The organism is Rhizobium sp. WYJ-E13 (assembly GCF_018987265.1).
Taxonomy (GTDB): domain Bacteria; phylum Pseudomonadota; class Alphaproteobacteria; order Rhizobiales; family Rhizobiaceae; genus Rhizobium.
The window spans coordinates 1,178,761-1,234,683 of record NZ_CP076853.1; the positions used below are offsets into that span (position 1 = coordinate 1,178,761).

The following is a 55,923-nucleotide window of genomic DNA, read 5'->3' on the forward strand; positions in this document are numbered from 1 at the left end:
CAAAGCCGTCGACCTTGCCATCCGTATCCTTCCAGATCTCCGGTGCGGTGGTTTCGATATGGGCTTGGCGGTTGGCGACGTTGTCGAACTGGTTGGCCCAGATCGCGCCGTTCGGCTCGCTCTTGGTAAGCTGCTCGGCAAGGCGGCCCGAAACCTTCACATAATTGTTCGGGTTCTTGTAGGGAACGGCCGGAACTTCCACGAGCTCGGCGCCGAGCAGCCGCAGCGCATCCTTCTTTTCCTGGCTCTGCGTTTCCGGAATGACGATCACGGTGCGATAGCCGAGCGCCTTGGCGACCACCGTCAGGCCGATGCCGGTATTGCCCGCCGTGCCCTCGACGATGACGCCGCCGGGCTTCAGCAGCCCTTTCTTTTCGGCATCACGGATGATGTAGAGCGCCGCTCGGTCCTTCACAGATTGGCCGGGATTGAGGAATTCGGCCTTGCCGAGAATGGTGCAGCCGGTCGCCTCGGAAACACCCTTGAGCTTGATGAGGGGCGTATTGCCGATAGCCTCGATTACGGAGGGGTGGAAGGTCATGGAATCTGCCTCGTTTACGCATAGTTTAGGAACGGTCTTTTCCCTTCACAAGGCGGCATTGGCAAGAAATCCTATTCCATGCCTTTCAAGACCACGATAAAATTAGTCTTCCATTTCTAGCCTTTCGCCCAGCCCGGGCAAGCAGTGATCCGAAGATTGACTTTCGGCGTATGGATGACGACAAAGCAAGCACGGGCGCAGGAACAAGGCGTGACTGAATCTGACATGGTTCACGAGCATATCGACACGATCGATGCATTGATGGCGCACTATGTCGCTGGCTCCCTTCCGAAGCCGGCCCGCGTACTCGTGGAATCCCATCTCGAAATGAAGCCGGACAATCGCGGCCTGGTGGCTGACCTCGAACGGCTGGCTGGAGAAGCTCTGGAGAGCACGCCAGCAAGCCCGATCAGCGACCGCGATGCGAAGCTTGCGGCAATCTTCGGCTCGAAGGCTCCTGCTGCCTCGAACCTCCCTTCACGTCCGCAAGGCGCTCTTTTCCCGCGCGCCCTGCGCAACCTCATCGGTTTCGAAGCCGATGACGTGCCGTGGCGCAAGCGCCTTCCGGGCTTCAAGGAATATGCGACCGATATCGACGGCTGCGAGGTCAGCCTGATGTGGATACGGCCGGGTCGTGCACTGCCTGCACATACGCATGCGGGCATGGAACTGATCCTCATCCTCGATGGCGCTTTCCGCGACGAGCGCGGCCTTTTCGGGCCGGGAGATATCTCGGTTGCGGATGCCTCCGTCAACCATCGCCCCGTCGCCGAAACGGACCGGCCCTGCATCGCCTTTGCCGTTTCTGACGGCCCGATCAAGCTCACCGGCTCCTTCCGGCAGATCATTGGTGACCTCATCGGCTGAAAGCAGCCATAATGCTGTGATAGAGCCATGGTCCCGGGGGAGATAAGGAGCTTCCGGGCCTGTGTTCGTGTTCAAATCGGCAGACCGGAGGAAGTGTCATGCGTAATTTCATCGCCCGTCCTGAACATGGTATCGTCTGGATTTCCGGTGCGAGTTCCGGAATAGGCCGAGCGCTGGCGCTGAAGCTCGCAGACGAGGGATACAGGGTCGCCGTCACCGCCCGCAATCACGAAAAACTGGTGGAATTGCAGCTCGAGGCGGCCGGATTGGCTGGCAGCGTCATCGTTCTCGATGGCGATGTGACCGATGCCGAAGACATGGAACATGTCATGGCCTCGATCGAATATGAGCACGGTGCGCTCGTCATGGCGATCCTGTGTGCAGGCGTCTATCAGCCTGTCCACGGCGAGGATCTGAACCGGGCAGATTTCGAGAAGACTTTTGCCGTCAACCTCTCAGGCGTCGTCAATTGCCTGCTGCCGGCGGTCCGCCACATGAAGACGAAGGGGCAGGGTCAGATCGCCATCGTTTCCTCGGTCACGGGTTACACGGGATTGCCGACCAGCGCCGCCTACGGCGCGACCAAGGCTGCCCTGATCAACATGGCCGAAAGCCTGAAATTCGATCTCGACAAGATCGGCATCCGCATCCAGCTCATCAATCCGGGTTTCGTCGACACGCCGGCAACGCGCAAGAATGCCTTTCCCATGCCGGCACTGGTTTCGCCCGAGACGGCGGCAGAGCGCATTGCGGCGGGTCTCAAGTCGCAGGCGTTCGAGATCACCTTCCCGAAGCGCTTCACCTATGTGCTGAAGTTCCTGCGGCTCTTGCCTTACGGTTTCTATTTCGCATTGGTGAACCGCTTCACCGGTTGGGGCGAGCGGCCTGCCAACTCCAGTCGCCGCCCGGTGACGCCGCATCCGGCCGAATGATCAAGGCCGCGAAAAGACCACCTGCCGCACATCGATGTTGCGGGCACGAAAGCCTGCCTCGCAATAGAAGAGGTAGAATTCCCAGAGCCGCTTGAACCGGTCGTCGAAACCCATTGGCCTGAGCTTGTGCCAGACGGACCAGAAGCGCTCGCGCCATTCCGACAGCGTACGTGCATAATCAAGGCCGAAGCCAAAGTCTTTGACCAGTGACAAGTCCATTTTCTTGCCGAGTTCGGCAAGGTGGTGGCGCGTCGGCAGCATGCCGCCGGGGAACACATATTTCTGGATGAAATCCGGATTGCTGCGATATTGCTCAAAGGCCTCGGGACGAATGGTGATGATCTGCAGTCCCGCCTTGCCGCCCGGCTTCAGGCATTGTTTGAGCTTGGAAAAATAGGCCGGCCAGTATTTCTCGCCAACAGCCTCGAACATCTCGATGGAAACAATGCGATCGTAGACACCGGTCTCGTCGCGATAGTCCTGGAAGCGGAAATCAACCTTGTCGCTGAGCCCTGCCTTGCTGATGCGCGCCTGCGCGAAGGCAAGCTGCTCGCGACTGATCGTCAGGCCCGTCACCCGGCAATTCAGTTCGCTTGCCGCGAACTCGGCAAAGCCGCCCCAGCCGGAGCCGATTTCCAGCACGTGATCGCCGGGCTTGATGCCGGTTGCCTCCGCCAAAGCGCGATATTTCGCATTCTGCGCCGACTGCAGGTCGTTGGCACCGGTCGAATAGAGCGCTGAGGAATAGGTCATGCTCGGATCGAGCCATTGCTTGTAGAAATCGTTGCCGAGGTCGTAATGGGCCGAGATATTGCGCTTCGAGCCCGTCTTGGTGTTGGCATTCATCCAGTGGCGGATACGCTCGACGAAGCGGCCGACGCCGCGCTTGCCATGCGCGTAGCTGTACGCCGCTTCGCCATTGACGAGGAAAAGCTCGAGGAAGGCAGTGATGTCGGGGCTGTCCCAATCGCCGTCCATATAGGTCTCAGCGACACCGATCGTGCCGCTGGTCAGAGCCCGGTCTGCAAGGTTCCAGTTTCGAAGCGTCAACGCGGCGTCAGGTCCGGCAGCCTTGCCCTTGATGAACACCTTGCGCCCGTCGGGCAGCGTGACCGTAAGGGAGCCGTGTTGCATGCGCATCAGGCCGCGCAGCGCAAGCTTCGCCTTAAAGGGCAGGCCTTTGACGATGCGCGAAATATTCTCTGCCGTCAGAGTCACCGCGTCCCGGGCAGATTGATTCAAATCCTGCATATTGCTCACCGTCCATCCTCCCGTATTTTTTTGGCCGGTCAGGACGATGCTTGCGCCTCTCCTCCGGCGATTGCAGCAAACGCTAGATTCATTCCGCAGCTTCTGCAAGCCGGCTTGCCGGCTTCACGCTGATAGGTGGGGGAGGTGGTGGCCGGCGAACGTAGATGGCGCCTTTAAGCCAGAGTTTCAGAGCCTCCCAGTGAATCCCGGCCATGATCTTGATGGTTAGGAAGGGAATGGCTGTGAGAAGATAACCGAGTGTCCAGCTAGCCAGAGGCTTTTTCCGGCCGCTGAATGTGGCTGCAAGAAGCGGTCCTTCGGCATCGGTTTCCAGGATGCGCCAGCGGATTTCCTGGCCGGGCGGGAGCATGCGGAAATGATAGCGCATGCCGACACCAATGAAGGGAGAGACATAAAAGAGCTTGTCGCAGGTCTGGCGAAGACCGCTTTCGAAAACTTCATTCTCCTCGACAGGGCAGACATAACTATGCCGCTCGCCGAATGTGTTGCGCACCTCGTAGATCAGCGCAATCAAGGCATCCCTGTTGTCATAGGCATAATAGACCGAAAGGGGATTGAAGACGTAGCCTAGTATCCGCGGATAACAGACGAGCAGGATTTTGGCCGGTCGTTCGACACAGGCATCCGCAAGCAGGCGATCGGCATAGGAGCGCAGCTTTCCACCTACCGCATGGTCCTCTTCATAGAACGAGACGAGATTGCTTCGGTTGACCGAAAACAGCACCGACTGGCCGTTGGCTTCCTCCAGCCGATCGAGATCGATAGACAGTGAAAAGACCCGATACCGGAAGCGATGGCCGAATGGTTTCATGCGCTGATGCATGACATCGCCCACATAAAGCACTGCCGGAGCCTCCGGCGGCGGGCCGTTTCGCGTCACGCTGACACCATACCTTGTTGCACGGGGGCTTGTGTGAGACGCCGTCATGCCATCGCTTCCAGTATGGCCTGAGGGGAGGAAGGCCGGGCAGTCCGCCAGGGTGCGATCCCGCCCAGCGCCTCCGCCGCCGCAAGACCGGAGACGAGTCCATCCTCATGGAATCCATATCCGGTCCAGGCGCCCGCGAAATAGCAGTTGTTTCTTCCTTGAATTGTAGCAATCGCTCGCTGCGCGGCCATCGCTTCAGCAGAAAATTGCGGATGCTCGTAAGTGAATTCGGCAAAGACCTTGCGGCACTCCGGTTCGCGATCCGGATTGAGTGTGACGAACAGCGGGAAGTTCGGGTCGATGCCCTGCAGCCTGTTCATCCAGTAGGTCACAGCCACGCCAGCCTTGCCGTCGGCATGGCTGGAGCGCAGATAGTTCCAGGATGCCCAGACGTTGCGCCGCTTCGGCATCAGGCCGGTATCACGGTGAAGCACCACGCGGTTCGGTTGATACGGTACGGCAGCAAGCAATCGCTTTTCCTGATCCGTCGCATCGGTCAGCAGCCGCGCTGTCTGATCGCTGTGGCAGGCAAAGATCACCTTGTCGAAGAAGGCCTCGGTGCCGTCCTCTTCGATGAGGGTCGCACCCTTGTCATTACGGATAATGCCACGCACGCCGCAGCCAAGTTTCAATTTGTCCCCAAGTGGTGATAGGAGTTTTTTCAGATAGTTGCGGCTGCCGCCGGTCACCGTGCGCCACTGATGTTGACGGCGATAGATAAGCCGGTGATTGTCGAAGAAATTGACGAAGTGTTCGGCGGGAAATTGCAGCATGCGCGCTGATGGCGTCGACCAGATCGCGGCCGCCATCGGCACCAGATAGTTGTTGGTGAAACCGGGTGAGAAGCCGCGCCAGTCGAGGTAATCGCCGATCGAGCGAGAGGCGAGATGACCGGCCGCCCGATCCTGCAGGCAGGTACGATTGAACCGCAATATTTCGCGGATCATCCAGAGAAAGGAGGGGTTCAGCAAATTGCGCTTCTGCGCGAATATCGACGACAGCCGGCCGCCGCTCCATTCCAGCCTGCCCTGATCCAGCGACAGTGAAAAGCTCATGTCGCTCGCATGCGTGGCGACGCCGAGCTCTGCTAAGAGCGCGGTCAGATTGGGATAATTGTGCTCGTTGTAGACGATGAAGCCGGTATCGACTGGAATGTTCAGCCCGTCATAGTCGACATCGACCGTTGCCGTATGGCCGCCCGGCCGGACATCCTTCTCATAAAGCGTCACGTCATGGACAGGGTTGAGCGCCCAGGCGGCAGATGCACCCGATATGCCCGACCCTATTACGGCGACCTTGAGGCGGCGTGGCAGCGGAGGAACATGTGCGTTCATGCTGCATCCTTCATGGCGTTATAGACCTTTAAAGCCCGACGGCGCGCCGTGGCGTGATCGACGATGGGTCTGGGATAGGTTTCGCCAAGCGTGATACCGGCTTTATCAAGCACGTTTTCAGGGGCTTCGAATGGCCGGTGGATATATGTGTCGTCGAGCTTTTCGAGTTCCGGCACGAACTGCCGGATGTAGCTGCCATCCGCATCGAACTTCTCGCCCTGAAACACCGGATTGAAGATGCGGAAGAAGGGAGAGGCATCTGCACCCGATCCTGCCACCCACTGCCAACTCGCCGCATTATTGGCCGGGTCGGCATCGACAAGCGTGTCGCGGAACCAGGCCTCCCCGCGGCGCCAGTCGACAAGCAGATCCTTGATGAGAAACGAGGCGGTGATCATCCGAACGCGGTTGTGCATCCAGCCATGGCGCCAGAGCTGGCGCATGCCGGCATCGACGATGGGATAGCCTGTTTGGCCATTGCACCAGGCGTGAAAGCCATCGTCATCCTGGCGCCAGCCGAAGCCGTTGAAACTGTCGTTCCAATTATCTCTTGCCAGCTCCGGAAAATGGAAGAGCAGATGGTAGGAGAATTCCCGCCATACCAATTCCTTGCGAAAGCGCACGATGTCATCGGAGGAAATCTTGCGCGAAAGTCCTTTCGTGGCCTCCCAGATGCGCGCCGGCGAGATTTCTCCCAGCGCCAGATGCGGAGAGAGCAGGGATGTTGTCGTCTTTCCGGGAAATTCGCGATCGGCCGAATAGCCACGAAGGCCGCCTTCGATGAAATCCTGCAGCCTTTCCTGCGCGGCTGCTTCGCCCGGTGTCCACATATCGGGAAAGGATTTTGCCCAGTTCGGTCCGTGCGGCAGGAGCTTCCATGAGACGAGCGTTTCGGAGGCCGGAAACTGCTCGGGGAAACGATATCGTTCCGGGGCATCGATCGGTGATTCCGGCTCTCCTTCGCCTTCGAGCGCCCGCCAGAAAGGCGTGTAGACACGATACGATGTGCCAGTCGAGGACTTGACCTTGGTCGGCTCATGCAGGAGTTGGCCACTGAAGCTGCGTGCTTCGATCGCCTGTTTTTCCAGTTCGTGTTTGAGGCGCATATCGATCGCGATGCCTGGCGGATCGTAGCGGCGGTTCCAGAACACCGCTTTCGCACCACTTCGCGTTATGATGTCCGCCAGTGCATCACGGGCATGGCCACTTACCAGAATAAGTTTGCCGTCATGCTTTCTCAGGGCTGCATCGAGAGCATGCAACGAATGGTGCAGCCACCAGGCCTGAGCGGAGCCAAGCGGCCCCGTGCCCTCTTCGTCGGGTTCGCGGATATAGAGCGGAATGACCGGTCGCCCCGATGTGCATGCCGCATGCAGAGCCTTGTTGTCGTCAAGGCGCAGATCCTTGCGAAACCAGACGATCACCGGTCTTGCAGCAGTCTCCCGTGCCAATGGCTGCTCCCTGTCTTTTCTCTGGGGCTGTTACGGAAGTACGAGGCAATCGGATCAACAGTTTCAGCAGGCGGGCATGAAAAAGGCCGGTCGAGCCGGCCTCTCTCAATGAATGGATCTTTGCCCGATCAATTGTCATATTCGCGGCATGCCTCACTGATCGAAGCGCCGCTTTCACCGCCGCGCGTATCGATGCCCGTGTTCTGCTGCGGCATTCCAGGGCACTCGATTGCCTGGCCACCGATGCTCTGTGTCATGGTCGGGTCTACCGGACCTGCGGGAACCGGATGGATGCCGTTGCTGTCACTCGTATAGTCGGACGAGTAATTGCCCGAATTGGGGTCCGTGGAACCGCCATTGGTCGGTCCGATGGTGTCGGGATTGGACTGGGCAAATGCCGACGACGTCATGCCGATGGCAAGCAGCGATGCGGCGATAAGGGATTTACGCATGGAGCTATCCTCCTTCGATTTCATCTATGGTGACGTTCCCCTAATCCCTCAGCGACCTCCTTGTTCCGAAATTTGATCGGAGCGGTTGCGGCGACAATGACTTATGCGATGGATTTTCCAGCTCTCGTGTGGGTTCTGGAGCTTTGTTTCTTTAGTCTATCGATTGCATGGATAATTCTGATGGAGCAGCGTCGCAGCAGATTGCTGCGCATTCGCCAGGAGATAGCAATGACAGAAATCCTGATCGTTCCGGGTCTGTTCGGTTCCGACGAGGGGCATTGGCAGCACTATTGGCTTGATGATGTGCCGCAGAGCCGGCTGATAGAACAGGATGATTGGAACCATGCTCGTCTCGATCACTGGATGGAGCGGCTGGAACAGGCACTGCTGGAGGCGGGAGAAGCCTACATCGTTGCCCATAGTCTCGGCTGTATCCTGACAGCAAGGCTCGCCGACCGGCCATAGGCCCCCAGGGTAAAGGGAGCGCTGCTGGTCGCCCCGTGCGATTTGCCGGCGACTGAGAGGCTGCATCCCGGTTCGCTAGCCTTCGGCCCCATGCCCACAAACCCGCTTCCGTTTCCGAGCCTCACCATCGGTAGCCTCGACGATAAGTACATGTCGCTCGACCGTTTGAGTTTCTACACCCGCCTCTGGAAAACCGAGGTCCGCAATATCGGTCTTGCAGGCCATATCAACATTGCCAGCGGTTTCGGCCGCTGGACCGGCGGCTACACATTGTTCGATGCGGTAAAAGGCAAGGCGAAGGCAAAGAGACCGCAGATATCCACGTTTGCTGCAACTGCCGCATTGGCGTGACGCTTTATCGGGGCATGAGCAAGAAACGGGTTGAACCTAAGCTTCCGCGGTACGATTCTAATGACCAACGGAACGTGAGGGCTTCACCATGGCTCAGAAAGTGCATCAATACCTGATCTTCGAAACCGCCGGTGGCTTTTGCGGCATCGCCTGGAGCGATGCCGGCGTGACGCGGTTCCAGCTGCCGACAAAGAGCGCCGAATCGACCGAACGCTTGCTGTTGCGCCGTTTGCCGGTTGCTGAATCGGGCGCACCGACGCCACTGATTCAGGAGGCGGTTGCCGCTGTGAAGCGCTATTTCGAAGGCGAGGAAATCGACTTCTCCAGCGTGCCCGTCGATCTCGACGGTCAGGACGAATTTTTCCGCAATATCTATGCCGCCGCGCGCCGCATCGGTTGGGGCCATACGACGACTTATGGCACGCTTGCCAGGGAACTCGGAGCAGGGCCGGAAGCCGCGCGGGATGTGGGGCAGGCGATGGCAAAGAACCCAGTCGCGCTCATCATCCCCTGTCATCGCGTGCTTGCCGCAGGCGGCAAGATCGGAGGTTTTTCAGCCCCCGGCGGTTCGACCTCCAAGCTTCGCATGCTGGAGCTCGAAGGCGTGCAGATCGGCTCGCCTGCGCCGGTTCAGCAATCTCTCGATTTTTGATGGAAAACCAGCAGTAAGTGCTTGGAACGCAGTGAAAGTCCTCGCTATAAATCTCTGTCTATAGCGAGGTTTTTTCATGAAGAAGATTTTCAATCCGCCATCTGTCCGCCGCCCCTTCGGAAATTACAATCACGGCCTCCTCGTGCCGCCGGGCGCGTCCTTGCTGGTCACGTCAGGTCAACTTGGAATCGGTCTCGATGAAAAGGTCCCTGAGGATGTGACGGCCCAGGCCGAGCTCTGCTTCGAAGCGATCAAGGCGATCCTTGCCGAGGCCGAGATGAGCTTTGCCGATGTCATCCGCATTTCCGGCTTCGTGACGAAGCGGGAGGATTTCCCGGCCTATATGGCGGTGCGCGACCGCTTCACGCTCGACCCGAAACCGGTTTCAACCCTCATCATCGTCAGCGGCTTTACCCGGCCCGAATTTCTGGTCGAGGTGGAAGTCACGGCCGCGAAGGTTTTCTAAAGTTCGATCGCAAGCTCCGCAGCGATCACGACCGCGCAACTCAACGACATGGCAGTACGCATGCAAGCCGCTTGCTGAAGTGTCGCATCCTTCAGATTCGCTTGCCGCGCTTCAGGCGCTTGTTTTCGCATGTTGCGCAAACCGCTGCACATTCTTGCGCGATTTTAGAAGCGCTCCATTGCGCTCTTCACCTTGGCGAGGAACGCTGCCCGTGTCTCCGGCGTGCAATTGTTCATATCGTAATGTGCGAGAAAAGTGACCGGCCTGAACGGGTCGATCTGCGCCCGCAAAACACGCTTCACGATCTTCTTCGGCGGATTGCCGGCGACGAAGGCGCGGAAAGGTGTCGCGCCATAGGTGAGCACTGCCCCAAGCTTCTTGATATGCCGCAGGCGGGATTCGACTTTGCCGTCCACCAGCGCGAAGGAAACGCCGGGAAGCCAGACTCGATCGAAATAACCTTTCAGGATCGCCGGGAAACCGAAGTTCCACACCGGTGTGGAGATGACCAGCGCCTCGGCCTGCCTCAGTCTGTCGACATAGGGTTTTACCAGAGACGTATTCTCCGGATAGTCGTGATAGACTAGCCGGTCATGCTGGGAGAGAACGGGATCGAATTTCTCGGCATAGAGATCGCAGGCGTCCACCTCATGCCCGGCCCTGGCAAGGCTCTCCAGGGTCTCTCTGTAGAGCGCCTTGCCGTAGCTTTCCTCGACCGGGTGCGAGTGGAGGACGAGAACCCTCATGAAGCCTCCATGACAGCGGCAAGGCCGGGGAAGAGGTAGTTCTTGCCGGCATTGAAATCGAAGCTGGGATTCTCCCAGGCGATCATCTTGCCGGGATTGAGCAGCCCCTTCGGATCGGTCTCATGCTTGAAGGCGAGCTGCACCTTGTCGGTACGCTTCATGCCGCCTTCTTCCAGCGTATAGCGGTGCGGGTTGAAGATCGGGCAGCCGTGGTCCTGATGGATCCTGATGATTTCTTCCAGCCGCTCCTCTGTCGTGTAGCGTACCAGCGGCAAACCCGAGCACTGGATCTGCCCATCGAACTTGATGAATTCGAGATGACCCGGTACCTCGTCGCCGAAAATCTCCACCATCTTCTTCACCTTGGCGACATGATCCGGCCCCGGATACTGCACCTGTAGATACGTGAAGTTGGGATCGACCTTGAGCGCACGCAGCGTCGTATGGTTCCAGGCAAGCTCATAGGCATGCGGAATGCCGCGCATGCTCTCGACCTTGTCGGAGCGGAACATGATCTCACCCTTCTGAGCTGCGGTAAACGCAAGGAAGGCATCCATGGAATGCGGCGCGATCATCAGCACGACAATCGACTGGCCCCGACGGATATAGGGCTTGTGCCGCGTGAAATAGTCATGCGGGATGGGAGCGGCGATCGGCGCGATTTCCTTGACGAGAATTCCGTTGCACTTCGCCAGCGCATCGGAGAAGCGCACCGCATCCATGAAGTCGTCATAGCCGACGAGGACATCCACCCAGTCGTAGGCGGGTGCGAGCGGCATTTCGATTTCCGTAATGATGCCGTTGGTGCCATAGGCGTGGCTGACTTTCTGCAGGTCCCAGCCGGTGAGATCGAGCACCCGCGGTTCCGCCTCCATGGTCACGACGCGCAGGCGCAGGATATTGCCGAGATCGCGCAATCCGCCCCAGGTGATCGAACCGACACCACCGGAACCGCCGGCGATGAAGCCGCCGACCGTTGCCGTCTGGGCGGTCGAGGGATGGAAGCGCAGTTCCTGGCCGGAATGCGCCTTAGTCTGCTTGTCGAGCTGGGCAATCACGATGCCCGGCTCGCAGATGACGCGGCCAGGATGGATTTCCTTGATCTTGTCCATCGCGGCCAGATTGAGCACGATGCCGCCGGAAAGCGGCATGGCCTGGCCGTAATTGCCCGTGCCGGCACCGCGCGGGGTGACGGGAATACCATGCGCGAAGGCGACCTTCAGCGTCTGGATGACTTCGGCCTCGTTCTTCGGCGTCACGACGATATCGGCCGTCACATTGTCGAGCTGCGCCTTCAGGATCGGCGAATACCAGTAGAAATCCCGGCTCTTCTGGCGAACGAGCGCCGGATTGTCCTCGATTGCGATGCCTTCGAGTTCTTGTCTGATCTTCTGATAATCGGCCATGTCAGCCTCCAACGACGCTATCGAGTTCACGGTAATCCGGCAGACTGCGGTCGATCACCTTGCCGCGGCGAAGCACGACGCGGTCAGACTGCGGACGGGAAAGGAATTCGCTCCAGCGCCTTGCGCTGAAGAGCACGAGATCGGCGGGGCTACCAACGGCAAGATGGCCCATCTGCGGCCTGCCGGCAATCCTGGCCGGTGACGTCGTGACGACGCGCGCCGCGCTATCAAGCGGATGATCGAGATGCAGGATGCGCACCGCCTCGCGGAATACCTCGACCGGATCGAGATCGCCATAGGCATAGAAGGGATCGCGGGTATTGTCGGAGGCGACCGCCGTCTCGACACCGGCAGCGGCCAGTTCCTTGAAGAGCGTAATCCCGCGCCAGCGCGGCGTCCGGTCCGGATAGCGATCCTGCAGATACATGTTGCACATCGGCAGCGAGATGATCGAAATCCCCGACTGGTGGACCAGTTCCACCGTCCGCTGCGCCGTATCGTCATCCTGCCGGGCAAGCGAGCAGCAATGACCTGCCGTCACCTTGCCCTCGAACCGGTTGCGCAGGACGGCTTCGGCGATCGCCTTCAATGTTTCCGCGCCCGGATCGTCGGTCTCGTCGACATGCAGATCGACATCGAGTCCGTTCTCTGCCGCCGCGCGCAGAAGCGTATCGAGCTGCCAGTCGAGCAATGGTCCCATCTTGGTGACGCCGCCGAGCAGGCCGCCCTTGTCTTTGACGACCGCGACGAGATCGGCGAAGAAACCTTCGTCGACCATATTGTCGAGTGGGAAAAGGGCAACCGCCTGCAGGGCGATCTTGTCCTTCCACTCGTCGCGTATTTCGGCAAATACCTCAAAGGAAATGCGGTGTTGCGGGGCAAGCGAATCCAGATGCGTGCGGATCAGCCCGGTGCCGTGCGCATAGGCCGAACGCAGCGAGAATTCCATGCGCTTGCGCACATCGGCTGTCGACCAGTTTGCCTCCCTGTCCCTGCCGACGGCTTCCAGCGCACCCATGAAGGTCCCATCCGGATTGGGTTTGCGCGGCCAGATATGGCCCTTGTCCAGATGTGTGTGGATATCGGCGAAGCAAGGCCAGACCATGCCCTCTTTCATATCGGATTTGGCGAACTCCGCCGGAGCCGTGCCCGGCGGCAGGATCGCTGCAATCAAGCCGTCCGCAATCACGATGTCAGCTTTGACGAGCCCCTCGGTTGCTGCTGCCGCATAGCCTGTGGCAACGGCCGGAAGCGTCGCATTGGCCAGCACGAAGCGGCCCGCATTGGGAGGAGACATGAAAGAATATGTCATCAATTCTCCCGCTTCAGGCTGCTCTCATGCCAGCGATGCAGGCTGAGCCATGAAATGAAGGAGGTAATGGCAAAGATCGCGACTCCGAGCATGGAGAGCATGAAGAGCGCGGCGAAGAGGCGGGGAATGTTCATGCGGTATTGCGCTTCGAGGAGCCGGAAGGCGAGGCCGGAGCCCGCACCCGCCGAACCGGCTGCAAACTCGGCCACAACCGCCGCAATCAGCGCCAGACCGCCGCCGATGCGAAGCCCAGTCATGAAATAGGGCTGAGCCGCAGGCAGCTTCAAATAAAGCAGCGTCTGCCAGCGCGAGGCGCCGTAGAGCTCGAAGAGATTGATTAGGTTGTGATCGACGCTCTTCAATCCCTGCACCATGTTCGACAGGATGGGAAAGAAGGCGACGAGAAAGGCGCAGATCAGCAGTGCCACCTGCGTGGACGGCGCATAGATCAGGATCAGCGGCGAGATCGCCACGATCGGCGTGACCTGCAGGATAACGGCGAGCGGATAGAAGGCGATCTCGATCCAGCGCGACTGCACCAGGAAGATCGCAAAACCCACGCCGCCGATCAGCGCCAGCGCCAGCGACATGAAGGTGATCTTGGTTGTAACCCAGAGCGCCGGCGAAAGCGTGCCCCAATCGCTGACAAGCGCTCCGGCAACCGCAAGCGGGCTCGGGAGTATATAGGGCGGCACACCCGACACCCTGACATAGATCGCCCAGATCGCAATCAGCACGATGATGGCGAGAAAAGGCACGCTAACGCGAAGCGCTAGATCCCGCCGCTTCGCATTGAGCGGATTGGGCATGGCCGGCACGGAGTTTTCGACTGTCTCGATGGTCATCGGTCTTCCTTTGCCGCGTTGATCGCGCCAATCAGCGAATAGGAAACGGTCTCGCAGGCCTGCCGGTATTCCTCGGAAGTTCGATAGTGCGCGTCACGATCGAGGCTCGTGGTCAGCGGAATATCGGCATGGACACGGCCCGGCCGCGCCTTCATCACCACGATCCGATTGGAAAGGTAGGCAGACTCAAAGACGGAATGCGTGACGAAAATCACCGTGATGCCGGTCGCCTTCCACAACCGCAAAACGTCGTCGTTGAGCTTCTGGCGCGTAATTTCGTCGAGCGCTGCAAAGGGCTCGTCCATCAGCAGCAGTTTCGGTTTGGTCACCAACGCGCGGGCGATAGACACACGCATCTTCATGCCGCCGGAGAGTTCCCGCGGATAGGCATCGGCGAAATCCTGCAGGCCGACAGTCGCGAGCGCTTGCATGATCCGGTCGCTCGCCTCCGCCTTGGAAACGCCGCGCAATTTCAGCGGCAGATAGACATTGCCGAAAACGGTCTTCCACGGCATCAGCGTCGGCTCCTGGAAGACGAAGCCGATATCGCCTTCCGGCAGGCCCTTCGAATTGATGCGCGAACTCGGCCAGTCGATCTTGCCCGAGGTGACGTCGCCAAGACCGGCGATGATGCGCAAGGCCGTGGATTTGCCGCAGCCGGAAGGACCGAGAAGGCTGATGAACTCGCCGCTTTCGACTGTCAGGGACATGCCCGAAAGCGCGATCGTGCCGCTGGAAAAAACCTTCGAGGCGGACTGCATGACGACCAGCGGCCGCTTACGTGTTTCCTTCGAAGGCGCCGCCTTGGTTTCGGCTAGGGACATTCTCTCGCTCTTTTGTCGAAGGGGATGCGGCCCGCCGCCCGAGGGCGACGAGCCTGCCTTGGGAGGCTATTTCTTCAGCGATACACCGACACTCTTGCAGACGAATTTCGTCGTAAAGGCCTTGGTGTAGTCGGTGTCTGGCTTGAAGACCTTGATCGCCACCATTTCGTCGAAGAACTTCTTGTAGTGGGCGTCGGTGATGCAGCCGATGCCCTTGTCCAGGCCATCACCGGATTCGATGATGCCGTATTCCTTCATCTTGGCGATCGAATAAGCGATCTGACCATCCGTCATTTCGGGATTGTCCTTCTTGATCAGTTCGTTGGCCTTGCTGTTGTCGCCGTAGAGATAGTTGTACCAGCCCTCGATCGAGGCATCGACGAAGCGCTGCACGACGTCCGGCTTGCTATCGATCATCTGCTGCGTCGTCGTGATCATCGTCGAATAAGGCGAGTAGCCGTTATCGGCGAGCAGGAAGACCTTCGGTTCCCAGCCGGTCTGCTTCTGGATTTCGTAGGGCTCCGAGGTCAGGTAACCCTGCTGGGCGGATTGCTTGTCGGCAAGGAAGGGACCTGGGTTGAAGTTGTAAGGCTTGTACTGCTCGTCCTTGAAGCCTGGAAAGTTTGCCTTCATCCATTCGAAATAGGTGAGGTAACCGTCCTTGCTGAGGAACAGCGCCTTCAGCTTGGCAAGGTCCTCGAACTTGTCGACGCCGACATCGGGATGAGCGATCAGGATCTGCGGGTCCTTCTGAAAGATCGCGGCGACATCGACGAGCGGAATGCCCTGCTCGACAGCGGAGATCTCACCTTGCGGCCCGCCCATGTAGAAATCGATTTTGCCCGATATCAGCAGCGCGTTGTTGGCGGCGTTCGGCCCGCCCTGCACGATGGAAACGTCGAGGCCGTATTTGGCATAGGTTCCGTCGGCGACCGCCTGGTAGAAGCCGCCATGCTCGGCCTGCGCCAGCCAGTTGGTGCCATAGCTGACCTTGTCGAGCGCATAGCCGGGTACGCTGGCAGCAAGCATGCCGCCAAGCCCAAGAACTACAGAAAATACGGATGTTTTCAATCTGTTGGACATGGCGGCGTTCCCCTTCTGGTGCCTTGGAAGCTTGTTTTCGACCCCCGATTTTCTTCATTTGAGCGATTGCTTCGCTCTTTGAAAAGCAGCAAAATTCGTGCGCAGTGATGCCTTTTTGGCATCTCACTGGATTCTGTGCCTAAATTGGGCGCTGTGCTCAAAAACGATGCAACGAGGTCGCAATGCTGCACTCCAGAAAGCTTCTCTACATCAACGAGATTGCCCGCACGGGCTCGATCCGGAAGGCCGCAGCGCGCCTGAACGTTGCCTCTTCGGCGATCAACCGGCAGATATTGGCGCTGGAGGAGGAAATGGGCGCTCCGCTCTTCGAGCGCCTGCCGAGGGGGCTTCGGCTGACGGCCGCCGGCGAGCTCTGCATCGAACATATCCGCGAGGTTCTGAAGAACTACGAGCGGCTGGAGGGGCGCATCAAAAGCCTCAAGATGCAGCAGGCCGGCAAGGTCAGGCTGGTGACGACCGTCGGTCTTGCCTCAGGTCCGTTGCCGGAGATCATCACCCGCTTCCAGTCCGAGCATCCGCGCGTCTTCATCCAGCTGCGCAACGATGCCGGGACGATGACGGTCAATCCGGTGCTGTCGGGTGAGGTGGATATCGGCCTGGGTTTCAATATTCCGGCCACACCCGGCATCCGCACGCTCGGCAATTTCGATATCCCGATCGGCGTCATCCTGCCACCTGGCCATCCCTTGATCGGACCCGGACCGATCAGCCTTGCCGACGTCGTGCAGGAACGGCTGGTGCTTGCGCAGCAAGGTACCAGCCTGCGTGAGGTCATCAACCTCGCAATGGCCAGGCTCGATATCCCTGTCGAGCCGGTTCTGGAAACCAATGCATCGGAAATGCTGAAGAAACTGGTCAAATGCGGGGCAGGGCTCTCCATGCTGAACCCGCTCGATGTCATCACCGAATGCCGCCAGGGCGAGCTGGTGTTCCGCCCTCTTGCCGAGCCGCACAGCCGCCATCAGCCGATGAAGCTTTTTGCGCGTGCTCGCGCACCACTCGACTCCGCCACCAGCCTTTTCGTTGAATATCTGCTGGCCGAGCTTGCGGGCCTCGTTCAGGAGCTGCAGGCCAAGGGACACATCCCGCTGGAGCGGCCTGTCGTTGCGTAATTACTGCGAATAGAGGTTGGAGAGCGGATAGCGCTTCAGGTCGTAGAGCAGCTCTATGAAGCCCTTCACCTGATGGCGGCAGATCGCTTCGCCCTTTTCGGCTGTGCCCTTCGAGGCATCGCCGACCACGCCGTTCGGATTGAGATCGTGGGCGATCCAGGCCAGCGAATGCGGCGGCAGCGGCTGGATATAGCGCGATTGCTCGCGCATCCATTCGGCCTTTGATATGAAATTCTCAGCCTTTTCCATCCGCACCAGATCCGGTCGGAAATGCAGCATCAGCGATGTCTCCACTTCGCCGCCATGAATGCCGTAACGCGTTTCGTGCTCGCTGATCATGCCCTCGGGATTGCCGAACCGGCCCCATTGCGTGGAAACGACGGCCATCTGGTAGCGTACCCTGAGCTCGCGGGCGACGATGCTCATGATATCAACATTGCCGCCATGCGAATTGACGATGACGAGCTTGCGCACACCGGCTTCAGCGACCTTCGCGCCGATCGCCGTCCAGACGGGGATTAGCAGCTCGGCGCTGAGGGAAAGCGTGCCTGGACCGTAGACATGCTCGTTGGCCTTGCCGATTTCCTGTGTCGGCAGGACGAGGATATCGAGGTCATCGGGCCGTTGCCGGCGCAGTTCCGCCAGCATGCCGTTGGCGATCGCCACATCGGTTGCGACGGGCAGATGCGGGCCGTGTTGCTCCGTCGAGGCGATCGGCAGGATGGCGATGGTCGTTTCGGCAGAGAGAGCGGCAAAATCATAAGTGTTCAGTTCATTCCAGTAGAATGGTGTCGCCATCGCCGCTTCCCTCTTTGCCAGTCTTAGACAATGATGTTCTCGACAGTGAGTAGGGAATATTGCGGCATGCGAAAAGCATCGATTTGCGCGCGCGCCGCTGCCTTTTTGAGCGCATCATATCTTAGCTCGATGTCACGCCATCGTTGCCTTCGGGAAATAATATTCCGCCGCCGCCCTTTTCGCGGAAGGCTTTGGTTTGACCGCGCTCGGCACAAGTCTGTAGATAGTCACCAGCATGCGGGCACGTCTGCAAGTGTTCAAGATAAACGATTGGCAACAGGAGGGCCGACCATGAGCTTGCGTATCAACGATATTGCTCCCGATTTCACCGCCGACACCACCCAGGGTCCCATCCAGTTCCATGACTGGATCGGCAATGGCTGGGCCGTCCTCTTCTCGCATCCCAAGAACTTCACGCCGGTCTGCACGACCGAGCTTGGCACGATGGCCGGCCTCGAAGGCGAGTTTAAGAAGCGCGGCGTCAAGATCATCGGCATTTCGGTCGATCCGGTCGAAAGCCACGCCAAATGGAAAAATGACATCAGGACGGCGACCGGCTTCGATGTCGAATATCCGCTGATCGGCGACAAGGACCTCAAGGTTGCGAAGCTGTACGACATGCTGCCGGCCGGCGCCGGTGAAAGCTCCGAAGGGCGCACGCCCGCAGACAATGCCACCGTGCGCTCCGTTTTCGTCATCGGCCCGGACAAGAAGATCAAGCTGATCCTCACCTACCCGATGACGACGGGCCGCAATTTCAACGAGATCCTGCGCGCCATCGATTCCATCCAGCTGACCGCCAAGCACCAGGTCGCGACGCCGGCCAACTGGAACCCGGGCGACGACGTCATCATCACTGCCGCCGTCTCCAACGAAGACGCGATTGCCCGCTTCGGCTCCTTCGATACGGTTCTGCCCTATCTCAGAAAGACCAAGCAGCCGTCTGCGTGAATTCGCTGCAGATTCAGATCGAATCAAAAAGACGCCTCGGTTTCCGGGGCGTCTTTGTTTTCGGTGACTGAGCCTGCCTCTGGCGGTTTCGAGCCAGCTCTTATTTGCTGGAGGTGATGCTCGCAAAAGCGAGGCCGACTGCGAAAAACGCAAATGCTGCGACAACGCCACTGACGATGATGATGGTATCTGTTGGCATAGGGATCTCCGTTGATTGTGAACGGAGATTACGTCTGCTTCAGCGCGGATCGTTTGAGCGAGATCAAACCCTGCCGGACTAGTCATTTCCGAAGACTTTAAACGACTAGAGCGCGCCTTTGGCGCGCTCTAGCGAGAAACTGGCTCCCCGGGCCGGATTCGAACCGGCGACCTGTCGATTAACAGTCGAATGCTCTACCGCTGAGCTACCAGGGATCACCGCTTGGCCGCGGCGTGAGCGGGGTAATACAAATGCTTTCCCGATTTGCCAAGCAGTTTTTTCAAAAAAATGAAATCAGCTTGTATTTGCGGTGTTTGCGCCCATCTCTTGTGGATGACTAACAGGAAAAATGGGCCGAAAAAGGCCGGAGAAACGCATTTCGGGATCGATCATCGGGATGGCAAGCTGGTTCTCGGCTCGCTGCGCGTGCCTATGCCGCGCTCGCGTATCGCACGCATGACGACCGGAACACTGCTCATTTTCGGCGGCATTCTGGGCTTTTTGCCTGTTCTCGGCTTCTGGATGTTGCCTCTGGGCTTCGTCGTGCTGTCCCACGACCTGCCGGTCGCACGCAGATGCCGACGCCGCGTCGCAGTCTGGTGGCATCGCCGAAAGCGTCCTGCTTGAAGCCTCCGGGTAAACAGCAAGCGGAATGCCTGCGATGTAGGTTGTTTGCCGCCGGGATCTCGCCATGGCTTCATGCGGCATTGCGCTCTTATTGTGGAGAGATGACACCGTCAGCCGGAGCAGCTGTTCCAGACTCGGTGATTTCCGACAGGTAGATCGGCAGATCGCCACTTTCCTGAAGCGCGGTCGTTGTGATCACGAGTACGCCGATCAGAAATATCAAGAGTTTTACCGCATAGGAGCTGGCGCCGAGGCTCTGCCACCAGCCGGCTTGGACACGCGACGGCTCCAGATAGTATTTGTAGTAAAATTCCGGATCGTCGGTTTCGATGAGGTTCCCGTAGATATGGGGCAGTACCCCGTTATGTCGCACCGATCGGCCGCCGGCAAATTTGATATGAAGGACTTGGACTTCCGGATCGTAGGATACAGCGCGGATCTGTTTGGAATTCAAAGGCACCCAATTCATTTCTGCTCCTATCTCTCCCAGGAGGAGGATGGAATGACGATGGTGAAAGTCAAGTTAAGAATTTGTTACTCATATTTTAAGTTAACTTACGATATTTCTAATATAATCAAAGTGGAGGCGATGTCGTCATGACGGATGACACTTCGTGCATAAATATAGGCAATAGGCTTAAGGCATATTGAGTTCGCCTATTGCATAATCCGGAGCGCGGGGAGGCCTATTCGAGCGACTGTTAGCCTAATTATTGTTCAAGAAAGCTCGATTTTTTGACGGAGTGGGCCTTTTATCATCAGATATGAAGGCGGCTGTCTCGCCGTCGCCCGGCGCTGGATCGTCCCTTATTCTGTACGACCCGGATGTGGCCAGAGTTTGGAATTACAGGAAATGTTTTTGGAAAGCCCTCTTGCGATTTTCTTACGATCATTCTAAACGCTCGCCACGGCTGACATGACAGCCTGTGAGGCCTCGTGGCGGAGTGGTGACGCAGAGGACTGCAAATCCTTGTACCCCGGTTCAATTCCGGGCGAGGCCTCCAACATTTTCTCACCATGACATAGAAATCCGGCCGCTTCATAGACGAGGCGCGGCACCGCTGCGTCAGTCTCGTATCACCAGATGCCGGGAACCTTTGCGAAATCGAATTGCGCTGGTGTGATCCCGGTCAGGCAATAAAGCGCCCGCAATCCACCGCTGCGCAGGCCAGCCAGATAGTTGGCATCGTCTTCTGCCGTGTCGTTCTCTATCCGCACATCGGGGCCGAGCAGCCGCTGCAGCGCCTGCGCCGAGATACGTGTGAAATTGCAGATGGCGCCGCTTTTGAACTTCACAAGCAGCAACCGCGCCTCCGGATTATAGTGAAGCGCTTCGATATCTGGCGATCGGATGGCGAAGGTTTGCATGCCGCTAACCTAGCGAAAGCCGCGACTGGCGCAACAACATGGTTGATATAGAGTTAATGATGCAATCGGCCGTGCCAGTTTGATCCGGCTGGCTGCCGAAATCCATTTCTCCGGCGCGCCGAGCAAGCGGCCAAGCAACTTTTACTGAGAGAATACGATCTGTTCAGGTCGATTTGCCGTCCAGCAGCCCGCAGCAGAATATGCCGACGAGCGCTGCAGCGATGAAAAAGTCGAACAGCGTGAAATATTCCAGAACGGCAGACATGGCCTGCTCCTCCTCATTTCCTCCGATTAGAACAATATCCTGAAATCGCAATTTGTTCCACGCAGAAGTTGCGGCAATCGTTTTTCAGCTGTTGCATGCGGGGAGGGGTTTCCGGGATTCTTCAAACGCGCATCCGGCAAGCCTTGAAAGCAATCGTGCCGGAGATTAAGAGACGGAAGACTGAACCGCTTTCATCGGCGAGAGGATATGATGGATTTCGAAGCAGCACGCGTAAAGATGGTCGACAACCAGGTCCGCACTACGGACGTTACCTCGCATTCGGTGCTGACGGCCTTCCTCACCGTCCCGCGCGAGACATTCGTGCCGGAGAAAGCGAAGGCGCTGGCCTATATCGACAATGATATCGAAATTGCTCCGGCTGCTGCCGGCAATCCCGGCCGTTTCCTCATGGAGGCGTCGCCGCTCGCCAAGCTGCTGCAGCTCGCAGCCATCACTAAGGATGACGCCGTTCTCGAAGTCGGCGCCGGCACCGGTTACGCGTCCGCGCTGCTGTCGCTGATCGCAGGCTCTGTTGTGGCGCTCGAATCGGACGAGACCCTTGCTGCTGAAGCCAAGGCAAATCTCGCTGGCTATGCAAATGTGCAGGTCGTAACTGGCCCGCTCGATAAGGGCAATGCCGCCGGCGCTCCTTATGATCTGATCTTCATCAACGGTTCGGTGGAAGAAGTCCCAGCGGCACTTCTTGGCCAGTTGCAGGATGGCGGCCGTCTTGTTGCCGTGCAGGGTTATGGCAATGCCGCGCGCGCGAAGGTCTTCGTCAGCGAGCGCGGCGCTGTTTCCGAAAACGTCTTCTTCAATGCGTCCGTCAAGCCGCTGCCCGGTTTCGCCAAGGCTCGCGAGTTCGTATTCTAAGGCGTTTCTGCCGCCGATTTTTTGAGCGGGCGCCATAGGCGCCCGTTTTCTTTTCGGCTGTCAAAAAAGCCTTCACAGACTTCGCTTACACTTGGGTAACAAAACTGTGCACGGCTGCATTTGTTTGATTCGCGATGATTTTTTTCCCCTTTGGGGTATTCTAAGGTCATGGTGATTCGGATGCATACTCCACGCCGTCCGATCGTTGTTTAAGGGATAACGGGGATAGATATGGCTCAGCCAGGTGTAGTGCGTGAACCGTCCATGGAAGAGATCCTGGCCTCCATTCGCCAGATCATCGAAAGCAATGAGCCAGGCGCGGGAAAGGCGATATCCGCCTCGCTTCCCCCTGTTTACGGTGCGGAAGAGGAAAACGACTCCGAAATCCATCTGACGGTTGACGACACCTATGCTGGCATCGAGTTCCCGGAGCCTCCAGCGTTGCGTGGCGATCCGCGTTTCGTCGCTGCAAATTCCGCCGGTAGCGCTCCGGAGCCGGAAATGCCTGCTCGCGCCATGTCGCTTGCCGATGTCGCAGCCCGCGTCCGTGCCGCTTCCGAGCGCAGCGCTGTTCAGGCCGGCCAGGCTCTTCGTGACATGCCCCAGCCGTCCCGCGAACCGCAGCCGCAATTCGAGTCGCAGCCAGCCTATGAAGCGCCGCGCGCCGCTGCCGCTCCGCGCCCGGCCGAGCCAGCTACGGCTCCCCGCGTTGCTCCGATTGTTCCCGTCGCCCAATATGCTGCCGAGCCTGCACCCGTCTTTGCCGAGCCGCGCCTGCCCGAGGTTCCGCAGCCTGCGCTCGTCGAGGAGTCACCCGTGCTTCCCGCTGTTGAACTGCGCGTCGAGCCGGTAGCCTTCCAGCCCGCCGAGCTTGCGCCTGCGCGTGTCGAAGAAGCGCAGCCGTCACTTCTGTCCCAGAACACCGGCCTGCAGGTTGCCCGCTCCTTCGAAGAGCTTGCCGCTGCCATCGATGGTGCCGCCGAACGTCGCTCTCTTGATGAGATCGCCGAAGACATGCTGCGTCCGATGCTGCGCGAGTGGCTGGACGACAACCTGCCGACGCTCGTCGAACGTCTCGTGCGCGAAGAGATCGAACGCGTGGCGCGCGGCCCGCGCCGCTGATCGGACCGCTTTTCCAGGCAAGAGCCGCTCCGGTCTCCGGGGCGGCTTTTTTATTGACTTGGCCGTAGCCATCCTATTTACAAAACGCCCATCCTCGAACCTCGAATTGGTCAGAAAATGCTCGAAAAGACCTACGATTCCGCCGCCGTCGAACCGAAAATCGCTGCGAAATGGGATGAGGCCGATGCCTTTCGCGCCGGCGTCAACGCAAAGCCGGGTGCTGACAGCTTCACCATCGTCATCCCGCCGCCGAATGTCACGGGCTCGCTGCACATGGGTCATGCGCTGAACAACACGCTGCAGGACGTCATGGTGCGGTTCGAGCGCATGCGCGGCAAGGATGTTCTCTGGCAGCCGGGCATGGACCATGCCGGCATCGCTACGCAGATGGTCGTCGAGCGCAAGCTGATGGAGCAGCAGCTTCCCGGCCGCCGCGATATGGGCCGCGACGCTTTCATCGAAAAGGTCTGGGAGTGGAAGGGCGAATCGGGTGGCCTGATCTTCAACCAGCTGAAGCGCCTAGGCGCCTCCTGCGATTGGTCGCGCGAGCGCTTCACCATGGATGAGGGCCTGTCGCAGGCCGTTCTCGAAGTCTTCGTCACGCTCTACAAAGAAGGCCTGATCTATCGCGACAAGCGCCTGGTCAACTGGGATCCGAAGCTGCTGACGGCAATTTCCGACATTGAGGTCGAGCAGCACGAGATCAAGGGGAATCTCTGGTACCTGCGTTATCCGCTGGAGCCGGGCGTCACCTATCAGCATCCGGTTGCTTTCGATGAAGAGGGCAAACCGACCGAATGGGAGACCCGCGATTATCTGGTCGTCGCCACCACACGTCCGGAAACTATGCTCGGCGATACCGGCATTGCCGTCAATCCAGAGGACGAGCGCTATAAGGCGATCGTCGGCAAGCATGTCATCCTGCCGATCGTTGGCCGCCGCATCCCGATCGTTGCTGACAGCTACGCTGATCCGACTGCCGGCAGCGGCGCGGTCAAGGTTACACCGGCGCATGACTTCAACGACTTCGACGTCGGCAAGCGCACGGGCCTGCGTGTCATCAACATCATGAATGTCGACGGCACGATCACCATCAAGGACAACGAGGATTTCCTCGAAGGGCTCGACCATCCGGCGGCACTGCACGGCGCCTGGGATCGCCTCGAAGGGCAGGATCGTTTCCAGGCCCGCAAGATCATCGTCGAAATCTTCGAGGAAGCCGGCCTGCTCGACAAGATCGAGCCGCACAAGCACATGGTTCCGCATGGCGACCGCGGCGGCGTTCCGATCGAACCGCGCCTGACCGAGCAATGGTATGTCGATGCCAAGACGCTGGCTGAGCCGGCGATCGCCTCCGTTCGCGAAGGCCGCACCAATTTCGTGCCGAAGAACTGGGAAAAGACCTATTACGAGTGGATGGAAAACATCCAGCCGTGGTGCGTTTCGCGTCAGCTCTGGTGGGGTCATCAGATCCCTGCCTGGTACGGTCCGGACGGTCAGGTCTTCGTCGAGAAGACCGAGGAAGAGGCGCTGCAGGCTGCTATCCAGCATTATCTCTCGCACGAAGGCCCGATGAAGGCTTTCGTTCAGGACAAGCTGGAAAATTTCCAGCCCGGTGAGATCCTGACGCGCGACGAAGACGTGCTCGATACCTGGTTCTCTTCGGCCCTCTGGCCGTTCTCGACGCTCGGCTGGCCCGACAAGACGCCGGAACTGGCGCGCTACTATCCGACCAGCGTTCTCGTCACCGGCTTCGATATCATCTTCTTCTGGGTCGCCCGTATGATGATGATGTCGCTGCACTTCATGAAGGATGAGGACGACAATCCCGTCGAGCCGTTCCACACCGTTTATGTCCATGCCCTGGTGCGCGACAAGAACGGCCAGAAGATGTCGAAGTCCAAGGGCAATGTCATCGATCCGCTCGAACTGATCGACGAATATGGCGCGGACGCGCTGCGCTTCACGCTGGCGATCATGGCCGCGCAGGGTCGCGACGTGAAGCTCGATCCGGCCCGCATCGCCGGCTACCGCAATTTCGGCACCAAGCTCTGGAATGCCACGCGCTTTGCGGAAATGAATGGCGTGAAGAGCGATCCGCATTTCGTGCCGGAAGCCGCCGAACTGACGATCAATCGCTGGATCCTGACGGAACTTGCCCGCACGGAACGTGACGTGACGGAAGCTCTTGAATCCTACCGCTTCAATGATGCCGCCGGTGCGCTCTATCGTTTCGTCTGGAACCAGTTCTGCGATTGGTATCTCGAGCTTCTGAAGCCCGTCTTCAGCGGCGAAGATCAGGGCGCAAAGGCTGAAGCTCAGGCCTGCAGCGCCTATGTTCTGGAGGAGATCTACAAGCTGCTGCATCCCTTCATGCCCTTCATGACCGAGGAGTTGTGGGCGCATACGGCGGGTGAGGGCGCCGAACGCGACGGTCTGCTCTGCCATGCCGAATGGCCGGCGCCGGCTTACGCCGACAATGCTGCGGCCGATGAAATCAACTGGCTGATTGACCTCGTTTCGGGCATCCGCTCGGTCCGTTCGGAAATGAACGTGCCGCCGTCGGCAACCGCGCCGCTCGTCGTCGTTGGCGCCAACAGCCTGACGCGTGAACGGCTGTTCCGTCATGACGCCGCCATCAAACGCCTGGCCCGTGTCGAGGTCATTTCGCTGGCTGAAGCTGCACCGAAGGGTGCCGCTCAGATCGTCGTCGCAGAAGCGACCGCCTGCCTGCCGCTCGGCAATCTGATCGATCTTGCGGCGGAAAAGAGCCGCCTTGAGAAGGCGATTGCAAAGGCCGATGGCGAAATCGCGCGCATCGACGGCAAGCTCTCGAATGAGAAGTTCGTCGCCAATGCCAATCCGGAAGTGGTGGAAGCCGAGCGCGAACGCCACGCTGAGCTGACGGGCCAGATCGAGAGCCTGAGGACTGCTCTGGCGCGAGTTAGCGAAGCGGGATAATCGCGGCTAACGAGTATAATATTCCTGAAGGCGCGTTCCCCGTGAGCGCGCCTTTTGTGTCTTAAAAGTATGATGATTCGTAAGAAACACGCTGTTTTAACCCTTTGGCCTGTGGATATCACCCATTTGAGGGATGCTGAACGCGAAAACTGCCACTGTTGTCACTTAGATACAGCTCCCATCCCTCGTGGAATGGGAATCTAATAAACCCCTCAAGATTGACGGATAGAAGAATAGAATTTTATCTATCTAATTTTTTGACGTGCCCGTCAATCATTTACGTAAATTAGCCATAACGCAACTTCGCGTCGCAGCGGAGCGCTTCGTTGCGATTTATTAAGTTCACTAGCACAGTGTGATTACTTCAATTGCTTGAGTGGGGGAGACACAATGGCAGCGCGTATGTTTTCCAGGGGCGTAACATCGCTCATCATTGTTTCGGCACTCGCCTCGCCCTCCTTTGCGGGCGGTCTGGAGCGCGGTGGTTACAATATCGATCAGTTGTTCGACACGTCGCCTTTTTCGTTCCAGTCGGGCATTATCTATGTCACGCCCCAGCGCAAGCTGAAGAATGCTCGCGATACGGATACCTCGGTATCTCCAGGGGGCGGCAATCTGAACAGCCGTTCGAGCACAGCCGACGATACCGCGAATTATACGGTTCCTTATATTGGCTTCAAGGCCGGTTTCGGCGATGCGATCGACTGCCTTGTCGACTATTCTGAGCCCTTCGGTGGGCATTCCGATCCCGGTTTGAACTGGGCTGGCGCCAACAACAATATCGAGACGGAGATCAAAACCCGCAATTATGGCGGCACTTGCTCCTATCGCTTCGATGTCGGTCAGGGGCAGCTTCGCTTCATCGGCGGCGCCTTCTATCAGGAAGTCGAGGGCTTCAAGGAGCGTCTGGTTTCGACGGTTCCGCTTCTGGTTGGTACAGGTAATGGCATCGGTCGCCTCGATCTCGAAGACAATGGTTGGGGCTGGCGCGCTGGTCTCGCATACGAGATCCCGGAATATGCGATGCGCGCGAGCCTCGTCTATAACAGCCGCGTCAAATACGACAATCTAACGGGCACGGTAGATCTGACCCAGGTTACCGCACCTTTTGCGCCGCTGAATGCTGCGCCTTACGGACGCGTCACGCCCGTTTTCGGTTCCGCCGAAGCGCCGGATTCGCTGGAACTGAAGTTGCAGAGCGGTATCGCTCCGGATTGGCTCGCTTTCGGTTCGGTCAAGTGGACGAACTGGAGCATCCTGCAGTCCGTGCCCTTCTGCCCGACGTCGACAAAGGGCCTTGTCGCCTGCACCTCCGGCGGGGCGACGGAACTGACCTCGCTCGACCTCCTCTATCGTGACGGCTGGACCATCACGGGTGGTGTAGGCCACAAGTTCAACGACCAATGGGCAGGCGCGGTCAGCCTGACCTGGGACCGTGGCACCAGTCAGGGCTACGGCTCTCAGACCGATAGCTGGACGCTGGGCGTCGGTGCAGCCTTCACGCCGACCGAGCATATCGAATGGCGTGTCGCCGGTGCCGTTGGCGTGCTGACGAGCGGTTCATCGGGCGTCGTCACCCAGAACGGCGTAACCTTCGGAGATGATGTCTCCTATTCCTTTGGCAACGATCTGGTTGCCGCGCTGTCGACCAGTATAAAGGTCAAGTTTTAATTCCTTGATTTGAAGAATTGAAGAGTCCGGCGGAGCCGGACTCTTCTTTATTTACCGCCATTAATCATTCCATCTTCTCGTCCCGTTTTGTGACGATTCAGCAACACTTTTTTACGATGGTTCGCGTATGGTGTCGGCAGGGCGAATTTGTCCATTTCCCGCCACAAAGAGGGCGCAGCGATATTGCGGGCGAGGAGATGGCAAGCGTAGGGTGTGCGTAAGCAGTAGCATGGGTCGAATTTTTTCCGGTAACGCCAGACAGTGCGATAGCAGCGGCAAAAAGCCAGCGGCGGCACCCGTTTTGCTTTTCGCCAAAGGCATTTCCGGCCGGAAATCCGCACCTTCGGCAGTGTTGCAGATTCACGTCTTTCCATCATTTTCGATCCCCCGGCATGAAGCTTCGTTCCCTAGGGAAGGGTGCGATACCGGTTTGGTCACATTTGCTGTTTACGAAGACGAAGAAGGCGGACGGGTGGGAACCTGGATCGCAGAGGAAGTACCGCAGGCATCACGAGTGGGCCGTGCCGGAAGCCGGATGGTTTGCAAGGATGTGCTGGTTTTGAAAGAGGGGCATGGGGCTGGAAGCGACGCGGGTAAAGGGGCCTTGGAGCCCGCCGCGGGATCGCTCGCCTGGAAGGAATGCATCCGCGCGGGCAGAACGGCGAACAAGGCCGCCGCCAAGCGTCTGGGATGAACGAAAGAAACCGGTAAAGATGGTAACGTCCGAGTTCAGATTGTTCAAATTCATGCTGCTCAGCATGTCGATGGCCGTTTCCCTGGCTTTAGCCTGTCCGGTCCTGGCATTCGACATCAAGACGGGCGTTACGAAAGAATCAGGCCCCTTCGATCTCTTCAAATTCGGTTTCAAAGCGTACAAGAACGGTCAGAAGGAAGAGGCTGTCGAAGCCTATAAATATGCCGCCGAAAAGGGCCACACCGGTTCGCGCTGGGCGCTCGCCAACATGTATGCCGACGGCGACGGCGTGGCGCAGGATGATTTCGAAGCCTTCAAGATCTATAGCGAGATCGCACAGCAGGGCGTGGAACCTGGTTCGGAGGACACCGGCTTCTTCATCAATGCACTGCTGTCGCTTGCCAGCTATTACAAGCACGGAATTGCCGGCAGCCCGGTGAAGATCGATCTCAATCAGGCCCGCCAGCTCTATTTCCAGGTCGCTTCCACCTTCGGTGTTCCCGAGGCGCAGTTCCAGCTTGCGCAGATGATGCTCGCAGGCGAGGGCGGCAGCGCCAATCTCAATCAGGCCAAGAAATGGCTCAATCAGGCCCGCAAGAGCGGCCACCCGGGCGCCATGTCGGTCTTCGGCAACATCCTTTTCGATGAAGGCCAGTCTGCCCGCGGTCTGGCGCTGATGACGGCGGCTCTCGACCGCTGCAAGCCGAAGGATTGCAGCTGGATGCAGTCGCTGCAGGAAGATGCTTTCTCGATCGCCAGCGAGGCGGATCGGCGCGCGGCCGTATCCCTGTCGCATACGATTGCGACCGGCTCGGACGACTGAGCTTTCGAGCAATTCCAGCAAAAGTGCGCAGCGATTTTGCGACCGGAATCGCGTAAAACGGAAATGCTTTAAAGCTCAGGCAGCAAACTCGAAGTAAGCCACGACAGGCACGTGGTCGGACGGCTTTTCCCAGGCGCGCACATGCTTTTCGATCGCCGCCGACGTCATGCAGTCGGCTGCTTCCGGCGACAGCATCAGATGGTCGATGCGGATGCCGTTGTTCTTCGGCCAGGCGCCGGCCTGATAATCCCAGAAGGAATAGAGCGCTGTCGCATCGGTTGCCGAGCGCACTGCATCGACGAGACCCAGATTTTCCAGTCGGCGGAAGGATTCGCGCGTTTGCGGCAGGAAGAGCGCATCGCTCGCCCAGACCTTCGGGTCAAAGCAGTCATGTGGCTCGGGAATGACGTTGTAGTCGCCTGCGAGAATGAAGATTTCCTCGAATTCGAGGCGTTCAGCCGCGAATTTGCGCAGACGCTCCATCCAGGCCAGTTTGTAGGGGTATTTTTCCGTTTCCGGCGGGTTGCCGTTCGGCAGGTAGAGGCAGCAGACGCGCGCCACCTTGTTGCCAGGCAGCGAGAACACGGCTTCGAGGAAACGCGCCTGCTCGTCGAGTGGATCACCTGGCAGGCCACGATTGACTTCGGAAGGCGAGCTCTTGGAAAGAATGGCGACGCCGTTGAAGCCTTTCTGCCCATGCGTTTCGACATGGTAGCCAAGCGCCTCGATTTCCAGCCGCGGGAAGCCTTCATCGACGGTCTTTATTTCCTGCAGGCAGACGATATCAGGGCCGGAATCCTTCAACCACTGTGTCAGGTTGTCGATGCGCGCCTTGACGCCGTTGATGTTCCAGGTCGCGATCTTCATGGCTTGCATCCTAGCTCCGTGTGAGCGTTCTTTTATCGCGCTCCGGCGCCGGCGGACAAGACAGGAAACCGACCGAAGGAAAATCTCCGGCCGGTTATATGTGGAAAGCAAGTTGTCGGATCAGATCGCGAAGCTGGTGCCGCAACCGCAGCTTGCCACCGCGTTCGGGTTGTTGATCTGGAAGGACTGGCCGAGCAGGTTGTCGACGAAATCGATTTCGGAGCCGGCCATATAAACCAGCGAGAGACTGTCGATCAGCACTTTGGCATTGTTCTTCTCGACGACGATGTCGTCGTCAGCGGCAGCATCCACAAGATCGAACTTGTAGGAAAAGCCCGAACAGCCGCCGCCCTCGACGGAGACGCGCAGCGCGCTCTTGCCGGGATCGCTGCCGACAATGGCGGCAATACGCTTTGCCGCGGCATCGGAAAGGGTTACATTTGCTTCAGTCATTATTCCTCCTGCCGGGGTCAAGATCCGGAGAGAACCCATTTTAGACGTTTGATGTTCAAACGCATGATATCAAAGAAACTTATCATGATCCTCCCATAAAGGACAGGATCTGGCGAAGCGGTCGACAAAGCGCCTCTTTGCCGTTTCTGTAAGCTATAGGTATGAAGAGCGGAAAGCGGCGTCAATGGGCAGAGCCGCAACGCATTGGTGATGGTGAAGAATGAGCTTCGACAGGCATACATTGGGTTTCGGTTATGGCGAACGGGCGGTCTATGCGGCAGATCCATGGAACTCGCGCGGGCGCCTCTATCCAGAGAGCGGCAGCCCGACGCGCTCCGATTTTCAGCGAGACCGCGACCGCATTGTCCATACGACGGCCTTTCGCCGGCTGAAGCATAAGACACAGGTTTTCATCGCTCAGGACGGCGACCATTACCGCACACGCCTGACGCATACGATCGAGGTGGCGCAGATCGCCCGCGCGCTTGCCCGCGCCCTGAAGGCCGATGAGGACTTGGCCGAGGGCGTGGCGCTCGTCCACGATTTCGGCCACACGCCCTTCGGCCATACCGGCGAGGATGCGCTGCATGAAGAACTGCTGCCCTATGGCGGCTTCGACCACAATGCCCAATCCTTGCGCATCGTTACCAAACTCGAGCGGCGTTATGCCGAATTCGACGGCATCAACCTGACCTGGGAAAGTCTGGAGGGTCTCGTCAAGCATAACGGCCCGCTGCTGACGGCCGATGGCGTTGGCACGCGCGGACCGGTGCCGCAGCCGATTCTCGACTATTGCGAGTTGCACGATCTGGAGCTTGCGAGCTATGCAAGCCTCGAAGCCCAGGTCGCCGCCATCGCCGATGACATCGCCTACAACACGCATGACATCGATGACGGCCTGCGCTCGGGTTATCTGAGTTTCGAGATGCTGGAGGAAATTCCGTTCCTCGCCGGGCTGATGGCCGAGGTGAGAGAGCGCTACCCGCATCTGGAGCCGAGCCGTTTCACGCATGAAATCATGCGCCGTCAGATCACGCGCATGGTCGAGGACGTCATCGGCGTGGCGCAGAAACGCCTCGCAGAGCTGAAACCGCAGAGCGCCGATGATATCCGCAAAGCGGATCATGTGATGGCAACATTTTCGGACGAGATGGCCGAAACAGACAGGCAGATCAAGGCGATGCTCTTCAAGCGCATCTACCGGAATCCCGACATCATGCGCATCCGCGCCGGTGCCGCCCAGATCGTCAAGGATCTCTTCGGCGCCTACATGGCCAATCCCAAGGAGATGCAGAGCCATTATTGGGTAGACCATATCGCCGGTCTCTCCGATGCGCCGAAAGCCCGCCATGTCGGCGATTATCTTGCCGGCATGACGGACACTTATGCCATCAGTGCCCACAGGCGATTGTTTGACCACACTCCGGATTTGCGATAGGCAGCGGGCGCCCGGCAGCCGCCGGCGATCCTATTGGCACAGCCTGTGCATGGAAGAGTGCGATGAACCTTTTTACCGATTTTGAAGCCAGGATTAAAAACGCCCTTGAACAGCTCGATCTGGTCAAGGAAAAGCGATCCGAGCTCGATTTCGGTCGTATCGCCGTCGAGCCGCCGCGTGAGGCGAGCCACGGCGATGTCGCGACCAACGCTGCCATGGTGCTTGCCAAGCCGCTCGGCACCAATCCGCGTGCACTGGCCGAAATCATCATCGCCAAGCTGCAGGAAGATGCTGACGTCGCCGAAGTTTCGGTCGCCGGTCCGGGCTTTATCAACCTCAGGCTTTCCGTCGGTTACTGGCAGCGCCTGCTTGGTGCGATGATCCAGTCGGGCATTAAATACGGCCGTTCCGGTCTGGGGCAGGGCCGCAAGGTCAATGTCGAATATGTCTCGGCCAATCCGACCGGCCCGATGCATGTCGGCCATTGCCGCGGCGCTGTTGTCGGCGATGCGCTGGCGAACCTGCTCGCCTTTGCCGGTTACGATGTCGTCAAGGAATATTACATCAACGACGCGGGCTCGCAGATCGATGTGCTCGCGCGGTCCGTCTTCCTGCGCTATCGCGAGGCGCTCGGCGAGAAGATCGGCGAGATCCCGTCCGGCCTCTATCCGGGAGACTATCTGGTCCCGGTCGGGGAATCGCTTGCTGCCGAATATGGCGTGCGTCTGCACAATATGCCGGAAGAGCAGTGGATGCCGATCGTCAAGGATCGCGCCATCGAGATGATGATGGCGATGATCCGTGAGGATCTGGCCGCGCTCAACGTCCATCACGACATCTTCTTCTCGGAGCGCACGTTGCATGCCAATGGCGCAGCCGCAATCCGCACCGCCATCAACGACCTGACCTTCAAGGGTTATGTCTACAAGGGTACGCTGCCGCCGCCGAAGGGTCAGCTTCTCGAAGACTGGGAGGACCGCGAACAGACGCTCTTCCGCTCGACCGAAGTCGGGGACGATATCGACCGTGCGCTCATCAAGTCGGACGGCTCCTATACCTATTTCGCCGCCGACGTCGCCTACTTCAAGAACAAGTTCGACCGCGGCTTCGACGAGATGATCTATGTGCTTGGCGCCGATCATGGCGGCTACGTGAAGCGTCTCGAGGCGGTCGCACGCGGCGTTTCGGACGGCAAGGCGAAGCTGACGGTGCTGCTCTGCCAGCTCGTGAAGCTGTTCCGCGACGGCGAACCGGTGAAGATGTCCAAGCGCTCGGGCGATTTTGTCACATTGCGCGATGTGGTGGAGGAGGTCGGACGTGATTCGGTCCGCTTCATGATGCTTTACCGCAAGAATTCCGAGCCATTGGACTTCGATTTCGCAAAAGTAACGGAGCAATCCAAAGATAATCCGGTCTTTTACGTGCAGTATGCGCATGCCCGCTGCATGTCAGTCTTCCGGCAGGCGAAGGAAGCCTTCCCGGATCTTGCTCCGACGCCTGAGATTTTGGCGCAATCCGTTGCAGGCATTAGCGATTCCGCCGAATTGCAGCTGATTGCCAAGGCCGCGGAATTCCCGCGAATCGTTGAAAGTGCAGCCCAGTCTCAAGAGCCGCATCGCATCGCTTTTTACCTCTATGATCTTGCCAGCGCTTTCCACGCGCACTGGAACAAAGGTAAAGATCAGACTGAATTACGATTTGTTAACGATAAGAACCGAGAATCGAGTATTGCCAGACTTGGGTTGGTGTACGCCGTCGCGTCGGTTTTGAAGTCGGGACTTGCCATTACAGGCACTGCCGCACCGGACGAGATGCGATAACGTCACCATTTCCCCACAATGCGCTGGCATTGAAGTGTTTGCGTTTTTGAGTGGGATGGGCATGGCTGATAAACGACTTGCGTATGACACGCGCGGTAAAGACGATATGTTTGCCGACGATGATCCGTTGGCTGAACTTGCTCGTATCGTCGGCTTTGAACCCCGAATTGCGGCCAATACTGTAGACGAACCTCAGCGGCAGGAGCCAGTTCTCAATCTCGAGGACGAGCTTCTCCGCGAGTTCGAGAGCTATGATGCGCCGCGTCCCCTGGCTGCCTCCGATCATCAGGTGGGGCCAGTCGCTCAACAACAAGTCGAAGCCGACGACTATGTCGAGCCGGTTCAGGAGGACGTTCCCTCGATTGGTGAGGAACTTGTTGCGACGGTCGTGTCCGATTTCGAGGCGCCTGTTGTCGAGCCGGAGTTCCCGGAAGCAACTGCCGTTGCTCCCGAAGTGGCTGCTCCCGAACCGGTGGCGGTCAATCGGGAGGCACCTGGCGCTGACGATTGGGCTCCTGTTCCGACGAAGCCCGTTGCCGTTTCTGCCGATCCTCCGTCCACATTTACGACATATGGCGGCGCCCGTGATCTGATCGAAGAGCTGGAGCTCTCCATCGGCGGCGCCCTTCCTGCCGCTCCGTCCATTCAGCCGCCGGCGAAGGCGCCGCAATGGTCGGCCGCCAGCATTCGACTGCCGATCGCCAATTTCCACGCGCCGCGTCGCGAGGAACCGGTTCTCACCGAGCTGGCCATCGAGGCGCCCGTTGTTGAGCCGGCTCCCGTGGAAGCCTTTGCTGCCGAACCTGAATTTGTTGCCGAACCGGTGTCCACGGTCGAACCCGAAGTGGCTGTGCCTGATGTCGCCGAAGAGCCTCTGCCGGTCGCCGCCGTTGAAGCTGCGGATTTTGAGCCGGTTACCGCATCCTTCGGTTTTCCGGCAGAGATCGATCGCCACGAAGACGTTGCCCTTCCTGAAGAGCCCGTCGCGTCGTTCGAAGATATTGCTGCCTTTGAAGAGCCTGTTGAGCCCGCTAACTCCGGTTTCGACCTGATCGCGGCTGCAGCCGAAGGCGATGTCCATCCCGATGCTGCGCTCACCGAAGCGTTGCCGGAGCCCGCCTTCGATGCGGAAACCTTTGATCTCGACGATCTGCTGGCTGATGTCTCCCGTTATCCGGTACCGCAGCGCGCTGCATCGTCCGTTGCGTCTGAGCCTGTCGCCGCTGCACCCGAGCCTGTCGTTGCGTCGCCGGTACCGCAACCAGCGCCGGTTCCTGCTGTTCCTGTTTTCGAGGCGCCCGTCTTCGAGGCGCCGGTATTCGATACGCCCTTGTTCGCAGCGCCCGTTGCTCGCGCATCCGTGCAGCCAACGGTGATTGCACCTGTGCCGATGAGCCGTGCGACGCCCGTCCTTCGTCAGCCCGAAGCGCCGAAGCCGGTCGTTCGGGCTCCGGTGGAGCCGGTCTCGCAGCCTATCGCACCCGCGCCTGGTGTCGCGCGCCAGCCGGAACTGGAGGCTGAAGATCCTTTTGCCGGCCACGATTTCGAGCTGGATCTCGCCGGTATCGAACTGGAGCTCGCCGATCTCGACTTCGCCGAGCCGCAGTCGAAGCCTGAACCCGAACCCGTACGAGTTGCGCCTGTCATTACAGCACAGCCAGCGCCGCGTCCGCAGCCGGCACCGGTTTTCGTGCCTGAGCCGCAGCCTGCTCCGGTCAGCTATGCCAAACCGGCACCGGCAAGTGAATCCACCGACGATCTGCCCTTCGATCCGTCGATGATCTCCGATCCGGAAGATCGTCCTGAGACGGTCGAGGACATGCATGTTCCGACGCTGCCGCCTGTCGAGCATCCGGAACCGGTCGCCAAGACCGCCGACTTCGATTTCGATCTCGATGCCGAGATCGCAAGCTTCTTCGAGCCCGCCAAGCGGCAGGAGAAAGCACCGGTTGCCCCGGCTTGGGCATCCCCGGTCACCGCTGCAACGGCCACTGCTGTGGCCAAGCCTGCGAACTCCGTCTTTGCCGACGGGCTTGATGATTTCGAGCGCGCGCTGGAAGAGGATTTCCGCCGCAGTGTGCGCGAGCCGGTCGAGCGCCGCGAGAATGTTTCCGAAGTCCATATCGAATCCGCAAGCCAGACCGCGGATTTCAACCGCGCCCGCTCCATGCGCCGGCTGTTGGCTGCAGCAGCCATGCTGGTCGTTTTTGCCGGCGGCGCATATGGGGTCTACACTTGGGTTTCCAACGGTCCCGGCCTTGGCATCGTCAGCTCCGGCGAGCCGCGCGTCATAACCGCCGACAAGGATCCGGTGAAGGTCGTTCCCGAAAATCCGGGCGGCAAGACCGTGCCGAACCAGGACAAGGCTGTCTATGACCGGGTCGCAGGTGCTGCCGAAGAGCCGAAGCAGAAGGCGCTTGTTTCCTCCGATGAGGCGCCGGTCGATGTCGTTCAGCGCACGTTGACGCCGGAAGTTTCGCCCGATGACAATGAAGGTAGTGCCGATCAGGTCATGCCGACCGCCGTCGGCGAAACGCAGGATCCGCGCCTGCTGCCCGATCACGACAACACTGTGAATGCCTCCGCTTCCGACGACGATGCGGTACCGTCCGTTTCGCCTCGCAAGGTCCGCACGATGATCGTCAAGCCAGACGGCACGCTCGTCGCTCGCGAAGAGCTCGCGCCTGTCGAGCAATCCGCGCCGGCCAATGACGTGGCGGCGGCAACCCCTGCAACCCAACCGGCTGCGACGCCATCTGCTGCAAGTTTCCCGGCAAGCACCGGCAATCAGGTCGCTTCCGCAGCAATTCCGCCTGTCGGAACTGCGCCTGCTGCTCAGGCTACGGCAAAGGTGGCTGAGGTGAATGCCGCCAACCCAAATCAGGTTGATCCGCCGGTTCGTGCAGTGAAGACGACGCCGATTGCCGACGCTGCCTCTGCCGTGGCGACCGACACGGCGCCTGTCCCCACCGCCCGCCCGGCCGAGCAGCCGGTCAATGTCGTCGGCACGGTAACCGAGAACGGCAATATTCGCCCGACGGCTCAGCAGAAGTCGACGCAGGTCGCCTCTGCACCGGCAGCAGCCGCTGCCCAGCCGGCACAGCAGGCTCCGGCCGCTGCAAGTGGTGGCTACGGTATCCAGATCGCATCGCTGCCGTCAGAGGATGAGGCGAAGAAGTCCTACGCCAGCCTGTCGAAAAAGTTCGCAGGTGTGCTCGGTGGCCGCGCCTACGAAATCCGTAAGGCAGATATCGCCGGCAAAGGTACTTTCTACCGCGTCCGCATCCCGGCCGGCTCGAAGGACGAAGCTGCCGCCCTTTGCGAGCAGTATCGCTCCGCCGGCGGAAGCTGCCTCATCTCGCGCTGAGCTTTCTGGATAATTTTATCGGAATGGCGGGCTTGTCCCGCCGTTCTTTTTTGTGGGATTGCGCTTGACCTTGCTCGCAATTCGCGGAGCGGCCCTTATGATTCGAATATGACCGAATCAAAAGCGATGATCCTCGGCTGCAGCGGCCTCAAGCTGACCGACGAAGAAAAGGCCTTCTACAAGGCTGAACGCCCTTGGGGCTTTATCCTCTTCGGGCGGAACATTTCCGAAGCCCGGCAGATCAGTGATCTCGTTGGCGAGCTGCGTGAATGCGTCGGCTGGCATGCGCCTGTGCTGATCGATCAGGAGGGCGGTCGCGTTCAGCGCATCCGTCCGCCGATCCTGCAGCACTATCCGCCGGGACAGGCGCTTGGCGATCTCTATCGCCGCGACCGCGCGCTTGGGCTGCGCGCCGCCTGGCTGATGTCGCGCCTGCATGCCTTCGATCTCCAGAGGTTCGGCATCAATGTCGATTGCCTGCCGGTGCTGGACGTGCCCATCGAAGGCAGCAGCAACGTCATCGGCAACAGAGCCTATGGCGGCGATCCCGTCACTGTCACGGAAATGGGCCGGGCTGCTTGCGAGGGGTTGAAGGCTGGTGGTTTGCTGCCGGTCATGAAGCACATGCCGGGCCATGGGCGCGGCTTTGCAGATTCGCATCTGGAGCTGCCGGTCGTCACGGTATCGCGCGAAGAACTGCAAGTTCACGACTTCCCGCCCTTTATCGCCATGAAGGATGAGTTGATGGCCATGACCTGCCATCTCGTCTTCACGGCAATCGATCCGCACAATCCGGCCACCACCTCCCGCAAGGTGATCGACCAGGTCATCCGCACTGAGATCGGCTTTAAGGGCTTGCTGCTGTCGGACGATAGCTCGATGAATGCGCTTTCCGGCACGATCGGCGAACGGGCGGCGAATATTATTGCGGGCGGTTGCGATATCGTGCTGCATTGCAATGGCCATATGGACGAGATGCTTCAGGTCGTGGCAAATGTTCCGCCGCTGGCAGGTCTTGCGCGAGAGAGGGCACGGCTGGTTGAGGACGGCTTCCCGACCGCCGATGCTGTAGACGAGGCGACGATAAGGGCGGAATTCGACGCCATGTTTGCGACGGCTTGAGAAGAGGCCGGAAAGGCAGGGTAGGGTGAACACGATCAAGGGCACGGAACGGTCCCAAGCGGCTTCAACGCCGATGGACAAGCTGTGGCAGGAGAACGGTTCGGAACGCGCCACCCATGAGCCGGCGCTGGTGATCGATGTCGCCGGCTTCGAAGGTCCGCTTGATCTTCTGCTCTACCTTGCCCGCAACCAGAAGGTCGACCTGTCGCGTATTTCGGTTCTGGCCCTTGCCGAACAATATCTGCAGTTCGTCGAAAGCGCGCGGCGTATCCGCATCGAGCTTGCCGCTGACTATCTCGTCATGGCGGCCTGGCTTGCCTATCTGAAGTCGCGATTGCTGATCCCGCAGCAGATCAAGGACGACGGTCCCTCGGGTGAGGAAATGGCCGCAACGCTTGCTTTTCGCCTGAAGCGGCTGGAGGCGATGCGTCAGGTTGCCGATGGTCTCGTCAACCGCAACCGGCTCGGTCGCGATATCTTCGCCCGCGGCGCGCCGGAGCATATCCCGGATCGCCAGCAGTCCGCCTACGACGCCAATCTCTACGACCTTTTGAGCGCTTATGCGGCCTTGCGTCAGCGCCATGCGATCACTCAGGTAACAATCGAGCGCCGAAATGTCTGGTCGTTGACCGATGCTCGTGAACTGTTGACCCAGATGATCGGCGATATCGTCGACTGGACGGCGCTCGAGCAATATCTGCTGCGCTACCTCGCTAGTCCCGCCGAACGCGTCACTGCCGTCGCCAGTGCCTTTGCCGCCTCGCTGGAGCTGGTGCGCGAGGGCAAGCTCGAAATACGCCAGGATGGCGCTTTTCAGCCGATCTACATGCGCCGCGGCCCGAAACATGCCACACTGCAGGTGGTCGAACAGGAGCAGTCGGATTGATCGATGCGGAAGACGATGACATGGAAGGCGAGGGCGCTTCCCGCGATCTGCAGGCCGAGATCGAAGCGGAGCGCATAGCCGAAGCGCTGGTTTTCGCATCCGCCCAGCCAGTATCCGAAGGTTTCATCATCGAACGCCTGCCGAAGGGGTTTGATGCGCACGAGATCATGCTGCGCCTGAAGGAGCAGTATGCGCCGCGCGGCGTCAATCTCGTGCAGATCGACAGCGCCTGGGCCTTCCGCACCGCCGCCGATCTTTCCTTCGTCATCCGCCGCGACGAGAACGAGGTCAAGAAGCTCTCCCGCGCTGCGCTGGAAGTGCTGGCGATCATTGCCTATCACCAACCGGTGACGCGTGCCGAGATCGAGGATATCAGAGGTGTGCAGACCTCGCGCGGTACGCTTGATGTACTGATGGAGGCGGGTTGGGTACGTTTCCGCGGCCGCCGTCGCACGCCAGGCCGGCCGGTGACGCTCGGCACGACGCGGGATTTCCTCGATCATTTCGGCCTTGAGGAATTGCGCGACCTGCCTGGTCTTGAAGAACTGAAGGGCGCCGGCCTGTTGTCCGGCCGGATACCCGCCAATTTCAACATTCCATCGCCCCTCATGAACGACGAACTGACCGACGACGAGGATCCAATTACACAACTGGACCTTGAAGAGCTTGGACTGCTCGCCCCGGGTGGCGCCTCCGAGGAATGATGAAGGTTGGTCTTGCTTTTGCCACGCCCTCGCAAAACAATGTCGATCACAACTTTTCGATGGATGAATGGCTTGTCACAAAGGCCGATACCGTGACATTAAGCTCAGTCCAGAAGGATTGATGTTGGAAACCGGATCGGAAATTCTTACATCGAGGGAATACCGAAACAGGGAGTATGCGTAATGGGTTCTTTTAGCATGTGGCACTGGTTGATCGTTCTGGTCATCGTGCTTTTGTTGTTCGGTCGCGGCAAGATCCCGGAACTGATGGGCGACGTTGCCAAGGGCATCAAGAGCTTCAAGAAGGGCATGAACGACGAAGACGCGCCTGAAACCGCAAAGACCGTCGATCACAAGGCCGACGAAACGAAATAACCACGTACGGGAAGAGGCGCAGCCCCCGCGCCGCCCGTTCAGGAGCCTTGCATGTTCGATATTGGCTGGACCGAACTCTTGGTTATCGCGGTCGTTCTGATCGTGGTTGTCGGTCCGAAGGATCTGCCGCCGATGCTGCGCGCTTTCGGCAAGATGACGGCACGTGCCCGCAAAGTGGCGGGCGATTTCCGCGCTCAATTCGATGAAGCGTTGCGCGAAGCCGAACTTGACGATGTGCGCCGCACGATCAGCGACGCCCAGAGGCTGAACCCGGTCAACAGTCTGCGGGAGGCGATGAACCCGCTGCGCCAGATGGGCAACGAGATCAAGTCCGATCTGCAGAACGCGACGAAGGTTGACAAGCCGGTCGAGCAGGGCGCTGAAAAGAAGACGGAAGTGCCGCTTGCGGAAGTCTCTGCACCGGCGCCGTCCCTGAGCTTGCCGGAAACGCCGCCAGTCGTTCCCGCGCCGCAGCCGGTTGCCGCCGCAGCCGTTGCGCCGGTCGTCGCTGCTGGAAAGCCGAAGACGGCGCGCAAGCCGAGGGTGAAGGCAGCAGACAAGGCCGATGCGGTGGCCCTTGTTGCCGCACCTATCGAAAAACCGAAGCGCGCTGCTGCAACGAAGAAGCCGACCGAGGTCAAGAAGCCGGCCGTAAGAAGAAAGAAGGATGAGGCATGAGCGGTGATATCGAAGACAAGCCGCAGCCGTTGATCGAGCACCTGATGGAGCTGCGTAAGCGGCTTATCTGGTCGATCGGGGCGTTCTTCATCGCCTTCATCGCGTGCTTCATTTTCGCCAAGCACATCTTTAATTATCTCGTCTTTCCCTACAAGCTTGCCGTCAGTTGGGCTCACCTCGATGTCGAGAAAGCGCAGCTCATCTACACCGCGCCGCAGGAGTTCTTCTTCACGCAGGTCAAGGTTGCCATGTTCGGCGGTCTTGTGATCGCCTTCCCGATCATCGCAGCACAGATCTACAAGTTCGTCGCTCCCGGCCTCTACAAGAACGAGCGCCAGGCCTTCCTGCCGTTCCTGATCGCATCGCCGATCCTGTTTCTCCTGGGCGCCGCGCTGGTCTATTTCTTCTTCACGCCGATGGTCATGTGGTTTTTCCTGTCGATGCAGCAGGCGCCGGGCCATGACGAAGTGGCGATCTCGCTCCTGCCGAAGGTCTCGGAATATCTGAGCCTCATCATGACGCTGGTCTTCTCCTTCGGTCTCGTCTTCCAGCTTCCCGTCATCACCACGCTGCTCGCCCGCGTCGGTCTTCTCACATCACAATGGCTCGTTGAGAAGCGCAAGTTCGCGATCGTGCTCGCCTTCGTCGTGGCTGCGGTCCTGACGCCGCCCGATCCGATGTCCCAGATCGGTCTTGCGCTGCCGACGATCCTTCTCTACGAGATTTCCATCTACGCGGCACGACTCGTGGAGCGTCAGCGTTCCAAACAGGCGCTTGAAGAGACCAGTGAATCCTCCGATGTCGCCAAGACGGACAGCGTCTGAGCGCATCAGGATATTTCTCTGAGTTCTGCCGTTTCCCATCCGGTCGGGGTTTCCTCCGACCGGTTCATTTCTGTTGAAACGATCTGGAACGACGATGCTCGATATCAAATGGATCCGTGAGAATCCCGAGGCTCTCGATGCTGCACTTGCCAAGCGCAGCGCGGAACCTCTGTCGCAATCTCTCATCGCCCTTGACGAAAAGCGCCGCTCCGCCGTGCAGAAGGCGCAGGATCTGCTCTCCCGCCGCAACGCCGCCTCCAAGGAGATCGGTGCTGCCATGGCGCAGAAGAACGCCGAGCTTGCCGACAAGCTGAAGGCCGAGGTCGCCGAGATCAAGGAAATGCTGCCGGCTGCTGAAGAGGAGGAGCGTGCGCTTTCCGCCGAACTCAGCGACCAGCTCTCGCGTATTCCGAACGTGCCGTTTGACGACGTACCTGTTGGTAAGGACGAGCACGACAATGTCGTTACCCGCATCGTCGGCGAAAAGCCACGCTGGAACCATACGCCGAAAGAGCATTTCGAAATCGGCGAAGCTCTCGGCTACATGGATTTCGAGCGCGCCGCCAAGCTCTCGGGCTCGCGTTTCACGGTCCTGACCAGCCAGCTTGCGAAGCTTGAGCGTGCGCTTGGTCAGTTCATGATCGACCTGCATACGACCGAGCATGGTTATACTGAGGTATCTTCACCGTTATTGGTTCGTGGCGAGGCTGTGTTCGGCACTGGCAGCCTGCCAAAATTCGAAGAGGACCTCTTCAAGACGACGGACGGCCGTTACTTGATCCCGACTGCGGAAGTCACACTAACCAACCTGGTGCGCGAGGAAGTCGTCGACCAGGAAAAGCTGCCGCTGCGCTTCACCGCGCTTACCCCCTCCTTCCGTTCGGAGGCAGGTTCGGCAGGCCGTGATACCCGCGGCATGCTGCGCCAGCACCAGTTCTGGAAGTGCGAACTCGTCTCGATCACCGATGCCGAGAGCTCGATTGCCGAACATGAGCGCATGACGGCCTGCGCCGAAGAAGTGCTCAAGCGCCTCGGCCTCCATTTCCGCACGATGACGCTCTGCACCGGCGACATGGGCTTTGGCTCGCGCAAGACCTATGACCTCGAAGTCTGGTTGCCGGGACAGAACACCTTCCGCGAAATCTCGTCCTGCTCCGTCTGTGGCGATTTCCAGGCGCGGCGCATGAATGCTCGCTATCGGGGCAAGGACGACAAAGCGACGAAGTTCGTCCACACGCTGAACGGCTCCGGCACGGCGGTCGGCCGCTGCCTGATTGCGGTTCTCGAAAATTATCTGAACGAGGATGGCTCGGTCACGATTCCGGACGTTTTGCTGCCCTATATGGGCGGTCTGACGAAGATCGAACGGGCGGCTTGAGACACAATGCGCATCCTGCTGACGAATGACGACGGTATCCATGCCGAAGGCCTGGGTGCGCTGGAACGGATCGCAAGGGCGCTTTCAGATGATGTCTGGATCGTCGCCCCCGAAACCGACCAGAGCGGCCTTGCTCATTCGCTCAGCCTTTCGGAGCCGCTGAGGCTCCGGAAGATTTCCGACAAGCATTATGCGCTGCGCGGCACGCCGACCGATTGCGTCATCATGGGCATCAAGCAGGTGCTCGACATCAAGCCGGATCTCGTTCTGTCAGGCGTCAATTCCGGCTCCAACGTCGCCGACGACGTGACCTATTCCGGCACGATCGCCGGCGCCATTGAAGGCACGATGCAGGGCGTGCGTTCCCTTGCCCTCAGCCAAGCCTATATCTACGATAACGGCGCTCGCATTCTGCCCTGGGAGGTTTGCGAGGCGCATGCGCCGGCACTGCTCGAAAAGCTGATTGCGGTCGATCTGCCTGAGGGTACCTTCCTGAACCTCAATTTTCCGAACTGTCGTCCCGACGAGGTCGAGGGCGTCGAGGTGACGGCGCAGGGCAAGCTTGCTTTCAACCTGCAGGTCGATGCGCGCACGGATGGCCGCGGCTTTCCCTATTACTGGCTGAAATTCGGCGAGCGCGCCGGCGCCTTCACCGAGGGCAGCGATATTCACGCGCTGAAGCATAATAAGATTTCGGTAACACCTTTGAAACTGGATCTGACCGATTATTCCGTGACGGACCGCGTGGCGCGGGCCATCGGACACGGAGTGAAGGGGTGACGGCGAAACTGGCCGAGAAGGAGGGCTTTGCGGCTCTGGTCCTCAGATTGCGCGCAGAAGGCATTTCCGACATCGATTTGCTAACGGCAGTCGAGCAGACGCCGCGCTCGCTCTTCGTGCCTGCGCAATTTGCAGAGAATGCCTATTCCAGCCGCACCATTCCGATTGATTGCGGCTCCTTCCTCGAAGGCGTCGATTTTGCCGTCCGTCTTCTGCATCATCTGAAAGTCCGCCCCGGCCAGCGCGTGCTCGAAATCGGCACCGGCAGCGGATTTACTGCGGCGGTCATCGGTCGCATTGCCGAACGCGTGCTCACGGTCGATCGCTATAAGACGCTGACGCTTTCGGCGCAGCGCCGCATGGAATCGCTGAGCCTGCGCAACATCATCATCCGTCAGGCCGATGGCAGCGCCGGCATGCAGGGCGAGGGCACCTTCGACCGTATCCTGGTCACGGCTGCCTTCAATTCCATGCCGCGCTTCTATGCCGATCAGCTTGTTTCGGGCGGCTCTATGATTGCGCCGCTGATCATATCCGAAAACGAATGCCGCATGGTTCGATTGACCAAAACCGGCAGCCGCTTCGAGCGGGAAGAGCTCTTCGACGCTCCCTATCTTCCGATCGTTCCCCGCCTCGCTTCCCAGCTTTAAGTTAGGCAAGACTCCAGGGCCTGTGGGCTATGACTTTTCGCCTGCAAACCTATGGTTATCAAGTTCTCAAAAATATAGCACTGATTCCAGCGCCTTAACCGCATGGTAACACTAACGCGCTTTAATAGATTCACAAATGGTTGCGTTCTAAGTGGGTCGAGTCATGCGTTTTAGTTTTTCGCCGAAGTTCGGGAAGTCGGCCGGGAATCTTCTGGTGGTCGCCTTGCTGGCGAGCGCAGCTACGGGCTGCAGCTCCGATGTGACGCGTTTCGGCAGTCTGTTTTCCTCCTCCGGGCAGGATCAGATGACGACAAATTCCATCCCGCGCAGGAGCTTCAACGGTCCGCAGGGTGACCCGGTGCCACGCGCCGATCTCGGCGGCTCAGGCATTCAGCCGGCTTATGCCGCGAACAATCAGGGTCAGCCAGCGTATGGCGCGAATAACCAGGGAGTGAGCCAGCCCTATCCGGGTCGCCCGAACTATGAGCCGGTCGGCTCCAGCGCACGGATGGCATCCACCCCGGTTTCCGTTCAACGCTCCGATCTGTCGCCGCCAATCGCAGGCTCGGTTTCCTCACGTCAGCGAGAGAGGGACGTTGCTCTCGCCCAACCGTTCCCGGCCGCTCCGAAGCCTGACCGTATTGCACCGGCTGCTGCGTCGGCTCCGAGGGTTGCGCCCGATGCGCTGACGACAGGCACGACACCGAAGGTCTCCGGCTGGTCCGGCACCAATGCGCCGTCCGTCACCCTGCGTCCCGGCGAAAACATCGCCATCCTTTCCCGTCGATACGGCGTTCCGGAAAAGGAAATCCTGCGCGTCAACAATCTGAAGACGGCATCCGCCGCACAGCCCGGCCAGGCGATCCTCATCCCGACCTTCAATGGTGGCAACAATGCCGCCAAGGCCGCAGCCCAGTCCGCCGACCTGTCCAAGCCCGGCAACCTGCCGCAGCCGACAAAGGGTCAGGAACAGAAGGTGGCCGTTGTTCCAGGCGCCAATTCCGCTCGCGACAAGACCGTCGCAAGCGCGGACCCGGCAGGCAAGGTTCCCTCGGGTGCCGGTAAGGATCCGAAGGGCGCTGGCGGTACTTACACGGTCAAGCAGGGTGACTCGCTTACCAAGATCGCCAAGGCGACGGGCGCCAATATCGACGCTATCAAAGCGGCCAATAATCTGTCGGCAGGCTCGATCCGCATCGGTCAGGAATTGAAGATCCCGAACGGCGCGGCTTCCGCTGACGCGATCAAGACCGCGTCCATCCCGGCGCAGAAGGTCGATCAGGTAAAGCCCGCCCAGGCAGCGAGCGCTCCGGTCCAGACCGCTTCCGCGCAGCCGGCGCCTTACAAGGCTCCTGCCGCCACGCAGACGGTCGACGACGTCGAGAAGAAGTCCGATGTCAGCGCAGCCGCTCCGGAAGCCACCGGCATTGGCAAATATCGCTGGCCGGTTCGCGGTCAGGTGATTGCCGCCTATGGTGCCAACGTCAACGGCAGCCGCAATGACGGTATCGACATCTCGGTTCCGCAGGGTACTGCGATCAAGGCTGCCGAAAATGGCGTCGTCATCTATGCCGGCAACGGCCTGAAAGAACTCGGCAATACCGTTCTCGTCCGTCACGATGACGGCACCGTCACCGTCTACGGTAACGCCGATACGCTGAGCGTCACCCGCGGCCAGAAGATCCAGCGCGGCCAGACGGTCGCCGTGTCGGGCATGAGCGGCGACGTAAAGCAGCCGCAGGTGCACTTCGAGGTCCGCAAGGATGCGGCCCCGGTCAACCCAATGACCTTTCTTGAATAAGCGATATTTCTTGAGCAGGTAGAGCGTCTCAGGGAAATGCAAAAGCCCGGTCGGTGACCGGGCTTTTGTCGTTTCGGTTTGCGATAACGACACGCGTTGGGAATGTCTAAGCACGGTCGAGATGGATGCGCAGCCGACCCGCCAGATCCTGGATATACTGCCATGCGACGCGGCCGGAGCGGGCGCCGCGGGTCGTTGCCCATTCCAGCGCCTCGGCATGCATCTTCTCACGATCGAGGCCGAGCTTGAAGTGGTCGGCATAACCGTCGATCATCATCAGGTAGTCTTCCTGGCTGCATTTGTGGAAGCCGAGCCACAGCCCGAAACGATCGGAGAGCGACACCTTTTCCTCCACGGCTTCGGACGGATTGATCGCCGTCGACTGTTCGTTCTCCATCATGTGGCGCGGCAGCAGATGGCGCCGGTTGGAGGTGGCATAGAACAGCACATTGTCCGGCCGCCCCTCCACGCCGCCATCGAGCGCGGCCTTGAGCGACTTGTAGGCGGTATCGTCGTGGTCGAAGGAAAGATCGTCGCAGAAGACGATGACGCGATGCGGCGTATCTTTGAGAAGGTCGAGAAGTGTGGGCAGGCTGGCGATATCCTCGCGATGCACTTCGACGAGCTTCAGCGATACGCCACTCTCGCGGCGCACGTCTTCGTGCACGGCCTTGACGAGAGACGACTTGCCCATGCCGCGCGCGCCCCAGAGAAGGACGTTATTGGCCGCATAGCCCTCGGCAAAACGCACGGTATTTTCGTGCAGGATATCGCGCACATGATCGACCCCGCGGATGAGCTTCAGCGCTACGCGGTTAGGACGCTTGACAGGCTGCAGATACTGGCGGGCAGGGGACCAGACGAAACAGTCGGCAGGATTCCAGTCGTTGACGGCAGGCGCCGGTCCCGCCAGCCGCTCCACCGCATTCGCGAGCCTCTTCAGCTCCTGAAGCAGAACGCTATTGATTTCCTCGGCCATCGGGTGCCTCCTTCATAGATTGCAGCGATAATCCGCTTTCGTTTTTTGATGCCGGGTAGCATGGCCTTTCCACAGCGGAAAGGTTATGAGGCAACGGAATCGGTACGGTTTCCGGCTGTTTTTGTTGCATTCATCAAGGCTGCAACTATAGTCCGGCGACTTGAAAAGAGAGGCGGGGTTCCGCCGCCCATAGCCTGAGGAGCTTAGCATGTTTATCACCCCGGCATTTGCCCAGAGCGCAACTGACGCCACGAGTGCTTTCGGCGGCTCAGGCCTCGAAATGATCATCCTGTTCGTGCCGCTGATGGTGGTCTGGTATTTCCTGCTTATCCGCCCACAGCGTGCGCAGGCCAAGAAGCGTGAGGAAACTCTGAAGGCAATCCGTCGCGGCGATCAGATCGTCACCGGCGGCGGCCTCGTCGGCAAGGTCACGAAGGTTGTCGACGAGAAGGAAGTGGAAGTCGAGATCGCCGAAGGCGTGCGCGTGCGGATCGTCCGTACCGGAATTTCCGAAGTCCGCGTGAAGGGCGAGCCGGTCAAGGCTGACGCCGCATAATATGCGATAGCAACACCGCCGGATCGGAAGATAGTCGAGAGAATGCACCATTTTTCCCGCTTGAAAACACTTCTGATCTGGTTGGTCGCGATTGCCGCTATTGTCGTCGCTGCGCCTAATCTTCTAAGCCAGGCGCAACTTTCCTCCCTGCCAGGGTGGGTCCGGCAGGACCGTATCACCCTCGGTCTCGATCTGCAGGGCGGCTCCTACATCGTATTTCGCCTCGAGCGCTCGGATATCATCCGGGACCGGCTCGAAAAAACGGTCGCCGGCGTTCGTGACAAGCTCCGTGGTGCCGGCATCCGCTATACCGGGCTCACCGGAACCGGCCAGACGGTGACGGTCAAGGTCACCGATCCGGCCCAGCTTCAGGCTGCTGCCGATCTTCTGAAATCGTTGACATCGGCCGATGTTGCTCTCCAGCAGAGCAATGATGGCCAATTGACGCTGCAGATCTCCGACAAGGCGATTGATGCCGATACGGTAGCGGCACAGACGCGCTCCCTCGCTATCGTCGCCCGCCGCATCGCCGGCTTCGGAAGGGAGAACTTCACCGTTCGTCCTGACGGGAACGACCGTATCGCCGTGCAGGTGCTGGGCTCCGTCGACGCCGAGCGGTTGAAGAACCTGCTGAACGAGCCTGCGGCCCTCTCCTTCCATCTGATTGATGAAAGCATGACCGGCCAGCAGGCGCTCGCCGGCCGCTGGCCCGCGACATCGCAGGTGCTTTATTCGCTGGATGATCCGCCGATCCCCTATCTCGTCGATCGCTCCATAATTGCGACAGGCGCAGATTTTGCCGAGGTCGATACGAAGACTGACCTGCAGACGCAGGACAGCGCGCTCGTCTACCGGCTGAATGCCGAGGCTGCGCAGCGCCTTGCACAGGTAACGACCGCCAATGTCGGAAAGCATCTCGCCATCGTCTTCGACGATCAGGTGATGGCAAGCCCCGTCATCGAAGCGCCGATCACAGACGGACGCGGTGAGATTGCCGCCAATTTCTCCGAAGAGGGCGTTGAGGATCTGACCGTCATGCTTCGGGCCGGCGCGCTGCCTGCGACGTTGACGGCCGTCGAGGAGCGCACCGTCAGCCCGCTCTTCGGTTCCGAATCCGTTTTCTCCGGTCTGGTTGCCGGCATTGTCGCGGTGGTGCTCGTCGCTGCGCTGATGATCGCGCTCTATCGTATGCTCGGCATCATCGCCGTCGTTTCACTGATCTTCAATCTGGTGCTGATCGTTGCGGTCCTAAGCGTTGCCGGTGCGACGCTGACGCTTCCGGGCATTGCCGGCCTCGTATTGATCGTCGGCATGGCGGTGGATTCCAACGTGCTGATCTATGAGCGCATCCGCGAAGAAGAGAGGGTGCCGCATACGACCTTCGCCCAGGCGGTCGAGCGCGGCTTCTCGCGTGCTTTCGCCACCATCGTCGATGCTAACGTCACGATCTTCATCGCCGCCGTCATTCTGTTTTTCGTCGGCAGCGAATCCATTCGCGGCTTTGCCGTGACGCTGACCGTCGGCATCCTAACGACCATCCTGACGGCTTTCACGCTGACGCGCGGCTTCGTGGCGGCCTGGCTGGCGAAGCGTCATCCGCGCCATCTGCCGAAGAGCGCGACAAGCCTGTTCGAGCATGCCAATATCCGTTTCATGGGCATTCGCCGCTACGTCTTCACGGCATCGGCGGCACTTTGCATCGCCGCAATGCTCGCCTTCGCCTCGGTCGGCCTGCACCTCGGCATCGACTTCACCGGCGGTTCGCTGGTCGAGGTCAAGGCGAAGCAAGGCAATGCCGATATTGCCGATCTCAGTGCCCGTCTGAACGAGTTGAACCTCGGACCGGTGCGCGTCGAGCGAATCGGCGACGCCACCAACGCCCTGATCCGCGTCGGCTCGCAGGATGGCGGTGAAAATGCCGAGCAATCGGTGGCGACGTTCATTCGCGGCGAACTGGCCGAGGACTATGATTTTCGCCGTGTCGAGGTCGTCGGGCCGGCCGTCTCCGGCGAGTTGACGATGCTGGCGACGATTGGCATCCTTGCCTCGCTGTTCGCCATCCCGGTCTATATCTGGATCCGCTTCGAATGGCAGTTTGCGGTCGGCGCGATCGTCGCGACGCTGCACGATGTCATCATCATGCTCGGCCTCTTCGTACTGACGGGCATGGAATTCAATCTGACGAGCGTGGCCGCATTGCTCACCGTCGTGGGCTATTCGCTGAACGATACCGTCGTCGTCTATGACCGCATGCGCGAAAACCTGAAGCGCTACAGGAAAATGCCGCTGCCGATCCTGATCGATGCGGCGATCAACCAGACGCTCTCGCGCACCGTTCTGACGGCCGCCACGACCTTGATTGCGCTGCTTGCGCTTTACATCTTCGGCGGCGCCGTCATCCGCTCCTTCACCTTCACCATGCTCTTCGGCGTTGCGCTCGGAACATTCTCCTCCATCTATATAGCAGCGCCTGTCCTCATCATCTTCCGGCTGCGTCGGAACACGAACGGTGAGGACGAGGGCGACACCAGCATGAAATCCGGCAAGCCGGCGGTATAGATCCATGGCAAAAGGCATTGAAATCCGCGACGCCCATTTCCCGGGCCGCGCTCCCATCGACACCTATGGCAACGGCGGTTTCCGCTTTGCGGAAATGTCGCATCGTGGTTCCATCCTCTGCCTGCCATCGGGCATTCACGGCTGGGATATGGACATGACGAAGCCGCTGTCGGTGGAGAATTTCCGCGGAGTGCTCGATGAAGCCGCCGATATCGAAGTGCTGCTCGTCGGCACGGGCACGGAGCTTCGCCGCCTGCCTGCAGAATTGCGTGCCGCCCTCAAGGCGCGCGGTATTTCCTCAGATCCGATGAGCACGGGTGCCGCCGTGCGCACCTTCAACATCATGCTTTCCGAACAGCGCGCCGTCGCCGCCGCCCTGATCGCGGTCTGATCATGTCCGATGTAAAGACGAACCAGGATATCAGCCTGGCGATGCTGCGCGATACCGATCGCGACCGCTATCTTGCCTGCCTGCTGTCGCCCGAGGCCAAGCGCGGTGCGCTCGCCGCCCTCTATGCCTTCAATGCCGAGCTCGCCCGCATCCGCGATCTCGTCCACGAGCCGCTGCCCGGCGAGATCCGCATGCAGTATTGGCGCGACCTTCTGGAGGGGAATGCGCACGGTTCGACCGAGGCCAATCCTCTTGCCGCGGCACTTCTTACGGCCGTTGAGACGCATCGGCTTCCGCGCCAGACGCTCGTCAACATGATCGAAGCGCGGATATTCGACCTCTACGACGACCCGATGGAAAGCCGCACCTCGCTGGAAGGCTATGCAGGTGAAACGGCCTCGGCGTTGATCCAGCTTGCGAGCCTTGTCCTCTCGCCGGAAGACGCGACAAAATCCGCCGATGCCGCCGGTCATGCCGGTGTGGCGCAGGCGATATCAGGCATGCTGCTCCTGATGCCGCTCCATCAACGTCGCGGCCAGGTCTATATCCCGCTTGAAATTCTCTCGGCGACGGGCCTTGACCGGGAGGCGTTCCTGGCTGGTACGGACAAGCCGCGCATCTCGGCCGCCATCGAAGCTTTTGCCGGGCTCGGTCGCGATCACCTAGCCAAGGCGAGGGCCTCTGCGCTGTCGCCGGTTATCGTGCCGGCCTTCCTGCCGGTTGCGCTTGCGGAGCCGGTGCTGGTGAAAGCGCAGAAGCGCGGTGCCGCCGTTTTGGAAGGCTCTCTGCAGGAGCCGCAATGGCGTCGCCAGATGCGCATGGCTTTTGCGGGTATGCGCAAGAAAATATGACGACGGTCAAACTCGCGCAAGTCTCGCGCGTTATGTCAGGCATAACCCCATTCTAAACGGAGAATCCGCGTGGGCATTATCGTCTGGTGCGTTCTTTTCGCCATCGTCATTCTCTTCGCCTTCGTCGCGACGCGCATGGCTGCTCAGAACAAGGAAGATGGCCTGCACGACACTGGCCTTGCCATCATCGAGTTCGGTCGCGCATTCCCCAATGAAGCGATCCGCCAGCTTCAGGCGACGGTTGACGGTCAGGCCGTCTTCGTGCGCCTGCATGACAACAAGGCTGGCTTCATGCGCAACATGTCGCGCCACTTCGCCTGCCATCTGATCGAGCCGGGGACGGTGCGCGTTCTTGCTTCCGAAACGGGCAGGGGCCTGAGCATCGAATTTGTCAATGCGCCCTATCACAATGGTACTTACGAGTTCGCTTCGGCCAAGGAGGCGTCGGAAGTGTCGCTCTGGCTGCTCGGCAACTATGTTGCCGAGCCGGATAAGGAATTGCCTGCGCCGAATTCGTCCGCCGCAAACGGCCATTAGTCGAAACAGAATATAGGCTCAGACGCTTTCGGCGAGCTTGACGTCCTGCCCCAGCCAGGCGGCGCAATCAGCAAGCGCTCGCTTGGCAATCAACTGTCGCTTCATGATCGTTTTGTCTTTGCCGCGGAAGCGCTTGACGCCTTCAGGCTTGACGATCGAACCGGGTTGAAGCTCCGGAAACAGGCCGAAATTGATGTTCATCGGCTGGAACGAGCGCTTGCCCGGCTCCTCGTCGGTGACGAGATGTCCGCCGGTGATATGGCCGAGCAGCGAGCCGAGCGCCGTCGTTACGGGGGGAAGCGAAACCGGCTCTCCCTTGCGTTCCGCGGCTGCAAAACGGCCGGCCAGCAGACCCACGCTTGCGCTCTCGACATAACCTTCGCAGCCGGTGATCTGGCCGGCAAAACGCAGGCCCGGCCGTGACTTCAGCATCAGCGACGGATCGAGCAAGGTGGGCGAGTTGATGTAGGTGTTGCGGTGCAGGCCACCAAGCCGGGCGAATTCGGCATTCTCAAGCCCTGGGATCATGCGGAAGATATCAGCCTGCGCACCATATTTCAGCTTTGTCTGGAAGCCGACCATATTGTAGAGCGTGCCGAGCGCGTTGTCCTGGCGGAGCTGCACGACGGCATAGGCTTTCACGGTCGGGTTATGCGCATTGGTGAGGCCCATCGGCTTCATCGGCCCGTGCCGCAACGTCTCGCGCCCGCGCTCCGCCATGACCTCGATCGGCAGGCAGCCGTCGAAATAGGGCGTGCCTTCCCATTCCTTGAAGCCGACCGTATCGCCGGCGATCAGTGCGTCGACAAAGGCATTGTACTGCTCTTCGGTCATCGGGCAGTTGATATAGTCCTTGCCGGTGCCGCCGGGGCCGACCTTGTCGTAACGCGATTGATACCAGCAGATATCCATGTCGATGCTGTCGCGATAGACGATCGGCGCGATGGCATCAAAGAAAGCAAGAGAATCCTCCCCCGTTTCCGCCTGGATGGCGCTCGCTAGCGATGGCGCAGTCAGCGGACCGGTGGCGATAATAGCCAGATCCCACTCCCTCGGCGGCAGGCCGGAGATCTCCTCGCGCACGACCGTGATCAGCGGATGCTCGTGGATCGCCTTGGTCACGGCATCGGAGAAGCCATCGCGGTCGACGGCGAGTGCGCCGCCGGCCGGCACCTGATGTTTGTCGGCCGACGCCATGATCAGCGAACCGGCCATGCGCATTTCCGCATGGATGACGCCGACGGCATTGCTGGTCGCATCATCCGAGCGGAAGGAGTTGGAGCAGACAAGCTCGGCAAGTCCGTCGGTCTTGTGCGCATCCGTGCCGCGCACGCCGCGCATTTCATGCAGGATCACAGGAACGCCGGCATTGGCGATCTGCCACGCAGCTTCAGAGCCGGCCAGCCCGCCGCCGATGACATGGATAGGGGAGTAGGAGGGATTGTTGGTCATTGGCGGCTGATATCACGCCAGCACATGCGATCCAACAATAGAATCGAAAACGGCGCCTGCCGGCGCCGCAGCGTGATTAGCTCTGCTCTCGTGTTCCAGGCGATGCTTCGCGCTGGTCAGCATCTTCGAGATCGGCATCGACCACATAGGCGTCGCCATGTTCCCGCGCCGCTTCGCGTTGCGCGGCAAGGTTGGGGCGATCGTCAGAGGTCGTTTCTTCCGTATGTTCGTTGAAGGTGTCTATCTCACCTTTTGGTGATGGAGCGTCCTTACGTCGGGCATTCAGCGCCCGGGAGGTTTGGTCCGCAATTTCGAGCCGACGTGCGTCGGCGGACGGGCTGTCTTCCGCCCGCGCATCGTCAGTTGCTTTTTCGAAAATGGTTCTGGCCATGATGTCACCTCCAGAAGCGGCTGGTCTCGACTGATTGGCGACCGAGCAGATAGCCGATGCTGAAAGCCAGCACGCCGATACCCACAACGACGGAGCTGGCGGTATGGGGATGATCGGCCGCACCCGTTGCAACGGCTTGCACCTCGCGCCGGACCGCGGAGGCGGTGTTCAACGCAGTCTTTCGAATGCCCTCGGGCTTGTTCGCCGGCTGGCCGGTAAAGCCGGCATTGAGTCGATTTGCCATGATAGTCTCCTTTCGTGAAGGAGAACTGACGGAAGGCAGTAGGGTTCCGATAAAGAAAGAGCAAAGCCCAAAAACGAAAACGGCGCCTGATGGCGCCGTCTTGGAGAATGGTTCGCTCGATGTATTAGCGGAACGAGCGGGATGCGATGTTGCGGATGTCGTAACGGCTGACGCCGATATCGGCAAGCGTCTGGTTGGACAGGTTGCCAAGTTCGCTGAGCGTGCGGCGATAGCTAATCCAGCTCTTTGCAATGCGGATCGGGTTCATGATCTTTTTCCTCAGATGTCTTGTGCAGGCAGCGGGATCGCTGTCTCTGCGGTTGACATCTATATAATCGAGGTCATCGACATTGTGCAGTGCAAATAAAAGGCGTCTGCTATGCAATTGTGCAATCTGATGCTCGCTAATTATGCAGAGCACGATTTTTGAGCGGGCCAAGAATTAATGCTTCCGCAACTTTTACGGCAATCCGACCGATAGGCAAAAAGAAAACGCCCGCTGCGGAGGCAGCAGGCGTTTTGGGAAGGTAATCTGCTTGGGAGGAGCAGCGATTACCTGTACTTAGCGGGCAGAAGCTTCGCGAGCAACGCGATGGATGTCCGAACGGTCGATGCCGAGGTCATGCAATTCGCGGTTAGTCATGCGGCCGAGTTCGGTAACGGTCTGACGATACTTGCGCCAGTTATTGAAGGAGCGAGAGAAGTTCATGTTAATCCCCTTTCCTAGGGTTTGATCCTGCCAGCAGCCTGTCTTCGGCGCTGACCTCTATTTGATGACCGGAATATATGTTGCGACGCGAAGAACTAACAGAGCCAAGATTTCAAGCCACCTATGCGTGATTCGCAGGGCTAGAACCGAGATTCACACCCTTTAGCCATTTTCTGGTCAACGAATAGGCAGAATGATTTTTTCTCAGTCTCTCGGTTTTCACGGATAGATATTTGGCCAGCTTCCATACCCGCGAAGGGCCTTTTCTCCCGCTGCTGCCTTCCTCGCCACATCCTGGTAACTGGTCGTTGATCGAGCTTCGACAGCCGTGTCGTTGGCTCTCTGCCGCGGCTAAACAAATGCTTCACCTTGATTCTCGCGAAGGCTCGGAAGGGCAGGGTGCTAATCGTTTAATCATTCATTAAGCAAAACGCCCACCGGGGGAGGATCCGGTGGGCGTCATGATGGTGACTGGCAACTGGGAGGAGGAGTGTTGCCAGTCTATCGCAGGGCGCTGGGAGGAGGAGTGCGCATCTGCGAATCTCGTCACGGCCAAATGGTCCGCGGGCATCCGGTAACCCGGGCCGGCGCGCCATCCCGTGCTTCGATAAACAGGTAAATAGTATGACTTTTGGTCTTTTTGCAGTGCAATATGATCATGAGGGCTATGCGTTTAATGCATGCCTTTTCTGCGGTAAT

54 protein-coding genes, 2 tRNA genes and 1 pseudogene (1 of these 57 only partly in view) are annotated in these 55,923 nt (G+C 59.4%); 32 read left to right on the top strand and 25 right to left on the bottom strand.

What is annotated here, in order from left to right; all coding sequences use genetic code 11:
- Positions 1 to 541 carry the 5' portion of a cysteine synthase A gene (locus KQ933_RS05930; RefSeq protein ID WP_216757793.1) on the bottom strand. 500 nt of this gene lie to the left of the window's left edge, so only the first 541 of its 1,041 coding nucleotides appear in the window; it begins with the start codon at positions 539 to 541; its stop codon lies beyond the left edge, outside the window.
- Between the two features lie 210 nt (positions 542 to 751).
- Between KQ933_RS05930 and KQ933_RS05935 the strand changes: the two genes are divergently transcribed.
- The gene (locus tag KQ933_RS05935; protein WP_216757794.1) at positions 752 to 1,408 is read left to right on the top strand and encodes a ChrR family anti-sigma-E factor; all 657 of its coding nucleotides are present in this window, start codon (positions 752 to 754) and stop codon (positions 1,406 to 1,408) included.
- Positions 1,409 to 1,506: 98 nt separating this feature from the next.
- Positions 1,507 to 2,340, top strand: a complete 834-nt coding sequence (locus KQ933_RS05940) for an SDR family NAD(P)-dependent oxidoreductase (RefSeq protein ID WP_216757795.1) — start codon at positions 1,507 to 1,509, stop codon at positions 2,338 to 2,340.
- On the opposite strand, the gene KQ933_RS05945 is transcribed toward KQ933_RS05940, so the two are convergent.
- The 5 genes from KQ933_RS05945 to KQ933_RS05965 form a co-directional block, all read right to left on the bottom strand.
- The gene (locus KQ933_RS05945; RefSeq protein WP_216757796.1) at positions 2,341 to 3,600 is read right to left on the bottom strand and encodes a cyclopropane-fatty-acyl-phospholipid synthase family protein; all 1,260 of its coding nucleotides are present in this window, start codon (positions 3,598 to 3,600) and stop codon (positions 2,341 to 2,343) included.
- Between the two features lie 79 nt (positions 3,601 to 3,679).
- Positions 3,680 to 4,540, bottom strand: coding sequence for a DUF1365 domain-containing protein (locus KQ933_RS05950; RefSeq protein WP_216757797.1), 861 nt, complete (start codon positions 4,538 to 4,540; stop codon positions 3,680 to 3,682).
- Positions 4,537 to 5,874, bottom strand: coding sequence for an NAD(P)/FAD-dependent oxidoreductase (locus KQ933_RS05955; RefSeq protein ID WP_216757798.1), 1,338 nt, complete (start codon positions 5,872 to 5,874; stop codon positions 4,537 to 4,539). The genes KQ933_RS05950 and KQ933_RS05955 overlap by 4 nt, the downstream gene beginning before the upstream one ends.
- Positions 5,871 to 7,325 carry a deoxyribodipyrimidine photo-lyase gene (locus tag KQ933_RS05960; RefSeq protein WP_216757799.1) on the bottom strand — a complete coding sequence of 485 codons (1,455 nt, stop codon included), beginning with the start codon at positions 7,323 to 7,325 and terminating at the stop codon, positions 5,871 to 5,873. The genes KQ933_RS05955 and KQ933_RS05960 overlap by 4 nt, the downstream gene beginning before the upstream one ends.
- A gap of 128 nt (positions 7,326 to 7,453) precedes the next feature.
- Positions 7,454 to 7,777 carry a hypothetical protein gene (locus KQ933_RS05965; RefSeq protein WP_216757800.1) on the bottom strand — a complete coding sequence of 108 codons (324 nt, stop codon included), beginning with the start codon at positions 7,775 to 7,777 and terminating at the stop codon, positions 7,454 to 7,456.
- Positions 7,778 to 8,005: 228 nt separating this feature from the next.
- On the opposite strand from KQ933_RS05965, the pseudogene KQ933_RS05970 reads away from it, so the two are divergent.
- From KQ933_RS05970 to KQ933_RS05980, 3 genes and pseudogenes are all read left to right on the top strand, one after another.
- Positions 8,006 to 8,593, top strand: a pseudogene (locus tag KQ933_RS05970) (RBBP9/YdeN family alpha/beta hydrolase).
- 88 nt (positions 8,594 to 8,681) lie between these two features.
- A complete protein-coding gene (locus tag KQ933_RS05975) occupies positions 8,682 to 9,245 on the top strand; it encodes a methylated-DNA--[protein]-cysteine S-methyltransferase (RefSeq protein WP_216757801.1) in 564 nt (187 codons plus the stop codon).
- 76 nt (positions 9,246 to 9,321) lie between these two features.
- Positions 9,322 to 9,711, top strand: a complete 390-nt coding sequence (locus KQ933_RS05980; protein ID WP_007815659.1) for a RidA family protein — start codon at positions 9,322 to 9,324, stop codon at positions 9,709 to 9,711.
- A gap of 164 nt (positions 9,712 to 9,875) precedes the next feature.
- Here the strand turns inward: KQ933_RS05980 and KQ933_RS05985 are convergent, their stop codons facing one another.
- The 6 genes from KQ933_RS05985 to KQ933_RS06010 form a co-directional block, all read right to left on the bottom strand.
- Positions 9,876 to 10,457: an NAD(P)H-dependent oxidoreductase gene (locus tag KQ933_RS05985; RefSeq protein ID WP_216757802.1), complete on the bottom strand. Its 582-nt coding sequence runs from the start codon at positions 10,455 to 10,457 to the stop codon at positions 9,876 to 9,878.
- Positions 10,454 to 11,863 (bottom strand): FAD-binding oxidoreductase, encoded by a 1,410-nt coding sequence (locus tag KQ933_RS05990; protein ID WP_216757803.1) that lies wholly within the window; start codon positions 11,861 to 11,863, stop codon positions 10,454 to 10,456. Before KQ933_RS05990 ends, KQ933_RS05985 begins: the two co-directional genes overlap by 4 nt.
- Position 11,864: 1 nt before the next feature.
- The gene (locus KQ933_RS05995; RefSeq protein WP_216757804.1) at positions 11,865 to 13,175 is read right to left on the bottom strand and encodes a cytosine deaminase; all 1,311 of its coding nucleotides are present in this window, start codon (positions 13,173 to 13,175) and stop codon (positions 11,865 to 11,867) included.
- Positions 13,175 to 14,020, bottom strand: coding sequence for an ABC transporter permease (locus KQ933_RS06000; RefSeq protein ID WP_216757805.1), 846 nt, complete (start codon positions 14,018 to 14,020; stop codon positions 13,175 to 13,177). The genes KQ933_RS05995 and KQ933_RS06000 overlap by 1 nt, the downstream gene beginning before the upstream one ends.
- Positions 14,017 to 14,844, bottom strand: coding sequence for an ABC transporter ATP-binding protein (locus KQ933_RS06005; protein ID WP_216757806.1), 828 nt, complete (start codon positions 14,842 to 14,844; stop codon positions 14,017 to 14,019). Before KQ933_RS06005 ends, KQ933_RS06000 begins: the two co-directional genes overlap by 4 nt.
- A gap of 66 nt (positions 14,845 to 14,910) precedes the next feature.
- Entirely contained in the window at positions 14,911 to 15,927 is a 1,017-nt protein-coding gene (locus KQ933_RS06010; protein ID WP_216757807.1) for an ABC transporter substrate-binding protein, read from the bottom strand.
- Between the two features lie 182 nt (positions 15,928 to 16,109).
- Between KQ933_RS06010 and KQ933_RS06015 the strand changes: the two genes are divergently transcribed.
- The gene (locus KQ933_RS06015) at positions 16,110 to 17,060 is read left to right on the top strand and encodes a LysR family transcriptional regulator (protein WP_183729854.1); all 951 of its coding nucleotides are present in this window, start codon (positions 16,110 to 16,112) and stop codon (positions 17,058 to 17,060) included.
- On the opposite strand, the gene KQ933_RS06020 is transcribed toward KQ933_RS06015, so the two are convergent.
- Complete coding sequence (locus KQ933_RS06020; protein ID WP_216757808.1) at positions 17,061 to 17,858, bottom strand: creatininase family protein; 798 nt, start codon at positions 17,856 to 17,858, stop codon at positions 17,061 to 17,063. It abuts the gene before it with no gap.
- Positions 17,859 to 18,149: 291 nt separating this feature from the next.
- Here KQ933_RS06020 and KQ933_RS06025 point away from each other — a divergent pair, with 291 nt between their 5' ends.
- Positions 18,150 to 18,809, top strand: coding sequence for a peroxiredoxin (locus KQ933_RS06025; RefSeq protein WP_216757809.1), 660 nt, complete (start codon positions 18,150 to 18,152; stop codon positions 18,807 to 18,809).
- A 339-nt stretch (positions 18,810 to 19,148) separates the two neighbouring features.
- On the opposite strand, the gene KQ933_RS06030 is transcribed toward KQ933_RS06025, so the two are convergent.
- Positions 19,149 to 19,223, bottom strand: a tRNA-Asn gene (locus KQ933_RS06030).
- Positions 19,224 to 19,341: 118 nt separating this feature from the next.
- On the opposite strand from KQ933_RS06030, the gene KQ933_RS06035 reads away from it, so the two are divergent.
- A complete protein-coding gene (locus KQ933_RS06035) occupies positions 19,342 to 19,635 on the top strand; it encodes a hypothetical protein (protein ID WP_216757810.1) in 294 nt (97 codons plus the stop codon).
- An 88-nt stretch (positions 19,636 to 19,723) separates the two neighbouring features.
- Here KQ933_RS06035 and KQ933_RS06040 read toward each other — a convergent pair whose 3' ends face one another.
- On the bottom strand, positions 19,724 to 20,104 hold the full coding sequence (locus KQ933_RS06040; RefSeq protein WP_216757811.1) for a KTSC domain-containing protein: 381 nt from the start codon (positions 20,102 to 20,104) through the stop codon (positions 19,724 to 19,726).
- Between the two features lie 461 nt (positions 20,105 to 20,565).
- Between KQ933_RS06040 and KQ933_RS06045 the strand changes: the two genes are divergently transcribed.
- Positions 20,566 to 20,639 (top strand) — tRNA-Cys (locus KQ933_RS06045).
- A gap of 73 nt (positions 20,640 to 20,712) precedes the next feature.
- Here KQ933_RS06045 and KQ933_RS06050 read toward each other — a convergent pair.
- The gene (locus tag KQ933_RS06050; RefSeq protein WP_216757812.1) at positions 20,713 to 21,003 is read right to left on the bottom strand and encodes a poly-beta-1,6-N-acetyl-D-glucosamine N-deacetylase PgaB; all 291 of its coding nucleotides are present in this window, start codon (positions 21,001 to 21,003) and stop codon (positions 20,713 to 20,715) included.
- 472 nt (positions 21,004 to 21,475) lie between these two features.
- Here KQ933_RS06050 and KQ933_RS06055 point away from each other — a divergent pair, with 472 nt between their 5' ends.
- The 4 genes from KQ933_RS06055 to KQ933_RS06070 all read left to right on the top strand — a co-directional run bounded on the left by KQ933_RS06055 (position 21,476) and on the right by KQ933_RS06070 (position 27,895).
- A complete protein-coding gene (locus KQ933_RS06055) occupies positions 21,476 to 22,141 on the top strand; it encodes a protein-L-isoaspartate O-methyltransferase (protein ID WP_216757813.1) in 666 nt (221 codons plus the stop codon).
- A 231-nt stretch (positions 22,142 to 22,372) separates the two neighbouring features.
- Positions 22,373 to 23,263, top strand: coding sequence for a PopZ family protein (locus tag KQ933_RS06060; RefSeq protein ID WP_216757814.1), 891 nt, complete (start codon positions 22,373 to 22,375; stop codon positions 23,261 to 23,263).
- A gap of 117 nt (positions 23,264 to 23,380) precedes the next feature.
- Entirely contained in the window at positions 23,381 to 26,224 is a 2,844-nt protein-coding gene (locus tag KQ933_RS06065; protein ID WP_216757815.1) for a valine--tRNA ligase, read from the top strand.
- Positions 26,225 to 26,614: 390 nt separating this feature from the next.
- The gene (locus KQ933_RS06070; RefSeq protein ID WP_216757816.1) at positions 26,615 to 27,895 is read left to right on the top strand and encodes an OmpP1/FadL family transporter; all 1,281 of its coding nucleotides are present in this window, start codon (positions 26,615 to 26,617) and stop codon (positions 27,893 to 27,895) included.
- A 47-nt stretch (positions 27,896 to 27,942) separates the two neighbouring features.
- Here the strand turns inward: KQ933_RS06070 and KQ933_RS06075 are convergent, their stop codons facing one another.
- Positions 27,943 to 28,272: a hypothetical protein gene (locus KQ933_RS06075; RefSeq protein ID WP_216757817.1), complete on the bottom strand. Its 330-nt coding sequence runs from the start codon at positions 28,270 to 28,272 to the stop codon at positions 27,943 to 27,945.
- A 336-nt stretch (positions 28,273 to 28,608) separates the two neighbouring features.
- Between KQ933_RS06075 and exoR the strand changes: the two genes are divergently transcribed.
- Positions 28,609 to 29,412 (top strand): exopolysaccharide production regulator ExoR, encoded by an 804-nt coding sequence (gene exoR, locus KQ933_RS06080; RefSeq protein WP_216757818.1) that lies wholly within the window; start codon positions 28,609 to 28,611, stop codon positions 29,410 to 29,412.
- Positions 29,413 to 29,487: 75 nt separating this feature from the next.
- On the opposite strand, the gene xth is transcribed toward exoR, so the two are convergent.
- Together xth and erpA are read right to left on the bottom strand one after the other, a co-directional pair.
- Positions 29,488 to 30,279: an exodeoxyribonuclease III gene (gene xth, locus KQ933_RS06085; RefSeq protein WP_216757819.1), complete on the bottom strand. Its 792-nt coding sequence runs from the start codon at positions 30,277 to 30,279 to the stop codon at positions 29,488 to 29,490.
- 120 nt (positions 30,280 to 30,399) lie between these two features.
- Positions 30,400 to 30,732, bottom strand: a complete 333-nt coding sequence (erpA, locus tag KQ933_RS06090) for an iron-sulfur cluster insertion protein ErpA (RefSeq protein WP_183729790.1) — start codon at positions 30,730 to 30,732, stop codon at positions 30,400 to 30,402.
- 220 nt (positions 30,733 to 30,952) lie between these two features.
- Here erpA and KQ933_RS06095 point away from each other — a divergent pair, with 220 nt between their 5' ends.
- The 13 genes from KQ933_RS06095 (at position 30,953) to KQ933_RS06155 (ending at position 46,555) form a co-directional block, all read left to right on the top strand.
- On the top strand, positions 30,953 to 32,170 hold the full coding sequence (locus tag KQ933_RS06095) for a deoxyguanosinetriphosphate triphosphohydrolase (protein WP_216757820.1): 1,218 nt from the start codon (positions 30,953 to 30,955) through the stop codon (positions 32,168 to 32,170).
- A 62-nt stretch (positions 32,171 to 32,232) separates the two neighbouring features.
- Positions 32,233 to 33,990, top strand: coding sequence for an arginine--tRNA ligase (gene argS / locus KQ933_RS06100; protein ID WP_216757821.1), 1,758 nt, complete (start codon positions 32,233 to 32,235; stop codon positions 33,988 to 33,990).
- A gap of 61 nt (positions 33,991 to 34,051) precedes the next feature.
- Positions 34,052 to 37,357 carry an SPOR domain-containing protein gene (locus KQ933_RS06105; protein WP_216757822.1) on the top strand — a complete coding sequence of 1,102 codons (3,306 nt, stop codon included), beginning with the start codon at positions 34,052 to 34,054 and terminating at the stop codon, positions 37,355 to 37,357.
- 108 nt (positions 37,358 to 37,465) lie between these two features.
- Positions 37,466 to 38,479 carry a beta-N-acetylhexosaminidase gene (gene nagZ, locus KQ933_RS06110; RefSeq protein ID WP_216757823.1) on the top strand — a complete coding sequence of 338 codons (1,014 nt, stop codon included), beginning with the start codon at positions 37,466 to 37,468 and terminating at the stop codon, positions 38,477 to 38,479.
- Positions 38,480 to 38,504: 25 nt separating this feature from the next.
- Complete coding sequence (locus KQ933_RS06115) at positions 38,505 to 39,365, top strand: ScpA family protein (RefSeq protein WP_216757824.1); 861 nt, start codon at positions 38,505 to 38,507, stop codon at positions 39,363 to 39,365.
- Positions 39,362 to 40,069, top strand: coding sequence for an SMC-Scp complex subunit ScpB (gene scpB / locus KQ933_RS06120; protein WP_216757825.1), 708 nt, complete (start codon positions 39,362 to 39,364; stop codon positions 40,067 to 40,069). The genes KQ933_RS06115 and scpB overlap by 4 nt, the downstream gene beginning before the upstream one ends.
- 183 nt (positions 40,070 to 40,252) lie before the next feature.
- Entirely contained in the window at positions 40,253 to 40,444 is a 192-nt protein-coding gene (locus KQ933_RS06125; protein ID WP_132651313.1) for a twin-arginine translocase TatA/TatE family subunit, read from the top strand.
- 51 nt (positions 40,445 to 40,495) lie between these two features.
- On the top strand, positions 40,496 to 41,122 hold the full coding sequence (tatB, locus tag KQ933_RS06130; protein WP_216757826.1) for a Sec-independent protein translocase protein TatB: 627 nt from the start codon (positions 40,496 to 40,498) through the stop codon (positions 41,120 to 41,122).
- A complete protein-coding gene (tatC, locus tag KQ933_RS06135; RefSeq protein WP_216757827.1) occupies positions 41,119 to 41,946 on the top strand; it encodes a twin-arginine translocase subunit TatC in 828 nt (275 codons plus the stop codon). The genes tatB and tatC overlap by 4 nt, the downstream gene beginning before the upstream one ends.
- A gap of 94 nt (positions 41,947 to 42,040) precedes the next feature.
- The gene (gene serS, locus KQ933_RS06140; protein WP_216757828.1) at positions 42,041 to 43,324 is read left to right on the top strand and encodes a serine--tRNA ligase; all 1,284 of its coding nucleotides are present in this window, start codon (positions 42,041 to 42,043) and stop codon (positions 43,322 to 43,324) included.
- Positions 43,325 to 43,330: 6 nt separating this feature from the next.
- A complete protein-coding gene (gene surE, locus KQ933_RS06145; protein ID WP_216757829.1) occupies positions 43,331 to 44,104 on the top strand; it encodes a 5'/3'-nucleotidase SurE in 774 nt (257 codons plus the stop codon).
- Positions 44,101 to 44,754, top strand: a complete 654-nt coding sequence (locus KQ933_RS06150) for a protein-L-isoaspartate(D-aspartate) O-methyltransferase (RefSeq protein WP_216757830.1) — start codon at positions 44,101 to 44,103, stop codon at positions 44,752 to 44,754. The genes surE and KQ933_RS06150 overlap by 4 nt, the downstream gene beginning before the upstream one ends.
- A gap of 163 nt (positions 44,755 to 44,917) precedes the next feature.
- Positions 44,918 to 46,555 (top strand): M23 family metallopeptidase, encoded by a 1,638-nt coding sequence (locus KQ933_RS06155; protein ID WP_216757831.1) that lies wholly within the window; start codon positions 44,918 to 44,920, stop codon positions 46,553 to 46,555.
- Positions 46,556 to 46,661: 106 nt separating this feature from the next.
- On the opposite strand, the gene KQ933_RS06160 is transcribed toward KQ933_RS06155, so the two are convergent.
- The gene (locus KQ933_RS06160; protein WP_216757832.1) at positions 46,662 to 47,534 is read right to left on the bottom strand and encodes an ATP-binding protein; all 873 of its coding nucleotides are present in this window, start codon (positions 47,532 to 47,534) and stop codon (positions 46,662 to 46,664) included.
- 208 nt (positions 47,535 to 47,742) lie between these two features.
- Here KQ933_RS06160 and yajC point away from each other — a divergent pair, with 208 nt between their 5' ends.
- The 5 genes from yajC to KQ933_RS06185 all read left to right on the top strand — a co-directional run bounded on the left by yajC (position 47,743) and on the right by KQ933_RS06185 (position 52,428).
- Positions 47,743 to 48,090, top strand: coding sequence for a preprotein translocase subunit YajC (yajC, locus tag KQ933_RS06165; protein ID WP_007813582.1), 348 nt, complete (start codon positions 47,743 to 47,745; stop codon positions 48,088 to 48,090).
- Between the two features lie 42 nt (positions 48,091 to 48,132).
- Complete coding sequence (secDF, locus tag KQ933_RS06170) at positions 48,133 to 50,649, top strand: protein translocase subunit SecDF (protein ID WP_216757833.1); 2,517 nt, start codon at positions 48,133 to 48,135, stop codon at positions 50,647 to 50,649.
- A gap of 4 nt (positions 50,650 to 50,653) precedes the next feature.
- Entirely contained in the window at positions 50,654 to 51,040 is a 387-nt protein-coding gene (locus tag KQ933_RS06175; RefSeq protein WP_216757834.1) for an Mth938-like domain-containing protein, read from the top strand.
- A 2-nt stretch (positions 51,041 to 51,042) separates the two neighbouring features.
- Entirely contained in the window at positions 51,043 to 51,891 is an 849-nt protein-coding gene (locus tag KQ933_RS06180) for a phytoene/squalene synthase family protein (protein WP_216757835.1), read from the top strand.
- A gap of 69 nt (positions 51,892 to 51,960) precedes the next feature.
- Positions 51,961 to 52,428 (top strand): hypothetical protein, encoded by a 468-nt coding sequence (locus KQ933_RS06185; protein ID WP_216757836.1) that lies wholly within the window; start codon positions 51,961 to 51,963, stop codon positions 52,426 to 52,428.
- A gap of 18 nt (positions 52,429 to 52,446) precedes the next feature.
- Here KQ933_RS06185 and trmFO read toward each other — a convergent pair whose 3' ends face one another.
- The 5 genes from trmFO to KQ933_RS06210 all read right to left on the bottom strand — a co-directional run bounded on the left by trmFO (position 52,447) and on the right by KQ933_RS06210 (position 55,224).
- Positions 52,447 to 53,880 carry a methylenetetrahydrofolate--tRNA-(uracil(54)-C(5))-methyltransferase (FADH(2)-oxidizing) TrmFO gene (gene trmFO / locus KQ933_RS06190; protein ID WP_216757837.1) on the bottom strand — a complete coding sequence of 478 codons (1,434 nt, stop codon included), beginning with the start codon at positions 53,878 to 53,880 and terminating at the stop codon, positions 52,447 to 52,449.
- 76 nt (positions 53,881 to 53,956) lie between these two features.
- The gene (locus KQ933_RS06195; protein ID WP_216757838.1) at positions 53,957 to 54,271 is read right to left on the bottom strand and encodes a hypothetical protein; all 315 of its coding nucleotides are present in this window, start codon (positions 54,269 to 54,271) and stop codon (positions 53,957 to 53,959) included.
- A gap of 4 nt (positions 54,272 to 54,275) precedes the next feature.
- Complete coding sequence (locus KQ933_RS06200; RefSeq protein ID WP_216757839.1) at positions 54,276 to 54,515, bottom strand: hypothetical protein; 240 nt, start codon at positions 54,513 to 54,515, stop codon at positions 54,276 to 54,278.
- Between the two features lie 124 nt (positions 54,516 to 54,639).
- On the bottom strand, positions 54,640 to 54,783 hold the full coding sequence (locus tag KQ933_RS33795) for a DUF1127 domain-containing protein (RefSeq protein WP_065814346.1): 144 nt from the start codon (positions 54,781 to 54,783) through the stop codon (positions 54,640 to 54,642).
- Between the two features lie 294 nt (positions 54,784 to 55,077).
- Complete coding sequence (locus KQ933_RS06210) at positions 55,078 to 55,224, bottom strand: DUF1127 domain-containing protein (protein WP_003558908.1); 147 nt, start codon at positions 55,222 to 55,224, stop codon at positions 55,078 to 55,080.
- Positions 55,225 to 55,923 lie beyond the last annotated feature (699 nt).

Excerpts from the sequence above, each read along its gene's own strand:
- KQ933_RS06025 (WP_216757809.1), top strand. The coding sequence starts at position 18,150 with ATGAGCTTGCGTATCAACGATATTGCTCCCGATTTCACCGCCGACACC.
- tatB (WP_216757826.1), top strand. The coding sequence starts at position 40,496 with ATGTTCGATATTGGCTGGACCGAACTCTTGGTTATCGCGGTCGTTCTG.
- KQ933_RS06055 (WP_216757813.1), top strand. The coding sequence starts at position 21,476 with ATGATGGATTTCGAAGCAGCACGCGTAAAGATGGTCGACAACCAGGTC.
- exoR (WP_216757818.1), top strand. The coding sequence starts at position 28,609 with ATGGTAACGTCCGAGTTCAGATTGTTCAAATTCATGCTGCTCAGCATG.
- KQ933_RS06015 (WP_183729854.1), top strand. The coding sequence starts at position 16,110 with ATGCTGCACTCCAGAAAGCTTCTCTACATCAACGAGATTGCCCGCACG.
- trmFO (WP_216757837.1), bottom strand. The coding sequence starts at position 53,880 with ATGACCAACAATCCCTCCTACTCCCCTATCCATGTCATCGGCGGCGGG.
- xth (WP_216757819.1), bottom strand. The coding sequence starts at position 30,279 with ATGAAGATCGCGACCTGGAACATCAACGGCGTCAAGGCGCGCATCGAC.
- KQ933_RS06160 (WP_216757832.1), bottom strand. The coding sequence starts at position 47,534 with ATGGCCGAGGAAATCAATAGCGTTCTGCTTCAGGAGCTGAAGAGGCTC.
- KQ933_RS33795 (WP_065814346.1), bottom strand. The coding sequence starts at position 54,783 with ATGAACCCGATCCGCATTGCAAAGAGCTGGATTAGCTATCGCCGCACG.
- KQ933_RS05965 (WP_216757800.1), bottom strand. The coding sequence starts at position 7,777 with ATGCGTAAATCCCTTATCGCCGCATCGCTGCTTGCCATCGGCATGACG.
- serS (WP_216757828.1), top strand. The coding sequence starts at position 42,041 with ATGCTCGATATCAAATGGATCCGTGAGAATCCCGAGGCTCTCGATGCT.
- KQ933_RS05940 (WP_216757795.1), top strand. The coding sequence starts at position 1,507 with ATGCGTAATTTCATCGCCCGTCCTGAACATGGTATCGTCTGGATTTCC.
- KQ933_RS06070 (WP_216757816.1), top strand. The coding sequence starts at position 26,615 with ATGGCAGCGCGTATGTTTTCCAGGGGCGTAACATCGCTCATCATTGTT.
- KQ933_RS06020 (WP_216757808.1), bottom strand. The coding sequence starts at position 17,858 with ATGGCGACACCATTCTACTGGAATGAACTGAACACTTATGATTTTGCC.
- KQ933_RS06010 (WP_216757807.1), bottom strand. The coding sequence starts at position 15,927 with ATGTCCAACAGATTGAAAACATCCGTATTTTCTGTAGTTCTTGGGCTT.
- KQ933_RS06105 (WP_216757822.1), top strand. The coding sequence starts at position 34,052 with ATGGCTGATAAACGACTTGCGTATGACACGCGCGGTAAAGACGATATG.
- KQ933_RS06180 (WP_216757835.1), top strand. The coding sequence starts at position 51,043 with ATGTCCGATGTAAAGACGAACCAGGATATCAGCCTGGCGATGCTGCGC.
- KQ933_RS06175 (WP_216757834.1), top strand. The coding sequence starts at position 50,654 with ATGGCAAAAGGCATTGAAATCCGCGACGCCCATTTCCCGGGCCGCGCT.
- KQ933_RS06050 (WP_216757812.1), bottom strand. The coding sequence starts at position 21,003 with ATGCAAACCTTCGCCATCCGATCGCCAGATATCGAAGCGCTTCACTAT.
- KQ933_RS06075 (WP_216757817.1), bottom strand. The coding sequence starts at position 28,272 with ATGATGGAAAGACGTGAATCTGCAACACTGCCGAAGGTGCGGATTTCC.
- KQ933_RS06005 (WP_216757806.1), bottom strand. The coding sequence starts at position 14,844 with ATGTCCCTAGCCGAAACCAAGGCGGCGCCTTCGAAGGAAACACGTAAG.
- KQ933_RS06035 (WP_216757810.1), top strand. The coding sequence starts at position 19,342 with ATGACTAACAGGAAAAATGGGCCGAAAAAGGCCGGAGAAACGCATTTC.
- KQ933_RS05985 (WP_216757802.1), bottom strand. The coding sequence starts at position 10,457 with ATGAGGGTTCTCGTCCTCCACTCGCACCCGGTCGAGGAAAGCTACGGC.
- surE (WP_216757829.1), top strand. The coding sequence starts at position 43,331 with ATGCGCATCCTGCTGACGAATGACGACGGTATCCATGCCGAAGGCCTG.
- yajC (WP_007813582.1), top strand. The coding sequence starts at position 47,743 with ATGTTTATCACCCCGGCATTTGCCCAGAGCGCAACTGACGCCACGAGT.
- erpA (WP_183729790.1), bottom strand. The coding sequence starts at position 30,732 with ATGACTGAAGCAAATGTAACCCTTTCCGATGCCGCGGCAAAGCGTATT.
- KQ933_RS05950 (WP_216757797.1), bottom strand. The coding sequence starts at position 4,540 with ATGACGGCGTCTCACACAAGCCCCCGTGCAACAAGGTATGGTGTCAGC.
- secDF (WP_216757833.1), top strand. The coding sequence starts at position 48,133 with ATGCACCATTTTTCCCGCTTGAAAACACTTCTGATCTGGTTGGTCGCG.
- nagZ (WP_216757823.1), top strand. The coding sequence starts at position 37,466 with ATGACCGAATCAAAAGCGATGATCCTCGGCTGCAGCGGCCTCAAGCTG.
- KQ933_RS06095 (WP_216757820.1), top strand. The coding sequence starts at position 30,953 with ATGAGCTTCGACAGGCATACATTGGGTTTCGGTTATGGCGAACGGGCG.
- KQ933_RS05990 (WP_216757803.1), bottom strand. The coding sequence starts at position 11,863 with ATGGCCGATTATCAGAAGATCAGACAAGAACTCGAAGGCATCGCAATC.
- KQ933_RS06155 (WP_216757831.1), top strand. The coding sequence starts at position 44,918 with ATGCGTTTTAGTTTTTCGCCGAAGTTCGGGAAGTCGGCCGGGAATCTT.
- KQ933_RS05955 (WP_216757798.1), bottom strand. The coding sequence starts at position 5,874 with ATGAACGCACATGTTCCTCCGCTGCCACGCCGCCTCAAGGTCGCCGTA.
- KQ933_RS06065 (WP_216757815.1), top strand. The coding sequence starts at position 23,381 with ATGCTCGAAAAGACCTACGATTCCGCCGCCGTCGAACCGAAAATCGCT.
- KQ933_RS06060 (WP_216757814.1), top strand. The coding sequence starts at position 22,373 with ATGGCTCAGCCAGGTGTAGTGCGTGAACCGTCCATGGAAGAGATCCTG.
- KQ933_RS06200 (WP_216757839.1), bottom strand. The coding sequence starts at position 54,515 with ATGGCAAATCGACTCAATGCCGGCTTTACCGGCCAGCCGGCGAACAAG.
- tatC (WP_216757827.1), top strand. The coding sequence starts at position 41,119 with ATGAGCGGTGATATCGAAGACAAGCCGCAGCCGTTGATCGAGCACCTG.
- KQ933_RS06040 (WP_216757811.1), bottom strand. The coding sequence starts at position 20,104 with ATGAATTGGGTGCCTTTGAATTCCAAACAGATCCGCGCTGTATCCTAC.
- KQ933_RS06210 (WP_003558908.1), bottom strand. The coding sequence starts at position 55,224 with ATGAACTTCTCTCGCTCCTTCAATAACTGGCGCAAGTATCGTCAGACC.
- argS (WP_216757821.1), top strand. The coding sequence starts at position 32,233 with ATGAACCTTTTTACCGATTTTGAAGCCAGGATTAAAAACGCCCTTGAA.
- KQ933_RS05980 (WP_007815659.1), top strand. The coding sequence starts at position 9,322 with ATGAAGAAGATTTTCAATCCGCCATCTGTCCGCCGCCCCTTCGGAAAT.
- KQ933_RS06000 (WP_216757805.1), bottom strand. The coding sequence starts at position 14,020 with ATGACCATCGAGACAGTCGAAAACTCCGTGCCGGCCATGCCCAATCCG.
- KQ933_RS06195 (WP_216757838.1), bottom strand. The coding sequence starts at position 54,271 with ATGGCCAGAACCATTTTCGAAAAAGCAACTGACGATGCGCGGGCGGAA.
- KQ933_RS06125 (WP_132651313.1), top strand. The coding sequence starts at position 40,253 with ATGGGTTCTTTTAGCATGTGGCACTGGTTGATCGTTCTGGTCATCGTG.
- KQ933_RS05995 (WP_216757804.1), bottom strand. The coding sequence starts at position 13,175 with ATGACATATTCTTTCATGTCTCCTCCCAATGCGGGCCGCTTCGTGCTG.
- KQ933_RS05975 (WP_216757801.1), top strand. The coding sequence starts at position 8,682 with ATGGCTCAGAAAGTGCATCAATACCTGATCTTCGAAACCGCCGGTGGC.